This window comes from Methylocapsa aurea, assembly GCF_000746085.1.
Lineage (GTDB): Bacteria > Pseudomonadota > Alphaproteobacteria > Rhizobiales > Beijerinckiaceae > Methylocapsa > Methylocapsa aurea.
Genome location: NZ_JQKO01000022.1, coordinates 1 through 49,923 on the forward strand (window position 1 = coordinate 1; position 49,923 = coordinate 49,923).

Here is a 49,923-nt window from a genome sequence, read left to right on the forward strand (position 1 = left end):
ATTCGCGATCTTAGCGCGGAAATGCCGATCAGCGTCATCGAGGGCGATCAGCAGACCTTGAACGACGCCGAGCGCATCAAGGCGGCGGGAGCGCCGGCGGTGCAGGTCAATACCGGAACCGGCTGCCATCTCGACGCCGACATGGTCCGCCGCGGCCTCGACATCCTGCGGCCGGGGTTCGGATCGCTCGTGTTCATCGAGAATGTCGGCAACCTTGTTTGTCCGGCCCTGTTCGATCTCGGCGAACGCGCCAAGGTCGTGGTGCTGTCGGTGACCGAAGGCGACGACAAGCCGCTCAAATATCCGCATATGTTCCGCGCCGCCGAGCTGATGATCATCAGCAAGATCGACCTCGCCCCTTACGTCGATTTCGACATCGCCCGCTGCGAGGAAATGGCCCGCGAAGTCAATCCAGGCATCCGCGCAATCCGCCTCTCAGCCCAATCCGGAGCAGGCCTCGACCAATGGCGCGAATGGATCATAGCCAAAAAGACCCAGCAAGGGGGGTAGCTATGCGCACTCTTTGACGGATCGGCGCCGCAGAGAGTTCAGCCGACCAATCGCTTCCACCAGGACTCGCGCGGCCGGGTCGCCTCGGCGAGCAGCTTCTTCAACCCGAGCAGTTCGGCTTCCAGCGCCGCCATTCGCGCCGCAAGCTCAGGAGCAGAAGAGTCCAGCGCCGCGGGCAACTCCTCTTGAACGAGAGGCTCGACGCCCTCCTCGGCCGCCGCGTTCTTGCCTTCAGGCTTGAAGAACTCGCACAATGCGGCGGGGTCTATGGCGTAACCGCCCTCATCGTTCTTGGGCGCCGCCAGCCCGCCCGATTGGATCGCCCGTAGGATCGTGCTCTTGCTGACGCCAGCCAGCCGCGCGGCTTGGCGAATGCTCAATCCGGCCAGCGCTTCCTTTGGCGCGATAGGATCAAGCTCAGCCGCCGCGTCAACCTTGGCCCTCGGCTGGTACGCCTTGAACAATTCCGCCGGGTCTATGGCGTAACCGCCCTCATCGTTTTTGGGCGCCGCCAGCCGGCCCGACTGGATCGCCCGAAGGATTGTGCTTTTGCTGACGCCGGTTTCCCGCGCGGCTTCTCGGAGGCTCAAACTGGTCATGGCGCGATTGTCTCCGGGATGATCCCATGGAGTGGTCCGCGCCCTTGTGCGCATGATATGGTTAACAGTCGGTAAACCGGACCGGGACAGGCGAGCCGGCCGGCCCGCGCCGGCGACGCCGTCGAGAGCGCAAGTCCAGCAGCCAACGGCGCAAATAGGGCGGGGCTCAGAGCATGTCCCGAAAAAGCTGACCGACTTTTTCGATATTTAGACATCGGATATATCCGACGTCTCATCAGGACATGCTCCAACTCTTTGATTTTGAGCGGGTCCTTGTCGATCACACGATTCCATGTGATCGGGACGCGCTCTAGAGCATGATGCCGAAAAGTGGAAACCGGTTTTCGGATGACATCATGCTCTAACTCTTTGAGAAGAGGCGGATTTAAGACTTTGGACGAGATCGCCTTGCGATTCCGTCCAAAGTCATCCGGCTCTAGGGAACGAGGTCTTTAGGGGATATCGACCTTGCTCTCTATCTCTTTGTTCCGGCGCATGATCTTATCCAAAGAATCGGAGCCTTTTTGGATCACGCTCCAGAGCTTTATCACGCGAAGCGGACAAAGGTTCGCGGTCAGAAAATGCGACAGAAGAAAGAGCTAGAGCTACTCGACAAACCCCAATGATGATGCCGGTCAGTCAAGCGCCAGCGGCGCGACGAAGTGGAGGCGATTTGAAGGCGAATCAAAACGCAAAGTCAGCCCGCGGCCTCTCGCTGGAGCGCCGCAATGGTTGAAGCAAGGCTCGGCGAGCGGGCGCGCCCCGCGGCCTACGCCGCCCTTGGGAGCCTGTTCCTGGTTTCCTCTCTTTTTGCCGTTGCCGCGGCCCCGCCATTCGCGCCGGGACTCCTCGCCGTCCTACTGACCGCATTGCTGGCCGCGGGCGGCTTGGCGATGTTTCAGCTGGCTCTCACCGGCAAGCCTCCTAGCCTCGCGCAAGCTGCGCTTGACGCCGCCGTGATCGCCGCTTTCGCCGCGGCGCGCGACGAAACCGCGCAGCTCTGGCAATTGCCCGCCCAATGGAGCAGCCTGTTTCGCCTCTCGACTCCAGGCGCCGTGGCGGCCTGCGGGCTCTACTTGGCCAGCGCCCTCACGGCGCAAGCGCGCAGGCGCAGGCATCTGACGCTCGGCCAGAGCCTCCCGGTCCTCCTGGCTCCAGTTCTCTTCAACCTCCTTCTCGCTCTCGGCGCCGATGGCCTCATGCGTCAGCTTGGCGGATGGCTGGCATTCGCCGCGATCGGCTCCGACAGCTTGCGGGAGACGCTGGGACGCGCCGCCATCCTGACTGTCTTTGTCGAAGTTTTGGTCGGAATTCTCCGGATTCTCACCGTCGGACGCATGTCGGGAGACTGGCGTCTCCATGCCCTTCTGGTCGCGAGCGCGGTCCACGCCGCGCTGACGCCCATGATTGCCGAACTGCCGCAAGCCGCTGGAGCGGCGGGACCGTTCGCGCAGGTTGTCATGGCGGCGACGGCGGCGGCGTTGGCCCAGTCGGCGCTTTGGGCGCTGGTTTTCGTCGTCACCGGCCTCGCCATCGACTGCCTGAGCGGCACGCCGCCGATTTTTGTCGTCGCCTATCGGCATTGGAGGCACGGTTTCGTCAAAGGCGCGATCTATGGCGGCGTGTTTATGTTTTTGCTCCTGGCCGCCGCCGCGCTGCTGCGAAATCCGGCGCTGGTCCAAGCGGCCTATTCCGCGCCGCTGCTAGCGGCCGCGATTGGCGGCGCATTGTTGTTTCCGCTCACCAAGACAGTGGTCGCGAGCGCGGATGGAACTCCGCCCTTCTTTGGCAGGCTTGTCGCCAGCTATCGCGATCCGCGCGCCTATTTGCGCGGCGGCGTGGTCGGCGTCGCGGCGGCGATCGCGTTGACCTCCGGGTTCGGCGACTTTGACGGGTGGGGCCGCGTCGCGGCGCTTTTCCTGGCCGGGGCCCTCGCATATGCCGGCGTCGATCTCGCCTTCGATCTCTTCGCGCTCGCGCGGCGGCGTCAAGTATTGGAAACATGGCGCATCTACGCCCTCGGGGCTTTACTCGGCGGCCTCGTCGGAGCCGCCTTGGGCTGGTATTTCGATGCGACCCAGATCGAGGTCGTGCGGACGAAATTCTGGGCCTACGCCGATATTGCCTACCAGTCCTCCGGGCGTCCCATCCGTGAAATGATCGTCTATCCCTGGTTCAGCAAATGGGGCAGGATCGACCTTGGGCCCGTCGGCGGCGGCGTCAGATTGTTCTATGACGAATCCTTGTCGGGCTTGATCAATTGGGCCATCGCCGCGCCCTTGTTCAGCATCAACTTTTTCTTCCTCGCCGCGGTCTTTCAGCGCAGCCTTTCGCCGCTGAAGAAATTGTTCAGCCCGGTGGGGTTCCAGGGCCTTTTCGAGCAAACGATCAGGGTCTTGCGCTGGGGCCTGTGGATGGCGCCGGTCATCAATTCGTTTCTGCGTCCCGCGCCGGACCCCACCTGGTTCAATCAGGACGGAGGCGTTCGCACCATCGCGGCGAGCCTCGCCAATCTCGTCATGCCGGCGGGCGATTTCCGCGCTGCGAGCCTCGCCGTCTTCACTGGCCTTCTCGCCTATGACTGGCTCCGAGTCGTGATCTGGCTCGACCATATGGGCCTGCGGGTCGCGACGCTGGTCAACCTGACTTTCATCGGCGGCGACAGGATCGACGAATCGATGGCCCGCTTCGCCGGCTATCCTGCTCGCACCCGCGTCATCCCGGAAGGAATCCGCCGTTTCGCCACCTGGACGCCGCTGCTTATTCCCTTCTACATTCCGCGCGGCGCGGATTGGGATGCGGCATGGACCGGCGCCGAGCAGCTGCGCGCGGCCTCCCCTCCTTTGCCGATGCCGGTCGCAGGCCTCCTCGCCGCCTACGCCGCTGCAGCCGTCGGCGCCGGCGTCGCGGCCGCCTTGATCGCCCGGCGCTGGAGCTGGCAAGGCGCTGCAGGACCGCCGATGCTCGGGGCTCCCCGCGCGGTGACAGAAGGACCCGCGCGATTTGCCCTTTCCGACGGATTGATGGGACTCGAGCTTCTGTCGGATGGCCGCGGCTACAGTTGGATGAGCGGGATGGCCCGCGCCGGCGGTCCGATCGACCTCACTCGCCGTCCCACCGATCCGCTTCAACTGAGGGGCCGGTTCTTTTATCTTCGCGACACAGCCGCCGGGGATTCTTGGAGCCTCGGCTACGAACCGGCCCGGACCGCTGGACCGGATTATTCAGTAACCGCGCCGCGGCCGGATCGCCTGCGGATCGTCAACAGCTTTTGCGCCGTCCGCGCCGAGGCGGACGTCTGCCTGGCGGAGGACGGCTGCGTCGAACTGTGGCGAATCCGCCTGACCGACCTCGCCAAGCGGCCCCGCCGGCTGCTTCTGACGAGCTTTCAAGAACTCGCGCTGAACGAGCCCGGCTCCTATGTCCGCGATCCCGATTTCAGCGCCATGCATATCGAGACCTGGTTCATCCCCAAGATCAACGCCCTCTTCGCGCGAAACCGGCTCCTCCATGATCCCGCGACCCGGCGAATGTCGCGGGAGGTCTGCTTCCACGCCGCGGCGGCCGCGCGGGACGGACTGCGGCTGCGCGGCTTCGAGGATTCGCGGACGCGATTCATCGGAACCGGCGACCTCCGCCGCCCGCAGGGACTCGAGGAAGGCCGCCCGCGCAGCCCGGACGATCAAGGCTCTCTCTACACATTCGACCCGGCGGCGAGTCTCACCATCGAGATCGATCTGCCCGCCGGCGGCAATCGCGAGATTCTCTTCATCAATGGCCACGCCCGCGACGAGGTCATGGCGGCGCGCCTCGTGGCGAACCATTCGGGCGTCGCGGCGCCGAGCGAAAGCGATCTTCGCCAGGCGCTCGAATCCGTGCGGGAGTTGGAGCCCCCGCCGACGCTCCCCGCCAGCGCCTGGCCCTTCGCGTTTTCCACCGATGGGACAGAGCTGCGCCTGACGCACAAAACGCCCCGGCCATGGGCTCATGTCCTGGCCAACGCGACCGGCTACGGCGCCGTCGTATCGAACGAAGGCGAGATCCACTCCTTCGCAGGGAACGAAAGGCAGAATGCGCTGACGCCATTCCGCTTCGAATCGGTCGCCGCCTCGCTTCCCGGCCAGATCATCTATGTCGTCGATCTCGCCACCGGAGAGGCCGACGCCGCCGGGTTCGTTCCCTATCGCCGGGCGGATGCGACATATGACGTCACCTACGGGCTCGGCTTCGTCGCGTTCCGCAACACCCGTCGCGACGTCGAATTGGAATTGACCTTTTTCGTTCCGCCGACCGGGTCCGCCGACCTGCGCATTCTCACCATCAAGAACCGCGCCGAGACCGCGAAGACGTTCCGGATCGCGCCTTATTTCGACATCGCCCTCGCGGAGACGCCGGCCGAGAGCCTCGGCTGCATCGACACCGCGCGCGACGAGGCGTCAGGCGCGCTTCTCTTCAGCAATCCGGCCAACGATTTCAAAACGGGCTGGGCCTTCGCCGCGACGAGCCTGGCCGGCGCGACGACCGAAACGGTGCGGTCGCGGTTTATCGGCGCAAAGGGGCGCGATCTCACCAATCCAGTGATGGTCGAGACCGGCGCCGCCGACGGATCGCGCGAGGATGACGGCCGCCGGGTTGCAGCGTTCTGCGCGGTCGCGACGGTTCCCGCCGAGGGCGAGATCGAAGTCGCGGTCGCGTTGGGACAGGCTGCGACCAGAGATCAAGCCGGCGCGATCGCCAAAAAGCTCAGCGATCCGACAGCGGCGCGCGAGGCCCTGCAAGCGACCCGCGCCTGGTGGACCGAGCGGTTGAACGCAATCCATATCGAAACCAACAATCCGGCATTCGACCGTCTCGTCAATTATTGGCTGCCCTATCAGGTCCTGGTCTCCCGGCTGTGGGGCCGCACCGGGCCAAACCAACGCGGAGGCGCCACCGGATTTCGCGACCAGCTGCAAGACATTCTGCCTTTCCTGTTTCTGGACCCTGACCTCGCGCGCGGGCAGATCGTCCTTCACGCCGGCCAGCAATTTCCCGAGGGCGACGTCTTGAAATGGTGGCACAACGCTCCGGATGGACGCACCGGCGTCGGCCAGCGGACCCGCGCCTCCGATCCGCATCTGTGGCTGCCCTACATCGTCGCGCGCTACCTTGCGGCGACTGGCGACGCCTCGGTGCTGGCGGAGGAGGCTCCCTATCTCGAAGGGGCGGCGATTCCGGAAGGTTCGCTCGATCTGTTCATCGCTCCGCGCGCCTCCCGCGTGATCGGCGACGTCTACGATCATTGCCTGCGGGCGATCGACTATTCCCTCGCGCGGATGGGCGCGCACGGCCTGCCGCTGATCGGCACGGGCGATTGGAACGATGGCATCGATCGCGCCGGCGTCGAAGGCCGCGGCGAGAGCGTTTGGCTCGGCTTCTTCCTGCATGGCATCCTGAGAGATTTCAGCAAGATCGCTCAAGGCAAGTCTCTGCGGGACGGGAAAGGCGATGACGATGCTCACCGTTTCCGCGTCGAGGCGGACAGGCTGAAGCGCAGGCTCGAAGGCGCATGGCTCGATGACCGCTATGTGCTGGTCTTCGACGATTCCGGCCTCGCGCTGGATCGCGCCAGCGCGATGACGGCGGCTTGGCCGATCCTCTCTGGCGCGGTCGATTTCGAGCGCGGCCGCACGGCGCTCGAAAACGGCTTGGCGCATCTTGAAAAGGCCGACCGGATCCTCCTCCTGACGCCTCCCTTCGACGAAAACGCCTCGCCCTATCCCGGCCGCATCGCCGATTATCCGCCAGGCGTGCGCGAAAACGGCGGTCAATATTCGCATGGCGCATCCTGGACGGTGGACGCCTATGTGCGCCTGGCGGAAATCGCGCGGGACAAAGGCGATGCGCCGCTCGCCGCGAAGCTGAAAGAGCGCGCCCTCGCCTGCTGGATCAAGCTGTCGCCCATCGGCAAGACCGAAGGCGACGCACTCGCGGTCTATGGCCTCGCGCCGCACCAGCAACCGGCCGATATTTACGACGGCGCCGGATATGCCGGCCGGGGCGGATGGAGCTGGTACACCGGCTCGGCCGCGCGGATGCTCTCGGCGGCCTATGCGATCTTGGGTCTTGACGTGAAAAATGGAGCGATCGTCGCCCCTAGCGATCTCTTCGCCCCCAAGGGCGCGTTGCAGGTGAAGGCGATCCGCCTGAATGGGCGCTGCTTCACGGCGCCGGATATGCCGAATCCTGCGTCGGAAAAACCTGCCGAGCCCCGCGCCCCAGCAGCGCGGGTCTGACGCCCCGAACCGCGCAGGATCCAATCGCGGCGGCTATTTGGCGATGTAGGGTTGCTCGCCCGGCTGCGGCGGGTCATGATCGGGCGGCTGCGGCCGGAGCACGAGCCACGCGCTTAGCCCGATGAGCGCGACACAAATGAACAGCGCAAACGACCTTCGTCCTTGTTGCATGACGACAACCAGCCGAAGCAGCCGCAGCTGCTTTTCATCGACGGCGGCGCGAGCGCGGGCATCCGACTCGAGGACCTCGAGCAGCTTTGCCGGGCTCATCGCATTCAGATCCTGAATGCGCACATTGGGCGCGGCGCGCAGCTTCGCCACAATGGCTTTGGCGAGTTCGCCGCCAGCCTGGGTCTTGCCTGTCGCCAATGTCAGAAAGCCCGCCAGCCCGAGCGCTCCGGGCAATACCTTCAAAAAGGTCAACATGTCCATGAAACATGGCCTCCGAAGTAAGGCTGCCGCCTTGCAAGAGTGGCGGAGCGCCAGCGCCCCGATCAAGGATGCTTTTGAATGAAAGGTTAACGTGTTATCAGTCGCTTGGCGACTCCTTTCCTTTGCAACCCGCCGGCGTCAAAGACGCCCTGGCGAGGCTTCCGCGGGCTCGCCTACTCTTCATGAAGCAGATCCCTGGAGCGGCGTCCAGCTTCCGCATCCGCCGTCGCGGCCGCTTCACAATCCCTTGATAGGCCGGCGCCTTGTCGGCCTTCGCCCTCGTTGACATCGAACCGGGCGCCTATATGTCTGCGCAGGCCGCGCCACGACCGCGGCGAAGCGGAGAGTTGCGCAATGCCCTTGCTCGTTACCGCCTTCATCCTGGCCGCGACCGGCTGGACCGCGCTCTCGCTTTACCTGTCGGCGCGGCAGGTCGCGCATGTGCTCCAGCACCGCGACCGCATCCCGCCCGATTTCGCGGCGAGCGTCGCCATCGAGGATCATCGCCGGGCGGCCGACTACACAGTCGCGTGCGAGCGGTTGGCCCGGATCGAGACCGTGCTGGAATGGGCGCTGTCCCTGGCCTGGGCCCTCGGCGGCATCGGCCTGCTTTACGGCCTGCTCGCCTCGGCGGTCCCGCCCTCCCTCACGCTCGGCGTCCTGTTTCTGCTCGCGACTGCGGTTGTAAGCATCGTCGCGCAGCTTCCGCTCGACATCTACAAGACCTTCGTCCTGGAGCAAAAATTCGGCTTCAACCGGACCGATGCGCGGACCTTCATAGCCGATCGGCTCAAGGGGTGGGCCATCTCTTTGGCGGTCTTTGTTCCGCTGGTCTTCGCCGGCCTCTGGATCATGCGGAGTTTCGCCGGCCTATGGTGGCTCTGGGCCTGGTTTGGGCTCGTCGCCATAATGATTGCGGCGCCCGCCGTCTATGTCCGGCTGATCGCGCCCCGTTTCAACACCTTCACGCCGCTCGAGGACGGCGCCCTCCGCCTGAGCATCGAGCGGCTGCTGGCCCGCTGCGGCTTTCGCGCGTCCGGCCTTTTCAGCATGGACGCTTCGCGGCGAACCGCGCATGGAAACGCCTATTTCATCGGCTTTGGCAAAGCCAAGCGCATCGTCCTCTTCGACACGCTTATCGGCCACAGCACGCCCGAGGAGATCGAAGCGGTGGTCGCGCATGAGCTCGGCCATTTCCATTATCGGCACGTCTGGTACGCGATATTGCGCGGAGCCGCGATCCTGTTCGCGGGGCTGGCCGCCTTCGGCTGGCTCACCAAGCAGGAGTGGCTGCTGCCCTCGTTTGGAATAGACTACCGCGACGACGCGCTGGCGCTCTTTACGTGCATGCTGCTCGCCTCGGTCATCGGCCCTCTCATCGCGCCGGCCAGCAACTGGATTTCACGCAAGAACGAGTTCCAGGCGGATGATTACGCGCGCCGCCATGTCGGCGTCGGACCGATGGTGAGCGTCCTGATCAAGTTGGCGCGCGACAACGCCTCGACGCTCACGCCCGATCCGATCTATGCCTTGGTGAACTATTCGCATCCGCCGGCGCCGGTCCGCGTGCGGCAGTTGCGGGAGGCCGGAGCGCGGGACGCCGGCGCAACGCCCGAGGCGGCCATCGCCTGAGCCTCCCTATCGAGCAGGGCGCGCTTGCGTTCGACTCCCCAGCGGTAACCAGATAGCGCGCCATCGGTCCGCACAACGCGATGGCAGGGAATCGCCACCGCGAGGGCGTTCGCCGCGCAGGCATTGGCGACCGCGCGGACCGACTTAGGCGATCCGATCCGCTTGGCGATCGCGGCATAGCTTGCCGTGGAGCCGGCGGGGATCTCTTGCAGCGCCCGCCAGACGCGCTGCTGGAACGCCGTTCCACGCAGATCGAGCGGCAGATCGAGGCCGAGCGAGGGCGCCTCGACGAAACCCACCACCTTGGCCACAAGGTCCTCGAACCCCGCGTCGCCGCCAGTCAGCCGGGCGCGCGGGAACCGATCCTGCAGGTCGCGGGCCAGCGCATCGGCGTCGTCGCCCATGAGAATGGCGCAGACGCCGCGCGCGCTTCGCGCGACCAGGATGGAGCCGAGCGCGCATTCGCCGACCGCGAAGCGGATCTCCGCGCCGGCGCCCCCAGCTCGGTACGCCGTGGGGGTCATGCCAAGCACCTGGTTTGAGGCCTCATAGAACCTACTGTTGGAGTTGAAGCCGGCGGCATAGATCGCCTCGGTCACCGTCGCGCCGGGACGGGCGAGTTCGTCCCGGACCCGCTTGGCGCGGCAGGCGATCGCGTAAGCCCTCGGCGTCACGCCGGTCGCGGATGTGAAGATCCGATGCAAATGAAAGGGGCTGAGCCCGGCCTTTCGGGCCAGCGCGTCCAGGCTGGGGATGTCCTCCGCGCTCTCGATCGCTCGGCAGATCTCCGCTGCTTTCGCGGCATGTCGCAGCGCCAGCGCGGGCGCATCCGGTTTGCAGCGCTTGCACGGACGAAACCCCGCCCCCTCGGCGTCTTCGCGCGTCGCATGGAAATCGACGTTTTCGGGCTTGGCAAGGCGGGAGGCGCATGAGGGGCGGCAATAGACGCCGGTCGACTTGACCGAATAAACGAACTTGCCATCGAAGGCGCGATCGCGCGCGACGACGGCCGGCCACCTCGGGTCTTGTTCCGTCCTGGCGATCTTCGGTGTGTCTGACATGGCCTGCATTCTCGCGCCGCTCCGCCGAATACTATCTTGCCGCTGATATAGCGCCTGCGATGGCGCCCCGCACTCCGGCGCTTGCTTTCAAATCATCGGCCAAACCATCGGCATCAAAACGCGCTTGCGGGGCCGCATTGGCCCCTAGATCTTTCCAATCCAATGTTGCTCGTTTGCAACAGCCGGACGGTATGTATGATTTTTTTTGGCCTAGAGCTTACGCTTTGGCCGAAGTTTTTCTAGGCTTGGAATTGACCAGAGCCCCCTCGAGCTGAAAGTTCGGCGGCAGCGGCTCAGCAGGGTCTCCCGGCGCGCCGGGAAGGCCGGATGGTCGAATGATGGGAGGGTGATTTGCTCCAAGGCAGCCATGGCGCCGATCGATTGCGAGCGCGGCGAATCGCCAGGATAGCGATGTCGGGAGGTTCGGCGCTGGCGATGATGAGCGCCCTCACGCTCCATGCCGCAGCGGAGGAGAGCGTCGCGCTTCCCACCGTCGACGTGTCCGGACCAGAGGTGGAAAATGCGAAGGCCGACTCGACGACAAGCGCTGGGACCGGGGCGCCGGCCGACATGAACGACGCCGCGAGCGCCTTCAGCGTCACCGGCGAACAGGTCAACGAGCGCATCTTCGCGCGGCCGGCGCAAGCGCTGGAAATCGTCCCCGGACTGGTCATCACCCAGCATAGCGGCGACGGCAAGGCCAACCAATATTTCCTGCGCGGCTTCAACCTCGATCACGGAACCGATCTCGCCATCTATCTCGACGGCATGCCGATGAACATGCGCACCCATGCGCATGGCCAAGGCTACACCGATCTCAATATGCTGATTCCCGAGCTGATCAGCTCGGTCGACATCAAAAAAGGCCCCTATTTCGCCGACGAAGGCGACTTCGCCTCGGCCGGAGCGGTTCATATCAACCTGCTGGACAGTTTCGACGGGCAGGTGGTGAAGGCGACCCTCGGCAGCTTCGACTATCTGCGCTATCTGGGCCTTGGCTCGGTCAAGGCGGGGGAGGGAAATCTTCTCTACGCCGGAGAGGTCAACTTCTACAATGGCCCATGGACCTATCCCGACAAATTGCGCAAGCTGAACAGCGTTCTTCGCTACACGCAAGGCACGGCGCTGAACGGGTTTTCGATCACCGGCATGGCCTATGGCAACCAATGGAACTCGACCGATCAGATCCCTGAGCGGGCGGTGAGCGACATCGGCCTCTATGGCTCCCTCAACCCCTCCGACGGCGGCAATGCTCAGCGCTTTTCGCTCTCAGGCCAATGGGCGAAGACGGAGGGAGGCAACGCCTGGCAGGCCAATGCTTACGCGGTCAGGAGCGCGCTTAATCTTTGGAACGATTTCACCTACTTCCTCTCAAATCCAATCCTTGGCGACCAGTTTCATCAGCATGAGACCCGCACATTCGCAGGGGCCAACGCCTCTTACACTTTATCAAACGTCATCGCCGGCATTCCAACCGAGACCACGTTCGGCGTGCAGAGCCGTTTCGACGACATCAATCTCCTCCTCACCAACACCTATCAGCGGCATTGGCTGTCGACCACCCGGCAGGATCACGTGAGGGAAGGCAGCATCGGCTTCTATGCACAACAAACCTATCATTGGAGCGAGTGGTGCAAGGCCATCGTTGGAATTCGCGGCGATGTCTATACAGCCTCCGTCAATGCGCTGAACCTGCCGCTGAATTCAGGCGACGCCGTCGCCTTCGTCCCCGGCCCGAAACTGAGCGTCATCTTCGGGCCCTTTGAAAAAACCGAATTCTACATGAATATCGGCCAGGGCTTCCACAGCAATGACGTTCGCGGCGTGACAATCAAAGTCGATCCGATCGACCCGGCCAGCAGGCTGGATCGGGCGCCCCTCTTGGTGCCGACGCAAGGCGCGGAAATCGGCGTCCGCACCAAGGCAATCGCGGGACTGAACAGCGCCATCGCCATTTTCGGCCTCGACGCCGCTTCCGAAAACCTTTTTGTCGGAGACGCCGGAACCACAGAGCCCAGCCGGCCGACCCGCCGCATCGGCATCGAATGGACCAATGATTACCGGCCGGTTTCCTGGTTGGACCTCGAAGCCGACGTGGCCGTGACGCGGTCGCGGTTCCTCGGCTATGATTACGGGCAGGCCATCGCCTACAACGAGCTCGCCGGCTACCCGCTGGCGCAAATCGGCAATGCCCCTGGAAATTTCATTCCCGGCGCGCCCAATGTCGTCGGAACGATTAACCTCACGCTCGGCGAGAAGACCGGATGGTTCGGAGGGCTCGGCTATCGCTATTTCGGACCCCGGCCGCTGACGGAAGATAATGCTTTCATCTCTCCGGCGACGGGCCTCCTCAACGCCCGCGCGGGGTATAATTTCGAAAATGGCTGGAAGATCCAACTGGACGCTTTCAACATAACCAACAGCCGGTCGGATCAGATCACCTATGCCTATGGGTCCTTTTTGAAGACCGATAATCTTTACCAGGCGTGTAATGGGCCGGTCCCGCCGCCGGCGGCCGTCTGCGAGAATGGCGTCATGGGCCGCGTCCTCCACCCGGTCGAGCCCTTGGCGCTGCGGTTGACGATCGCGGGCAGGTTCTAGAAAGCTGGCGGAGAGGGGGTCCGCCAGAAGTACGTCATAAGAAATTGATTTAGATACAGAAATAGAAATGCGCTATTTCAGCGTCCTAGTCATTATCCTAGTTAGATGGTCGGCGGCCCTTTCGCCGACTCGGCTTCCATGGAAATCGAGGCCGGTCGGCGCCGAGTTTTCAGACTTTGACATTCGACTTCTCCGGGTTTTGAAAAAGGAGGACCGCGCCCGTCTTGGTAAGCGCGTAGATGAGGGCCGGGACGGCGACGCCGAGGCCGATCGCCGGGTAGAGCAGCCATCCTTCGGCATGCGCCGCAAAAGCGAGGGCGTTCATTCCCGCCGAGATGGCGAGGGTTCCGATGATCGCCGGCGCGGCGTAGCGCGCTGCGGCCGGCCGGATCGCTGCCGGCGAGACGAGCATGGCGAGCTCGAGGACGACGAAGCCGACATCGATGCCTATGGCCATCAGCCAGCCGTCGCGCTCGCCCGAGCCCGTAACCAGCGCGACGCCGGCGGCGAGATGCGACAGCGACAGGCCGACCAGGACCAGCGCGACGCACAAGACGCCGATCGCGGCCGCGACATGACGTCGGCGCCCGCGCCTCGAGGCGCGCGATGGCGAGGCCTCCCGCCTCGGCGCGCGGCGTGGAGGCTTTGTCTTTTCGAGACGGACGACGGTCATGGGGCCGCTCCAACCGCTGCGCTTGTCACGGCCGGCGGCCATTCGGTCGCGAAATGCCAGCCGCCGCGCTTGTCGATCGGCGGCGATCGTCCGGTTGCGGCCCTGGCATAGGTCCACCAGGCGTCGCCTTGCGGCGAATCGCGCCTGACCCAAATGCCTGTTGGAATGTCGGCCTTGCCGGCGCCCGGCGCGGCGACGCCTCGCGCGCGCTTGGTCTCGGCGTCACGCGCCATGAAGCGCCGAAGCTCGGCATGCCAGTCCGCGCGCCGCACGGCGTTCGCCGCCGCCCAAAGCTTCAAGTCCCGCGCGGACCTCGCAACCTCTCCCTCGGACAGCCCTTCGGCCTGGCCAAAGGCTCGATCTTCGGCGCAGGCTTCGAAATCGACGGGCAACCGGCCGGGCGCGGGCGCGCGCTCTCCCGAGGTAGGGGTTAGGAAAGGGGTTTGATTATATTCTTTGGGGGGAACCTCAGGGGAAGGAGGTAACGGGCCGTCACAGCGTGACGCGTGACGGAGGGCGCGTTTGCGCTCCCTGCAGCGCTGTTGCCGGAGCCTTGCGCCTTCACGAAGCCGCGCCAGGCGCTCTTCGCGCTCGCGCTCCCTTGCCTGCTCCAAGGCGGTCACGGCCGCCGCGATTTGCTCGCCGGAGCAGCCTTCGTCCAAAAGAGCGCGGGCGATCGGTCCGAAGATCCCCATGGTTCAGCCCTCCGCCGTCGGCCGGCTGGCGAGGGAATGGAGCAGCGCCTCGATGCGCTCGCCTTCCATATCATCGAGGCGCTCTAGCAGATGTTTTGCCTTGGCCTGGATCTCCGCGATCGAAGCGCAGGGCCAGGCGCAGATTTGCAGGAGGATCGCGTCAGCCGCCTTCGACGCTTGTTCGGTCTGCGCCTCGGCTCTCGAATAGTCCGCCTTCTCTTTGGATGCCGCGACCTTGGCGGCGAGATCGTCGAAGGCTTTGAGGACGTCTTCGACATGCTCTTTCCAGAGGTCAAAGAACTTCCTGCGCATCGGCCCGAAAGAATGGTCCACCGCCCCGCAAAGCGATTGCTTATCGATCGCCAGCAGCCGAATCAGCTCGGCCCGGCTGCCGGCCGGGTCGTTGAGGTCACAGCGCCATTTCACTGGCCATTGGCGCGTGAAATCGACGGGGTTCTTGACATCCTTGAAGCGCAGAAAGGCCTCGTCTTCCTGTATGCAAGCGAGGCCATATGCTTCTTCGGCCGCGCGATGCGCTTCGAAGAGGTCTAGCAGCTCGGGCGAGACCGCCGGCGAGGCATGGGCCGCGTGAGCCAGCGCGCCAAAGACGGCGCCGGCCGATCCGGCGGCAAGGAATAGGCGACGATTTGGCAAGCCGATAGCGCTTGCCGGAACGGGAAGGTTCGGCATTTGGGTTGCTCCATTGACGGAAGCACTGCTTGTGCTATGAATTTATATCAGCGCTCTCTTTTTAAAGCCGATATATAAGAGCGTCAATCTCAATTTATAGCGGTGCTATTAAAATGCTGGCGGTGCAGTGCAAGATGGCCAGAGTCGCGCTCGGGCTTGGTCTCCGGGAACTTGCAGAATTGGCTAAGGTGGCGCCGGCGACTATTTCCCGTCTCGAAGCGGGCGAGGAGCTGAAGCCGCGAACTATCGAAGCCATCCGCACTGCCCTCGAGGCGGCCGGCGTGATCTTCGTCGAAGAAAATGGCGAGGGGCCGGGCGTCAGGCTGAGGAAAGGCGGCGCCAAAGGCAACCAGGCCACAGCAATCCCGGTCGAGGATCTGAACGCCGAAAATGACGAGTGAAGCCCGCCGCCCTCGATCAACCGGCATCAAATTCATCGCCGAGAACGGCGGCGCGAAACCAACCCAGCGAATCGGGAAATAGCCAAATCAAGATTATGAAATCAATTTCAGCGTCCCATGACTTCGTGCGGGGCGTTCGCTTTCAGAGTCGGAAAGCATATTGGCTAGGCCAAACAGCAGATTTTCGATCTCCCGCTGTGGGACGCTCAATTGCTCGGCGATTTCTTTCTTCGTGACTTTTTCGTTCCAAAGCGCAGTCAACACCTTTTGCCACACGACAGATTGTTCGCGCCCAATTCCAAACGGCTCTGCGGTTCTGTAACCAACTTCAGTCGCTTGAATACAGAACATTCGATACTGCCAGTCTGATACTATATCCAACGAATGGAGCCGATGAATCATTGCCATAACAGACACGGACCAGCGTTTTTTTGCCTCAACGATCTGGTTGAGCGCATGAAGACGAGGCACTTTCGCAAGCACGTCGGCCGCCGGCATCAAAAATGAAGACGCAAACTGATCTGCTTGTTCTTCAGCTTTTCTTCCCTGCGGCCCTCCGTGCTTATGAAGCACGAGATGAGCAAGCTCATGGGCTGCGTCAAAGCGGCTGCGCTCTGGCGTCTTCATCATATTCAGGAAGACAAATGGTCTTTCACCTCTCCACACAGAAAAAGCGTCGACTGTCTTTGTATTTTCGGCCAAAGAGAAAACGCGGATTCCCTTAGCTTCTAATAGATGCACCATGTTTTTGATTGGCTGTTCGCCAAGCGTCCATTCTTGGCGAAGCGAGCGTGCAGCAACCTCAGGGCTTTCTCCAGATAGGTCAATAAGGTCCGGTTCTGGTAGTGCAAAATGCTCATCCACCCAATCTGACAAAGCGTAGGCAAGCGTTCCAGCAGCAAGCGCCGAATCTCGATCCTTGGCAGACATAGCGGTAAGGCTACGAAAACTCGCCGCGTCCGCCACAATCTCGTCCATGTCTGGCGCATGAAAAAAGGCGGCTGGAAAATCCAATAATTTTGCAATCTTTTCCACAACGTCATCAGGCGGCTCTATGTCTCCGCTTTCATAACGCAAAATAGTGTGAGGGGTAACGCCAAGCTCCTCGGCGAATGCTTTCTTGGTCAGTCCCCTCCGTCGACGAGCAAGGCTGAATCGTCCGGGCGTAAACATGGCGCTTATTTCCGCCGAATGTTGATCTCAAAATCTTGACCGCCGTCTCTGCCGCCATTTTCAGCGGGCGGCTCGATCGCAATCCGTTCCCATTCACCAGGCCGAAGAATCCATATTCTCTCGCTATAGCCGACGAAGTATCCAGACTTGAACTCGATCGGGCGGGACAACTCGGCGCGCACTAATTGACCATCGTCGAAAACGCACAATTGCCAGAGGTCGAAGGCACCTTCCTTGATCGATTTTGGGTGTTCTTTTCGAAACAGCTCTAGCTGATTATTGAGATCGGTGATCTTTTCAGCCGCCGGACCTTTTAAGGTGCGATTTCTTGGGGAGCGGGACCGATCGCAGACGCCGAAGTCGGCATTCATCACTGTAATCTTCTTTCGGAAGTCGCGGTTGGCAATATGCTCCACGCCGTCATCGTCGCCAGCATCCCACCCCTCCCGGCAAAAGTTTTGGCGCATTCTGGTGATTCCCGCATCCCATGCGAAATAGCCGGGGGAAGCTTTTGGGTTGTGGTCCGTGCACGAACCGCGTGCGGCAACCATAGCCTTAACGACTTCGATCCATTGATCGCGAGAAGAGTTGAAATACTGCGCGAGCCGCCGGTCGCATTCCCGAGGCGTTTCATGGATGATCGCGACCATTCCGAATCTCCGCGTAACTTTTTTCAATCACGAACGTGATATAAAAAAGTTACGCTGTCAAGCCGGCTCGCCTATTTCCCACGTTTTCGGCCACTGCTTTTTTCGCGATCTCGGCGCGGCGCTCAGGCGGCATGCTCTTGGCCCGGGCTACGCCCTCTTTCTTGCCGAGCGCCTTTGCGGCGTTCTGTCGGTCGCGAGCTCGACGATCATGATGGCTGTACGGGAAGCGCTCGCTCTTAGTGCCCTTTAGGCACCGCAGGTCTCCGCAGACGCTCCAAAGGAATTCAACCGATCAAGAGCCAATTCGATGAGGCGGTCATCGAAGAGTCCCTGTTTCCGTTCAGCGGCTTTTTGGCCTCCGGCCCAGGCGTTAAGGCCAATGCGGATGGCATTTCGCGCAGGCGCAACACCCTCTTTGTAAACGAGCCAGTCTAAAGTCGCCAACAATTCCATGCCGAGAGGCGACTCAAATCCGTCGATGAGCTTTGCCGTTAATTGCAAAGCGGGCTGATATGTTTTCGCATCCCCGGACATCAAATAGACACCAACCTTGTCTTTCTTTGCATCGTCGAACCAAATAACATCGAATGGGCTTGCGTCTCCCAATCGTTTATCGCAATGCAGATAGCTGCCATCCAAGCCATTTAGAAGATGTGTCAGCCTCGGGGCATAAGGACCATACCTGTCCGCCTCGAAGCGCAGATCGAGCGGATTCTTCAAACCAAGAATTTCTATACTTCGTTCCAAAAAGTATGAGAGCTTTTGGACCTCCAGTAGAGAGCACTCGATCCCTAAAATCCAATAACGCCGCACAAGCTCAGCGACAAGGGCACGCGCTGGCGTTAGCTTCTCAACGCCAGTTCGTTTGGCAACGTTTTGATATTTAGTTGTCGGCTCATATACTAGAGCTCGAACCGGCCGGGCGGCGAGCGCCGTCTCGATCTTCTGTCGAACATCGCTCCAATTCAGCCCGCCGTTCCCACTTCCCAATGGAGGAATTGCAATTGAGCGAATGCCTTTTTCAGTAATCACGCGCTTCAAATCCTCCAATCCCGCCTCAATCCATTCCATTTTCGACGGATTGCGCCAGTGCTCCTTTGTCGGAAAATTGATAATGAATTTTGGGCCAATTAGATGTGCTCTCTCGGTCACAAACATACGCCCGACCCGAATCTCTTTTCGCTTGCAGGCCTTTTCGTACTCTCTGAAGTTCTCCGGAAACGTCTCCTTGAACATGAGCGCAACGCCTTTGCCCATCACGCCAACAGTGTTGACTGTGTTCACGAGCGCCTCTACGTCTGCTTCTAGCAGATTGCCTGTTGTAAATTCGATCATCCGAAATACCAGTCCGACTTCTTTAAAACTTTGAGGGTTATACCTCGCTTCGTCAGAGCTTGCTCGAAGGTTACTTTTACTTCATCACTATAGCTCACGAGCCCCCGGAGTCTATCGATTGGCAAGTGTTTATATACCAATGCCTCAGCTTGATATCTCTCTATCTTTGACGGATCTTCCGGGTCAGCCTTGAAATCTCGACGCTCAAGCATCGCCCAGTCGATTTGATCGAGGCGCGCAAGATCGGAATAAAATTGGGCGGCGACAAGATAAGCGTGCCGGTCGGTAAACAAGAACGGGATATTGCGATTTTTCAGATCGTGGAGCGATGCGACCATTATTGCGATTTCGTTATTGCTGCGCTTTCGGATGCCACCCCAGCCAGTCGCGATATTGAGGAGCATCGGTGAAAACGGGGTAAAATAGAATGGAATATAGTCGCTTAGAGTTCCCCCCGGCGACTTCGGAACGGGATGGTAGTTCCGCTTGCTGATCAAATCGGGATTCCCGATCTCTACATAGCTCGGGTCGGCCATGCTCGAGTTTCGACAATGAAGCCCATGATCGAGAATCCACGGCACATTGTCCCGGTGTACGATCCGGAAAATCAGCGCTTTACGAGGATTGAGGTCTCTTGACATACCAGCGCCGAATCACTCGCGTGACGCCCAAGCGTTAATGCTTAGCGGCATACTTAGCAACCCAACCCTGCCGTTGTCCCCGTTAGTGTTTTCCAGCGCCATAATCCATATGTGCACAAACCACGAACATAAAGTCAAGCGTGGCCGGCCTCAGTCACCGCCCCGCCGTCCGGTGCGGCCGTTGTTGCTCGACCGCAGTTCGCCACCGGCGCGGCGCAGCTGCGCGACCTTCGCAAGGATCGCCTTTGGGCTTGTGCGGAATCTCTCGGCGAGCGCGCCGGAACTGAAGCCGGCATTCCAGGCCGCGGCGAGCCGCTTTTCGGCGTCCGCTGTCCATCTGATCTTCATGCGACTGCCCTTCGATGCTTTTGCCGAGCTGCCGGTCCAAACGATGGCCGCTTGGGGCGGTAAGCCGCGCTCGAACGCCGATGCTGCGCCTGGCAATCGGAGCGGCGCCGGCAGTCTCCGGGAAGAGCGGACCGAAGGCGGGGGGAGCCTCCGCATAGAGGCGCAAGCTCCCCACACTCGCGGCCTCGCTTTGCAGCTCGCTGGCGGCCTCGGCCAGCGCCGAGAGGCATGGCGCAAAGGCCGAATAGAACGGCGCGGCGACCCGAAAGGAATGCCGCCGCGCCGTCAACGCCGAAGACTGGGAGCTCGCCACACCCAGGCAGCCCCTCGGCGTCATGACGCGCCATCGCCCGAGAACCTGCAAAACTCGGGTTCCGGCGCGCCAATTCGATTAGGTGGCGGAATTTTGCAGATATTTGATGCTCTGATTACTGGCATCGATCAGCCGGCCATCGGCGCGGGCCCAGGCGAGGAAGCCGACCTGCGCCTTTTTTGCGTAGGCCGAGTCCGTGAAGCGGAGGATGATCACATCCATCACATCGCGAATGAGATATTTCGAGAAGTCGCCGAAGAGGATCGGCTTCGCGTTGGCGGCCATGTCCGCCATATGTTGGTTGATGACGAGCTTCGCGCCAAGCAAGGTATCGAAGCCCGCGTCGCTCTTGAAGCCCGATTCCGTCGAAGGCAGCCAGATCGGCCGCCCTTGACCGTCCTTCATTTTTTTAACGATTTTGAACGAGGCGTCATTCATCATAAAGGCGCAGCTGGGAGACATCCGATAGGCGGGGTCGAGCGAATGGTAGAGGTCGACCAGGCCGTCATAGGTCACGGCCGTTGTATTGCCTGCCGGCAGTGTTATGCCAAGGGCCGCCGCCGTCACCGCGCCTTGCGGTTCCCCAACGCCGCTGCCGGTCGTGAATTTGCGATTCTGACCGCGCGCGAGGCGCTCGGTCAGCGCGTCGAGCACGACGCTTTCCGCATCGGCGTTGGCGTCTTGAAGTAGCTGCATGCTGACCGGAATCGTCTTGGACGAAAACATCCAGGCGCCGATGCTGGTCGAGCCGAAGCTCAGATCGTCATCGGTCGTCGCCGAACCTTCGGCGACCAGCTCGCCTTCGGCCGCTGTATCGTCGAGCGTGCCCCACTGCATCGTCTCGCCGCCCGATGTCGCAAGCACTTTGGCGACCGTCCGCATACCCCCGAAGGCTTTGAGTTTGGTGAGAACGCTCGGCATGACGATCGTCGGAACCAACACGCCGCCGGCCGCCGAGGACGAGGTTGCGACATTCTGCACCCGGCTGCGATTGCTGGGTGCGTCCGCAGAGATCAGCGACGCCTCTTCCGGGCTCAGGCGCTCAGCGCCGAAGCGCAGCGCCTTGACGAAGGCTTTTTTGGCGGCGGAAATCCGATGCGCCGATTCGTCGATTGAGCGGCCTTCGCGGTCAGAAAGGTCCCTCGCAGGGCCGTTGAGATCATTTTCGAGCACAAGCGCCTTTTCGATTTGACCGATCTGGGAGCTCAAGCTTTCGATCTCGGCATAGAGGGTTTCGACCTTGTCCTGAACCTGTTTGGTGTAAGGGGTCACAGCAGGGTCGAGGAGGTTTTGGGCCTCTCTCACTTTAGCGGCTTTCGCCTCGCGGCGGTCTTGTAGTCCGTGCATGTTGAGCATGTTGATTTCCTTTCGGTCGAAATGGGCGGCCGCTTATCGGCCAGAAAAATGAAGGGTGGCGCCCGGGCCTACCACTCGCCTTTCGCGCGACGGGCCTCGTTGGCAATCACGCGGGCGCAATCATCGTCGAAGCATCTGACCGACCAGGGATCGAGCAATTGCTGGGGCGGGAACGCCGTGTAGTCGATCACGCGACTGGGGAATTTCGCCTCGGCAGCGCCGATCATCCGTCGCAACTCCTCTTGGCGCTTAAGAGCGAGGTGGAGCGCGGCGCGGAGCTCTTCTTGCGCGGCCAAATATGTCGGGTAGAACTCGCTCCAGTCGCTTTCCATCCGCGCGGCCCGCATCGGCTTGATCTTCTCGGCCAAGTCCAATGCGACAATGTTGGCGCGCTCGATGGCGCGTTTCGCGCGGAGCAAATCGAGGTCTACGGTCTCGATTTCGACATCCGACCCACCGTCGACGAGGAGAGCATTGCGCCGCTCGGCAAGGGAAACCACGTCGCCTTCCGCCTTCGCCTTTTCGGCGAGGACAGCGGCCAGACGCGCTTCGATATCCTCGCCGGCGATAGTGGAACGCGCAGGCTGTTGTTCGAGCGCCGGAGGCGGATTGGCGGCTGTTGATTTAAATGATGCAGGTTTCAACATGACGATTCCTGGTGTTTTGTAGAACAGCGCCAGGCGGCTCGGTTGGCGGAAGTTTCCGCGATCACGGCGGCGACAGCGGCCCGCCGCGCCGACGGGCGAAGCTGCGTCTGTTCAAGAATGAGCCGCTTGTTGGCGAATTGAGCCAACCAACGCGTGAAGCGCCTCCCGCGCGCCGCATCCGTGAGCGCGCCATATTTTCGTCGATGACGCGGCAACATCTTACGGGTCACTCTCCTTGGTGCGAGAGCGCCGATTTTGGTCGATATATTTCTCGACGTCAGACAGGTCGTAGCGAACGGACCCGCCGATTTTAACGAAATGCGGCCCCATGCCCCGCATACGAAGGCGACGAAGGCTCTGGACCTTTTTTGCGAGCAGTTCCGCGACAACTTCTTCGCCGACAAGCGGCCGTCGAGAGATCATCTTTGCAATCCGCTGATCTACATCCATCGATGCAAGATAGCTCTTCAACAAAAATGCGCGCAAAGGCTAAAACTATGAAATATCGGCAACTTGTTTGTTGATGTTTGTCGGCAATACTTATCCACAGCTTTTCTTTGACGGCGCTCTCACGCCCTCTCACGAGAGCGTCAAGCGCGCGGGATGCAACCGAGTTGCGCATGCCGATGCTGAGTTTCCCTACCGCCCGACTCGCGGCGGATTTGTAGACCAACGCGGCGCGGCAGTTCTCTACAAGGGAGCTACAGCGACGCCGCATCCGGACCGTTCGGCGCGCGATGTAAGCTGGCCCAGCGGCCAGGCGCAGGCGTTAGGCCGCCGCCGGCGATGGCATGGGAAGGAGGCGGAGCGGCGGGCCTCGCCCTGGCGAAGCAATCTGCACAGACAGCCAGCGCGGACGTCGAACCGCCGGCGATCGGCGAGGAGGCTCTCAGGACATCGTCGACGACGAAGACTTGGCGTCGATACATGGCCAGCGCCAAAACGATGCGCCCTCAGCGTCGCCGTAAGATCACGGTGAATTCCCTGCTTATTGAATTAAACGATCGGCACTGCCGATGATCCCTAGCAAAAAAAAAGATTTTGCCGATATCGCGGCATTTTCCGCGTTCTTGAGGAACCGGTCTAAGGCGATCGGCTCTTAGAGTTTTGGTACCCCCCGGGGCACCCGACCTTTGCCGCCTCACCTCGGCCGGCCGATCCGATAGCCAATAGGTTCGACGGGAAGCCTCGCCAGTTCCGATTGAAGAGTGCGCCTGCAACAGAACGATCCGTGGATACCGCCACCGTTCGTTTGGAGCCAAGCGCCCGTCTCCCGCTCGAACCAGCCAAACGCGAAAGCGTCGCCAGCTCGGAACCCTGCGTTCGGGCAATCGTAAAACCTGCCGGTAGGATTGACGGCGACGCTCATCTGAACCTCGCCATAGCCTACGTCATGCACCGCGCCGAGCGCCCGATAGCCGCCGATCGAGAATAGGATCGCGATCGAGGACTCGACCGTCCCCAGGCCGCCGCATCGCGATTTTCTGAATTCGAAGAGACCAGCGCGGAGCGCTTCGTTGGCGCCGGCGACCATCACATTGCGCCATGCCGCAGACTTTGCAGACATGGGCTTCGTCGTCTTGCCTTTGCATATTTTCAAAGCAGCATCCCAACAGGACTTACATCTAAATTCGCTGGGTCTTGGCCATCCTCCCGGAAACGGGAGGATGACGGGAGGGTTCGGGAGGATCAAAACTTTAAGAATGATCCATAAGGGTTTGATATAAAATCAAACGGGAGGATCACTTAAAAACGGGAGGATAAATACATATGAGATTTATATGCGGGCGCGCGCGCATGCGCACATGTGACGCGGTCAATGCACAAAATCCTCCCGTTTTGATTTTATCCTCCCGTTCGCTGTAATATCAGGCACTTGCGCAAGGGCGCATCCTCCCGCGATCCTCCCGCATCCTCCCGAAACGGGAGGATCACTCACGTCGATCCGTCAAAATCGTAGCCATCCTGTTCTCTCTCGCCGCAACGCGGGTTGCCGGAGTCGTCGACGAAGTCGGTCACGCCTTTCGTGAGCTCGATATCGAGCCAGTAGACGTTCACGGATTTCTTCGCCGCGATGCCGCGCTCCTTTAGGGCTGCGCCAAATCCCTTCGCTGACCATGCAGTCTCGCCATTGACTTTCGCCCAAGCGACGAAGAGCGCGTGCATGTTCGTCGCTTGCACCCGCTGGCCGATCGCCTGGCGCGTGCAGGCGTCTAGGAAGCGCCCCAGCGGATCGCTGTCTGATCGGTAGTCATTCGTCGCCGCCGCCACGCTGCCGGGGATGCAGAGCCCTTTGTCGAGCCATGCGCAGAGCCCGTCGAGGAGACGGTTCAGGATGCCCGAGGCCTCGCCTCGCAACGTTTCAGCAAGCTTCGGATCGCGCTTTTCCGGCGGGAAGAAGACTCCCCAAGGCACAAGCACAAGGCGGTTCCAAATGCCTTCATCCGCGCCCATGACCTTGGGCCGATAGTTGCCTTGCATGGTGAGCTTGGCTTGCGGCACGAAGGCGAAGAAATCCTTGTTCAGATGGCGCGCCTTGATCACGTCGCCGCCCGAAAAAAGCTTGATCAGGCCTTCGTCCAAGGTCGCGCCTTTTTTCGGCTCCGACGTCGTCAGCATGCGCACGCCGGGCAGATCGGCAAGGTCTGGCGTCGCCTGGCCGCCAGCGCGCGCCCGCCCGCTATCGAGAAAGCTCTCGATTGGGATTGAGTCGGCGTAGTCGCCGGCGACATAGGAAATCGTGTTGACCCAGACGCTCTTGCCGTTGCGGCCTTTGCCATAGTGGAACGTGATCTTTTGCTCGCTCGTGTCGCCGGTCAGGGAAAGCCCCGCCCATTGATCGAGAAAGCGCTGCACGTCGCGGCCGCCCGCCTCATCCGGCGGCTGCACCTCGTCCATGAACAGATCGAAGCGCGGGCACGTCGCCGCCGGGTCATAGGCGACCGGCGAAATCTTCGTGATGTAATCGGCCGGATCGTGCGGATGGAGCTCGACATAAGGCCCGTCGTCGCGCTTTGCGACCTGCAGCGTGCCATTCGCGACGCTGATTTTCATTTTGTCCGCGTCGAGCTCGTCGACGGCGATCGCGAGCATGGCGGCCGCGCGTTTTGAGATCGACCCCATGCGGTTCGCCGATTCCGAGACGCGGCCCCAAGCCTTGATCTTGTCGGAATACAAGACTTCCTTGCCGCGCGCGTCCTTGACGAGGAAATCCTCAGGCGCATCGCGCAAGGCTTTCGCCTCGTCCTGGATTGCGCGCACGGTCGCATGTTCGCGGAGCTTGACGATCTCTTCCGATCCGCCGTGCGCCCAACGCTTGCCGTCCCAAGAGAGCCAGCCGATGTCCGGGCAATAGCGCAGCCCGCTTCCATGGCGCTCCGCGAAGCGCTCGGCATTGCCGAGATCGGTCAAGGGGAAATGCGCAAGGCGGCGGTCAATATCCGCGGGGTGTTCGCCGCCGCTTTTTCCTCCGCCGGAAGCGGACGTTTCGCGCGATCCTCCCGCCCGGGAGGATGCCTCTTCCCCGCTCCGCGGGCGGGCGGCGATCGAGGCTTTCCCAGGAAATGCGAGGACCTCCCCGCTTTCGATGATCGGCGTGATATCGTCGGAAGAGGTCAAGCGGCCGCCCCGCCGCTTTTCATGGCGAGCCACATATCGTTGAAGTCGGCGCCGGGCTTCGCCATTGAGAGCCGGATCATCAGATGCGGGTGTGCGCGCGAAAACCGCTTGCCCGCCCGCTCGAGCGCGAGGCGCGTGAACACAGGCTCGCTGTCGCCGTCGCCCAAAAGCCAAAGATCCTCGACGCTTTCGGCGATCGGGATCAAGGGGAAATCGGGATCATCCTTCGGCTCGCTGTTTGGCACGAAGACGGGCCGCACGCGCCCGAGCCTATCGGTCTGCGTCCTGGTCGGATGCCGGACCCGCGCGACGGCTTTGCCAGCCAGATTGCCGAGGTCTATCGAGGTCCTAAACTCCGCGCCCTGCAACAGCTTGGATCGGGACGCCTTCAGTGCGCAAAAGACCGAAAGAACGGTCTCGATTCCCTCGCCGAGGAAAAGCCGCCGCACGCCCGCCCGATCGCCGGGAAAGTCACTATCAAACCCACCTTTGACCAATAGGATCGATCCACCCTTGACCGATCCTCGCGTCTTTTTCGCCGGCAGGATTTCGCCTGTCTCGGGATGGACGATCAGCGCCTTGCCTTTCGGCTGATCGAGGTCGATCCATAGCCGCTGCACGCCGGAAAACTTGCCATTTGCGCCTTCGATGGCCGCCAGGATCGCCGCGCCCGAGTGGATGATCTTTCCGCCCTGATCTTTCGGGCGATCCCATAAAGGCGCCGCCGGATGAAACCGCAGCCGCGCGCCAGGCGGAGCCTCGACGCCGCGCAAGCTCAAATAGGCTTCCGCCGGCGTGCCGGCGATCGGCGCGGCCGCCGTCCAAAGCTGCCACGCTGCCCGGCGCTCGCGCTCGCGAAATCGCCGCGCCGAATCGGCGTCATCCTGTTCACGGCGATGGCGATCGGCTCGCGCCATGTCGACGGCGTATTCGCGCATGCGCCGCGCGTCATCGCTTTCGGTCGATCCGCGGCCGGGCGGAGGCTCGCCAAGAATGGTCTCCACCGCGACGAGAAAGTTGGACCCGTCCAGATATTCCGCGAGCGCGATGGCGTCGCCGCCCATCCCCGAGGCGCGGCAATGCCAGACATCCTTTCGAAGATTGACCGCAAAGCGATCAGCGCCGCCACAACGAGGGCAAGGCACGCCGGCGTCGCCAAGCATCGCGCGCGACCAAAGCCCGCGCCGCTCCAACTCGCCGCGCACTGTGAAGGCTCTAGCGCGTGAGAGCCAATCCTCGAAAGCCGGGTCGTGCGCGCGCATGGCTGTTGATCGCGAGCGCTCGATTTCGACTGACAAGTCAGACGGCCTTTGCGTCGCCGCCCGTTTGACGCAAATTCAGAAACCTAGCGATTTCAGGCGCGCTAAAAATCGTCCGGTGACCGATCCGGATTGGTCTCAACTCGCCTTTGTTAACAAGAGTGTAGAGTGTGTTGCGCCCGATAGATAAAAGCTTGAGCGTCTCACCAACGCTGTATGTCGGATTTTTGAGGCCATAGTCCTCCGCGGTCATCTTTGGCTCCTTCCATTATTAAACAATATACATGCATTGTGTATTAAGCACATAAAAACCTCATCCTTGTTTCGGCTCAACCAAAGGTGTTAAGGCAGCGCTCAGGTTCAATACAATGGACCATTGCTTTGCAATAACGTTTACAGGGAATTCAACGGATACCTTTCCCCACTCCTCAATATCTTTCATTTCACCATTAATCATTACCGGCCATATTTCTGGTTTTTTCAATTCATCTAAGGAATTAGCCTGTAGTAGACTTGCCCAGCCGATTTTACCGTGATCATCAATAAAAAGCACGACTACCTCGTACTTTCCCAGCAAAGCGCGGCCAACTGGCGTCATATTCATGTATTTTGACCAACCGCAGGGCGGCTCTTCTTGCGCATCATGTACCCCGCGAAACCAATCAATAAAATCCTTTATATCTGCAAATGGGATATGAGTTTTCTTCAGAGCCGACGCCAACAAAGCCCAAGTTCGCTCTCCATACATGGGCGCAGACGCTGGGAATTCTCTGAAGTGCCCCCGCCCCTTTCTGCGCGTCACGGGATTTGGACGCAGAATGCCCATATCGCACCAAAACTGAAGAGTGCGCACGGATTCGCCAGTATCTTCGACGAGATCGCCAATCCCAACGATTTCCTTCACGCGCATCCCCAAAATTTATCTCTCTAAACAGCTATAAACAATAAACAGTCTTTGTGTCAACTCGCGATGTCGCCGTTAATCACACGCGATCTCACCTACGATCATCACGCCGTTCCATCCCCTCACAAAACGCCGCCCATTCCTCCATGAGCGCCCGGCGCTTTTCGAGCGCGTCGCCGCGCCGGTAGGCTTGCTCTGCTTTGTCGCCAATGACGTGCGCGAGCGCCGCCTCGGCGAGCTCGCGCGGAAAGTGCGTTTCTTCGCCGGCCCAGTCGCGGAAGGCGGAGCGGAAGCCATGGACGGTCACGCCTTCGACCTTCATGCGTCGAAGCGTCATTTCCATCGCCATGTTGGAGAGCGGCTTCCCGCGTCTCTGACCCGCAAAGACGAATTCACCCATTCGCGCTTCGGAGAGCTTTTCAATAATCGTCAGAGCTTGGCTCGGCAGCGGAACCCGATGCTCTCGCGCGGCTTTCATCCGAGCGGCCGGAACGGTCCATATCTTGGCGTCGACGTCGATTTCGGACCATCGGGCGCCGAGCACTTCTCCGCTGCGCGCCGCCGTCAGAATCGCAAATTCAAGGGCGAGCGCCCCCATGCCTTCTGTTTCGCGAAGCCGCGTCAAAAAGGTCGGCAAATCGCGATAGGGCATTGCCGCATGATGGCCGCGCGAGAGCTTCGCAGGACGAGGCAACATCATTTCGAGGTGTCCCGTCCAACGAGCGGGATTTGGCGCTCGATCGTCGATCTGACCCGCAACGCGGGCCGAATCGATCACGGCCTCTATTCGTCCGCGAAGGCGCGAGGCGGTCTCGGGCTTGGTCCGCCAAATCGGTTGAAGGGCCTTGAGAATGTCTTGCGTCGATACGTCCGCGACGGCGATCGGCCGCAAGGTCGCAGCATACCGCTGCAACGTCATCTTCCATTGCGCCCGGTGCTTTTCATTGCGCCAGCCGCTCTCTTTCGAGGCGACAAAAGTATCGGCGCACTCGCCAAAGGTGAGGCGCGCGGCGTTCGCGCGCCGTTCGGCTGCTCGCGCGTCGAGCGGATCAATTCCTTTGACAAGAGATTCACGCATTCTGCCGGCGAGCTCGCGCGCCTGCGCCAAGGACACAATATCCCGCGAACCAAGCCCAGCTTCGCGCTGGCGTCCACCGCGCGCCCACATAAAAACCCAGCTGGCGGCGCCCGAGGCGTCGACGCGAAGATAGAGATTTCCGCCGTCCGCGTGGCGGCCTGGCTTCGTCACGCTCGCGCAGAACCGCGCGGTGAGCCGATGGAGCTTCGCCACAAGAGCCTCGCCGTTCTTTCCTAGTGCTTTCCTAGTTCAGAACGGCGCTTCAGGCAAATTGTGAGAAACATGAACAAACGAGAAATCCGTCAATGCATTGATTTTTTGGGAGAAAATGACGTTGACAAATGCCGGCAAACAGGGCTCTGGCGGAGAGGGAGGGATTCGAACCCCCGATAGGCTTGCGCCTATGCCGCATTTCGAGTGCGGTGCATTCGACCACTCTGCCACCTCTCCGCAAACCGCGACGGACAGGACAGGCCGCGGATGGTCTGCGGCGCAGATAGCATGGCGATGGCGCCCTTACAAGCGCGCCGCCCTCGCGGACGCTTCAATCGGCGGCTTCACACAACCGCTTCGTTTGGCGCGGGAGCGGCCTCCGCCTTCTGGCTATCGGGATGCGGCATCGAAATGATGTTGTAGCCCGAATCGACATAGTGGATCTCGCCGGTGACGCCGCTCGAGAGATCCGACAGGAGATAAAGCGCCGAACCGCCGACATCGTCGATGGTCACGGTGCGGCGCAGCGGCGCATGCGCCTTCTGAAAGTTGAACATGAAGCGCGCATCGGCGATTCCGGCCCCCGCCAAGGTGCGGACCGGGCCGGCGGATATGGCGTTGACGCGAATGCCTTGCGGGCCGAAATCGGCGGCGAGATAGCGGACGCTCGCCTCCAGCGCCGCCTTGGCGATGCCCATGACATTATAATTCGGCATGACGCGCGTCGCGCCGCCAAAGGTCAGGGTCACCATCGAGCCGCCATTTGGCATGAGCGCCGCCGCGCGCTTGGCGATCTCGGTGAAGGAGAAGGCCGAGATCGTCATCGTGCGCAGAAAGTTTTCCCGCGTCGTATCGGCGTAGCGCCCCTTCAGCTCCGCCTTGTCGGAAAAGGCGATGCAATGGACGACGAAATCAAGGCCGCCCCAGGCCTTTTCGAGCGCGGCGAAGGTTGCGTCGATCGAGGCGAGATCCTCGACGTCGCAAGGCAGGACCAAGCTCGAGCCAAGTTTATTGGCGAGCGGCTTGACCCGCTTGCCGAGCGCCTCGCCCTGATAGGTGAAGGCGAGTTCGGCGCCCTGGCCGGCAAGGGCCTTGGCGATGCCGAAGGCGATCGAATGATCGTTGGCGACCCCCATGACGAGGCCGCGCTTGCCCGCCATCAGCGAACCGTGGCCGGAACTCTGTGACTCCGACTCAGGCGTCGACATGTTTCAAGACGATGCTGGCGTTGGTGCCGCCAAAGCCGAAGGAATTCGACAGGACCGCGCGCAATTGAACGTCGTCGCGGCGCTTGCGGACGATGTCCATATCCGCGAAAGCGGGGTCGAGCTCCTCGATATTTGCACTTTCGCAGATGAAGCCGCTTTGCATCATCAACAGCGAATAGATTGCTTCCTGAACCCCGGTCGCGCCGAGCGAATGGCCGGTCAGGGACTTGGTCCCAGCAATCGGCGGGCAGTTTTCGCCCGAACCGAACACCGTGCGGATCGCTTCGATCTCTTTCAAATCGCCGATTCCGGTCGAGGTCGCGTGCGGATTTATGTAATCGATCGGGGCCTTCACGTTTTCGAGCGCCATGCGCATGCAGCGCACCGCGCCTTCGCCGGATGGCGCGACCATGTCGTAGCCATCCGAAGTCAGCCCGTAGCCGGCGATCTCGGCGTAAATCTTGGCGCCGCGCGCCTTGGCGCGCTCCAATTCCTCCAGCACCAGCACCCCGGCTCCGCCGGCGATCACGAAACCGTCCCGGTTCTTGTCATAGGCGCGGGAGGCGACCGAGGGACGATCATTGTAGGATGAGGACATGGCGCCCATGGCATCGAACAGGGCCGACATGGTCCAATCAAGTTCCTCGCAGCCGCCGGCGAACATCATGTCCTGCTTGCCATATTGGATCATCTCATAGGCGTTGCCGATGCAATGATTCGAAGTCGCACAGGCCGAAGAGATCGAATAATTGACGCCCTTGATCTTGAACCAGGTGGCGAGCGTCGCCGAAGAGGTCGAGGACATGGCTTTCGGGACCGCGAAAGGCCCGATCTTCTTCGGTCCCTTGGTGCGCGCGATATCCGCCGCCTCGACCAGAGTGCGCGTCGAGGGACCGCCGGAGCCCATGATGATGCCGGCGCGCTCATCCGAAATATCCGCGGCCGAGAGGCCGGCGTCCTGGATCGCCTGATCCATGGCGACGTGGCACCACGCGGTGCCCCCGGCATGAAAGCGCATGGCGCGGCGATCGATCATGCCCTCGGGATCGAGGGTCGGGGCGCCGTGAATCTGACTGCGAAAGCCAAGTTCGACATATTTATCGGCCTTGACGATGCCGGACTTTGCCTCCCGCAAGGAGGCGACGACCTCCTGTGTGTTGTTTCCGATTGAGGAAACAATGCCCATTCCGGTGACGACAACCCGTCTCATGCCACTCTCCCGCTCACGTCGCGGCGCCTGAGCGCAGACCCGCGGGAGCCTTGCTTGGAGCGCTTTCGGATTCGACGGAATGAGAAAGCAGCTCTAAATCTTTATTTTATCGCATTTTCTGAACGCGTACTGCGCCCGCCTCGCTTGAAAATGCTCTAAGGCCGAAATTTCTTGAGGTTCAGGCCGCGCCTTGAAACAGGCCGACCTTCAAATCCTTGGCCTCATATATGCGCGCTCCGTCGGCTTCCAACCACCCGTCGGCGATTCCGAGCACGAGCTTGGTCTTGAAGACACGCTTCAAATCGACCCCATAAATGATCCGCTTGACGGTGGGCAACACCTGATCGGAAAATTTCACCTCGCCGACGCCAAGCGCCCGGCCGCGACCAGGCAAGCCCAGCCAGCCGAGATAAAAGCCGAGAAGCTGCCATAGCGCGTCCACCCCGAGGCATCCTGGCATCACCGGATCCCCCTTAAAATGGCAGCCGAAGAACCAAAGGTCTGGTTTGATTGCGAACTCGGCCAAAATCAAGCCCTTGCCATGGGCGCCGCCGGTTTCCAGAATTTCCGAGATGCGATCGAACATCAGCAATGGCGGCAAGGGCAGTTGCGCATTCCCAGGTCCAAACAATTCGCCGCGCCCGCAGGCGATAAGGTCCTCGTAATCGAAATTGGCGCGACGCTCACTCATGCTCGTTTCACTCTCCGGTCCCCGCGCTGCAGCCAGACGGCATTATCCGGCGAAGTTCGCGGCCTTCTAACACACCGAGCGGCGCGCCGAAAGTGCAACAAAAGGATCATTTTTCGCCAAGGGCATGCAACTGACGCGGGAATTTTCGAGGGCATCGTCCCCGATCGCGCCCTGGCGTCACACGCAGGTCATCGCGCCAAGCTAGAGCATCCGCGCGGCAAAGGACTCGGCTCAGCTCGACCGAAGACGCCATAACCATCTGACGTTAAACGTATTTTTGGCAAGGCGGCTTTCAGCCCCAGGCTCGCGACCAAAGCCGCTGCGGCTCATTCATCAACCAGAGGACTTCGCATGAAACCGAAGGTGCGACACCTTTATATGGCGGCAATGCTGATGCTGACCACCCTCTCTCCGCAAATGGGAAAGGCCGATGCAATCGAAGACAGCGCCACCGCCAACCGTGGGCGCAACAGCCTCAATGTCCAGGTCGGGCCGCGCCCCTATTATCTCGTCGATCAGCTGAAGGACAGCGCTCTGAAAACGCGCCTCAAAGCCTGTTCGGAACAGACCCTGCGGCGGAGCAATTTCTCGATTTCGCACCGCGGCGCCCCGCTGCAGTTCCCCGAACATACCAGAGAATCCTACGAAGCGGCCGCCCGCATGGGCGCCGGGATCATCGAATGCGATGTGACCTTCACTAAGGACCGCGAACTCGTATGTCGGCACGACCAGTGCGACTTGCACACGACCACGAATATTCTGACGATCCCGGCCCTCGCGGCCAAGTGCTCCGTGCCCTTCTCGCCGGCGTCGGGTGGCCAATCGGCGACCGCGACTTGCTGCACCAGCGATCTCACCCTTGCCGAATTCAAGACGCTGAAAGGCAAGATGGATGGCTCCAATCCGAAAGCCACGACGGTTGAGGAATATCAGAAGGGCACTCCCGACTGGCGCACCGAGGCCTATGACGCGACCGGAACGCTCATGACGCTTAAGGAACATATCGCGCTCCTGAAGAAGTTTGGCGTCGGCCATACCCCCGAGCTCAAGGAAGCGCGGGTCCCAATGCCCTACCAAGGGACCTATACGCAGGAAATGTATGCCCAGCAGATGATCGACACTTATAAGGCCGCCGGCGTCTCGCCAAGCCTTGTATGGCCGCAGTCTTTCAACTTGGCCGATATTCTCTATTGGATCAAGAAAGAGCCGGCTTTCGGCAAGCAGGCCGTCGCGCTCTCCGCCGTCGATGTGCCGAACGACGTTCCGGCGGCGATCGCGGCCCTGCCAGGCATGCGCGCGAAAGGCGTCAACATCATCGCGCCGCCGATCTGGGCCCTCGTCGCCCTCGACTCCCAGGGCAAGATCGTCCCATCCGAATATGCGCTGACGGCGAAGCGGCTCGGCTTCGACATCATCACCTGGTCCCTCGAGCGCTCCGGCACGCTCACCGACGGCGGCGGCTATTATTTCCAAAGCGTGACGAATGCGATCAAGGGCCCCGGCGATTACTATAATGTGCTGGATGTCCTCACGCAGCGCGTCGGCATCATCGGGATCTTCTCGGATTGGCCGGGCACCGTGACCTATTACGCCAATTGCGTCGGCAAGAAATAGGCGGGAGCTTGGGGACCTGCGGAGGCGCGCCGTCTTTCGGACAGGCCTCCGATAGGTCTGAAAACGTCCTCCGCCCACCGGAGGCGGCTTGTGTGTTAGCTCGAGCCAGCCTTCGGCGGCGCTAAAGCGCGCTTGTCGACGGGAGACTATTGCCCAGGGGCCAATATTCCCCATATTGTTCTTTGGAAATAGTCTTCCATTTCATGGCAGGATCCAAACAATGGCGTTTCGCCGCAAGACCTTGATTTTAACTCTGGCCGGGATGTTGGCGTTCGGATTGAGCGCGGACGCCTTCGCCCGCGCGGGGAGCGGCGGCTCGTCCGGCAGCCGCGGCAGCCGCACATTCAGCGCGCCGCCCGCCACGACGACAGCCCCGAGAGGCGCGGCGCCTATGGAGCGTTCGATGACCTCGCCCAGTCAGGGCTTTTCGCGCCCTGGGGCGACGGCGCCTGGCGGTGGGTTCTTTTCCGGCGGCTTTGGCCGAGGCCTTCTCGGCGGCCTCGTCGGGGCCGGACTCTTCGGCATGCTGTTCGGCAATGGGATGTTCGGCGGCCTAGGCGGCGGCATGTCGATCCTTGGCCTCATTCTTCAGATCGGCCTGCTGTTTTTGCTGTTCAAGCTCGTCATGGGCTTCATTCGCAGCCGGCGGGCGGCCGTCCCTGGCGGCGGCTCAGCGCATTCTTTCGCCCAAAGCGGGACGGGCGGCGGTTTTGGCGGCCTGGGCGGATTAGGCTCGGGACTTGGCGGCTTGGGCTCTGGACTAAGCGGCGCAGCTTCCGGAGTTGGCGGCGGCGCAGCGCGCAAGCTCGACGTCGGTCAGGCCGATTTCAATATGTTCGAACAGCGGCTAGCGTCGATCGAGCAAGCCTATGGCGCAGAGGATCTCAACGCCCTGCGCTCCTTGGCGAGCCCGGAAATGGCGTCCTATTTCGCCGAGGAAATCGCCGCCAACGCAAAGAAGGGCGTCGTCAACAAGCTGTCCGACGTGACCTTCCTGCAAGGCGACTTGTCCGAGGCCTGGCGCGAGGACAACGGCGAATACGCCAGCGTCGCCATCCGGTTTTCGTTGATCGACACGATGGTCGATCGCGCCACCGGCAAGATCGTATCGGGCGATCCTTCAACGCCGCAGCAAGCGACCGAGCTTTGGACCTTCGCCCGGCGGCCGGGCGGCGCGCCCAGCGATTGGAAATTATCGGCGATCCAGCAGGCTTGACTGGCGGGCGGAGAGCATTTTTTCCGCCCCTTTTGTCTCCTTCACCACAGGGCCTCGCCTTTCTCGTGGGGTTGCAGAATGCCACAGTAACCGGCATATGCGACGCGCGACCGCGGCGAATCTTCGCATTCGAAGCTGGTATTGTGCGCGAGATCATTGCTCCCATCCCGGCCACCCTGGTGGCCGGCGGCGCTCCTTGCTGCCGAGCGCACAATGGTCGCCTCGGTGGCGGTTTCGATGTGCGTCGCCTCTTCGATCGCCTCCTTGATCTCGGCTTCCAACGCGCGGCGGCGCGCCGTGGCGATCATTTCGCTCGTTGCCTCCTTCAGCGATTTGCGCGAAATGCCGACGGCGTCGGCATACGCCGGATCGTCACAGTTTTCATGCAGGATTTTCGATCGGAGCGGCAAGGCTGCGCGCGCATAGCCGGCGCCCCGAGAAAACATCCAAACACTGTCATATCTCGCGCCGGTAGGTTGCAATGGCGATGACGCCGGCAAGGCCAAGAATCGCCGTGTCGAGGTCTGGATCGAGAAGAAAAATCGCTCGGTTGAAGGAGCGTGTCCAGGCGTGAACATCTTGCTTCGCGTTGCCGCTCCCCAAACGAAATTTTCAGTGGCCGAGCGACATTTCATATAGCGCGAGGCGCAAATCTTCGGGGACACATTCATCCGCAAAGCAATCGCAATGCCTGTTTTGAATTAAACCCGTGCGTTGGCGCATGCGAGGCGGTCTAGGTTTTGTTGCATTTTCTTATATGCGAACTGGCATTCACTTCGCTTGAAAATGCTCTCATTGTAACGGATCGCCCGCCAAGCACCGCACTCAGGGCAAGAGCGGCGCCGCATTTGATCGACTTGGGTTCCGGGCGATCTGGGGCCTGCGTCTGTTCGGGAACAGACTTGCCTTCGGCCAATGTCAAACCGAAGGAGGAGGCTTTGGATCGGTCGGGATCCGCTTACTTCAATTGCAGAAACCGTCGCTTATATTTCGCCGCTGCGGCGATCGCGGTCTCGGGCCCGGCCGTATCCGGCGCCGGCTGGAAGCCATTGCCGTCTAGGATGAAACTGAAATCGGTGCCGCCGAGCTGAGCGTTGGCGTGGCAGCCCTGGCAACCGCCCATATTAAAGGCATGCACCATGGCGGGCCGCTCAGAGAACAAATGCGTGTTCTTGAAATTGGGAAGGACGCCGCCAGCCGGGAAGTCGGTCGACGCGCCGCCGGAAAGACGGCCGGAGAAGTTCTGCAGCGTGAAATCGGTTTCGACCACACCGTTGGCCTGGAAGAATGTCGCTGCATTGTGTCGCCCGTTCGGATTCGAGGGGGGATCGATCTCCGACTTGTCGAATGGAAAGGCCTGCACGTTGACGAGCTTGTAATAGCGCCAGGGAGAGTTCGCCACATGATTGGCTGTTTCATAAGCCGCGATCGCGAGATGCGCCGTGGCATTGGCGTCAACGATGACCGGGGGAATCGCATGATAGCGCTGCTTGACGCAGATATCGCCGCCGGTAGGAAGCGAAACATTGCCGGGGATGTCATGAAAGAACAATCGCTTGCCGGTATCCCCGCAATAGGTCCCGCCAACCACCGACACGTGCGGAAAGGTCGGTGAATCCGTATACGTGAGTTCCGGCTCGGTGGGCGCTCCGGGCTGCGGATTGATGATCCTGCCGTCGGCGTCCTCGACCGGCTTTCCATCGGGGGCGAGAATGTTGTCGGCCTGCTCGAAAGTCGCGAACACGAAGGCCGGCGCGGTTGGCGTCTTGTGGATGATGTGAAGGGCGAGGAGCGCCCATTGCGCCTCGAAGTAGCAAGGCAGGTTATTATTTGTTTCGTAGAAACGCACGGTCGTGGTGTGGTAGCGGCTTGCGTCCTCTCCGGGCGCGAGCGGCCGCCACGCTGATTTGACCTCGATGGTTCCATGCGGGAAAAAAACCACCGGTTGGACTGGAGGCCGATTGCTGGCAACGGCGGTCTTGAAATTCTGCTCGGCGAGCGCAAGACTTGGCGAGTGGTACCAGTAATCGCGCTGCAGCACGTAGATATACTGCGCGCGGTTGCCCTTGGCCATGAAGCGAATCAGCTGCGGCGCGCTATTGGGACCTGGCGCGTTCGCCGGCAGAACGCCGGCATACATCTGGTCGAGCCCGATCTGCGTGGTCTCGTCGAGATTGACAAAGGCCGGCTGTGCGACCGGCGTCTGGCCGGGACAGGCCGCGACGCTGCCGTCGACGGAGCCCACTTCCGCCGGCACATAGAAATAGGCGGGCGGCGCGTCATAGCCAAAGGACGGCAGCCGGGCGTTGAACCCCTGCGGAGCCGGAAAGCGGGCGGAGATATTGTCCGGTTCGCGCGCCGGGAATATCTCGACCTTATGGCGCATCGTCTCCCACACCAGCGGCGGACCGCCAGCCACGGCGTTTTGTCCAAACGGCAGCTTCGTGTCCGGCGTCTCGCGAACGCCTCGAAGGGCGGGCCAGTTCAGTGCGAAGAATTCTCGCCAGGCGAAGGCGGCCGCCGTCGCGATATCTGCATTCTGGGCCCCGCCAGGAACATCGGCTGGAACGGTCGGGGCGATTGCAAACGGCGAGGTTGGCCTGGGCGGCCGAGTCTGAGCTATTGCGTCCGCGTGGATGCCCCCCAACGTCAGCGCGCCGAAAGCCGCGGCGGCGAGCGCCACGCGGGGGCGGCAACACATGGTTGACGTCGCGGTCATTGCAGGTCTCCTTCAGCATGATTTGGAATCGTGATCATCGGGCGCCATCTCAGTGGCCGCGGGAGGCCGACCGTTGTCGACGGGCTTGAGCCTGAGCTTTTTAAGAACATCTGTCAAATAAACATTATTCAAATAAATCACTAACGGTGAGTGAGCGTTTGTTCCAGAAGCGCTCCGCGAGGTTAGAGCATTTTCGAGCGAAATGGATGCCGGTTCGCGTTAAGAAAATGCTCTAGATGGAAACATCCAAGAGCATGAAACGTGATCTATTGGTGAGAAGAGAGCGGGATTTGACGCGAAAAACCGGATTTCCACCTTTTCGCATCCCGCTTTAGAAATTCGGCGAGCCAAGCCGCCATCTGGCGATTTGCGTCGGCGTGAGGATGCGCAAAGCATCGGGGGCGCCGTGTTCCGCATTTCGGACGAGGGCGGGATTGATGCCCATGGTCGAGCTATAGCGCTGCAGGACGCCTGCCATTCTTCCGTCATCGTATCGACGCCGGCGCTCGCTCGCCGAAGCGGCGCCGTCACCCCCCGAAGCATAGGCGAACATGCGGTGGAGCCCGACCTTGCTTTGGGGCGGGATGACGCGTTTTTCCGCGCCCATCAAAGCGAAAACACAAGCTGAAAAACAGCGCCCGCCGGTAAAATGCGTCAGACCATCATCGACATGCGGTTCGGCGCGCGCCACAACGGCAGCAATGCCGGCGCGGCGGAAGATTTTCCCCAACTCCATCGCGGCGACGACTTTGCCGCCCGGCGAATTGAGGAACACGATCGCATGTACATTGCCGTCGTCCCGGTGGCCGCCAAGAAAATCAAAAAAGGCATCCGGCGTCGCATCGACGATTTCCCCTCCCGCGGCGATCACCTTCGGGCACGCCCCGCCGCATTTGTGGGGATTGCCGATCGCCGCCAAATAGAAGGTCATGGCCTCTTCCGCCGCCGCCCCCCCTGCCAAGGCGAGCAGATAGAAGATGGTCAAGCAAGCCATTGCGCGGGGGGAGCGGCCGCGCGGGAGCCCCGCCAGCAGGGAAAATCGGCGCGTCATCGGACCTCTGCGGCGCATGAAAGGGAAGAGCCCGCCAACTCGACCGGCAAGCTCCCATGCCATCGCTTTGGCAAAGATAATGGCGATGATAAGGCCGCCGCCGCAGCGAGCGCTTGCTTCGGAGCGGTCCCGAAATCAGGCCAGATGGGTGTTCGAGTCCATGATGTCCAAGCCAGCATCACGCCGCATTCCGTCTCGTGCGATTTCGCTCCCAAGCGCATATTCCGAGCATGCGCTTTATGTTCCAGCTTTAACGCATGATATGCGACAAAGCGAAACCGAAGCCTTTTTCAGGTCTCCATGTCGCATGAAAAACGCTCGCGTCTGGAATTGACCATGAGCCGCGCTGCAAGAGCATGGAGCTGGCTTCGCGCCAGAATCCACACCCGCGAGGCGGAGTTGCGCCTCAGCGTCAGGGTCACGGTCGCCGCCCTGGCCACTTATGCGCTATCGGAATTTTTGCATGTTCCCCAGGTGTTGTGGACCGTTCTGACCGCCGTCCTCGTGACGCAGCTCAGCGTCGGCAGGTCGGTAAAGGCGGCGATCGACTATTTCATCGGCACGCTCGGGGGCGCCATTTACAGTGGCGCGGTCGCCGCTGTGACCCCCCATTCATCAGAGGTCGGGGTGTTTGTGGTCCTCGCGGTCGCGATTGCGCCGCTCGCCTTCCTGGCCACGATCAATCCCAGTTTTCGAGTTGCTCCCTTCACCGCCGTCATGGTGCTTTTGGCCCCCGCGATCACCCATGTGGGCTCAGTCGAATCGGCCTTTTATCGGATTCTTGAAGTCGCGCTGGGCGGCATGACGGCCCTCGTTGTCTCGTTTCTGGTGTTGCCGGCGCGGGCGCATGGTTTGGCGATCGACGCCGCGGCGCGCATGCTTGATTTCGCGGCCTGGGCTCTTCCCAAGCTGCTCGCCGGCTTCACGGAAAGGCTGGAGGCGTCCTCGATTCGCGCCATCCAGGTCAGCCTCAGCCAGGCCTTCGCGCAGTTGAACGAGGTTGGCGAAGAGGCGCGGCGCGAGCGGCTGACCTACCTCGCCGACCAGCCGGACCTTAGTCCGTTGCTGCGCATAGTGTTGCGTCTGCGGCACGACCTTATCATGATTGGACGCGGCGCGAGCGCGCCGCTTCCAGAACCGTTCCAGGCGCGGCTTGCGGCGCCGCTGGCCCGGGTGGGCAATGCCGCGGCCGAGTATTTGCGTGCGAGCGCCGCCGCGCTCATTGCCCGCGAGGAGGCGGCGCCGCTAGCCGGGTTCGACTCCGCCATCGATAGCTACGAAGACGCGATCGCATCGCTTCGCCGCGAACGCCTTACCAAAGATTTGCCGAGCGAGGCCGTGGAGCATATTTTCGGGCTCGGCTTCGCTCTGGACCAGCTGCGCCAGAATCTTGCGGAGCTCGAGCAATGCGTCACGGATTGCGCCCGCGCGTCCGGAGAGAGGCAGAGGCTTTGAAGGCAAGCTGACCGCAGCTATTCCGGCGCCGGAACCTTCTCCTGCGATGGCCCGAGCGGAGGCCAGCCGATCGGTTTTGGATGCGCCGGCGCAAGCGAGCCGCTCCGCGCGTAGCCGTTGATGCGATAAATGAGCGACGACCCAATCCAGGCGATGAGAAAAATCCCGGCCACGACGAATCCGAATTGCGCAAGGTTTTGAGTGAGGCCGTCGAGCGCCCGCCAGAATCCGCCCTCAAAGCCAAGGCGATCCGAAATCAGCGCCAAGACCTCGACGCCGCCGATGAGAAAGGCGACCGCCGCGGACGCTGCGGTAATGGTGAGATTGTACCAAAGCTTGCGGATCGGGTCGACGAAGGCCCAGCCATAGGCGCCGACCATCAGCGCGCTATCCGCCGTGTCGACGAGCGCCATGCCGGCGGTGAAGAGGGCGGGAAAAACCAGCGTGTCCAACGCCGACATATCCCGCGCCGCCGCGGCGGCGGAAATGCTGAGGAGGCCGATTTCGGTCGCCGTGTCGAATCCAAGGCCAAACAAGAAGCCGAGCGGATACATGTGCCAGCTCTTCCTCACCGCGCCGAAGATCGGGCGAAACAAGCGGGCGAGGAAGCCGCGCCCAGCTAACAAGATATTGAGGCTCTCGGGATCGAGTTCCTCGCCGCGCGAGACAAGGCGGAAGCTTTTCCAAACGCCGCGCAATATAACCAGATTGGCGACCCCGACGATCAATAGAAAGCCGGCGGAGACCGAGGCCCCAATAAGGGAGCCAACCGATTTGAATGCGCTCAATTCGTCCTTCATCGCCGCCGCGCTCGCGGCGAGGACGAAAGAGGCGAGGATCACCACGGTCGAATGGCCAAGCGAGAAATATAGGCCCGCGCCGACCGGACGATGGCCTTCGTGCATCAGCTTGCGCACGACATTGTCGATGGCCGCGATGTGATCGGCATCGACCGCGTGGCGCAGACCGAAGACGAAAGCGAGCAGCGCCGTCGCCATGATCGCTGGCCGCTCGGCAAATAGCGCATAGGCCCACAACCAAGCGCAGATATTGGCGCCGACAAGCGCGACGAACAAGCCGACTGTTCCCGCCCGTGGCGCCCCGATCGACGTCGGCGGCGCCATCAGCGATCGCTTAGCAAAACGGGAGCTTCTCGCTCGGCGCGAGACCTCCACGGCATTACATGAACCGTATTTTCAAATAGCGGATCAGATCCCGTAGATTCATGGCGATCAAGCCGATCACCAGCGCCAAGAGAATCAACCCGAAAATCGCCCAACCACTCATGACACGCTCCGTTTGCTCACTGGCGCCCGCAAGGCGCCGATGCGTCAGGGAACCCGTTCTGCTTCGAGCAGCTTTCCAATCACATCCTCAACCATGGCGACGCCTATGTCCACCGCCGCGGCGACCGGCGGACTTAGTTCCAGAAGCCCTTCACCCGCAAACCCCTCTTCCTCGCCGCCAAAACGCAACGGCTCGCAGCCGATGAGGAAAACCCGGCGGCAGCCGGAGCCCATGGCGGCGGCCAAGCGAAGCACCTTCGCCGGGTCGAGGTCGTGCGGCGACATCAAGAGATCCTCAGGCGCAGGATCTCCGGCGAGCCGCTCCGGCTCGATAAGATAAACCGAGCCGGGCCGCCCGCCGCGCCGGACCGCGTCAACGAGCACCACATAGGCGTAGTCTTCTAGCAGCGCATAGGTCAGGTCCACGCCGCGAATTCCATAATCGACCACGCTCACGCCCGCCGGAAGCCGGCGTCGCGCCAGCGCTTGCGCGACAGCGGCGCCGAACCCATCGTCGCCCAGGAAGATATTGCCGACGCAGGCGACCAGAATCCGGCTCATGTCCGGCGCCCCGCGGCGAAACTCTCGACCTCCTCGGGCGCGAAGAAGAATCGGTGGCCGGGATAGCGACCCAGCCCAAGGTCCCGGCCGGGATCGTCAAGGAGCGTCACCGCCACATGAACCCGATCTTCGAAATCGGTCTCGATGGCTTCAATGACGGCGGCCTTATCCTTCAAGGCGAGATCCATGATGTCGCAGCCAGCCTTCGGGCGCAGCCGCACCCAATCGCCAACGCTCAGCCGGACGCCATCGATCGAATGCGCGGCGGACGGCGGCATCGCTTTGAGAGCGCCCAAGCGCGGCTCCCGAAGCGCGCCATGAAGTTTGGCGAGTTCTTCGGGACCAAGCGCCTGCGTCCGCTCCAGCAACGCGCGCGCCCTTTCGTCAGCGCCCGCCATTTCGCGCTTTTCCGCATCCGTCATGGCGAGAATGCGCAAGATGAGTATTTCATCGATCTCGGTGGCGTCGAACAGATCGCCCGGGCTCTCCGCCGCGATTTGCGGGAAATCGTAAAGAATGATCGGCGAGGCCAGAACCATATCCCTTGCCTCTTCATCGCCGGCCAACACCGGCCAGACGCCTTGGTTTTCACAGGCCGCCGCCGCGGCGCGCAGTTCATCGGGAGGATCGATCGAGGAAATGAACGCGCCGTCGCTCACGCTTAAAATCGCATGGGTCGAGGCGAAGGCGCGCCGTTGCGCTTTGTCGCGACATTCGCGTTCGGCCGGCTCGAGCGGGGTGAGATTCTCGACCCGCGCCGTCAGCCGGTAGATCGCGTCGGCGACAGGCTCCACGCTGATTTCAAGCGCCCCTTCGAGTTCTTGTCCGGTCCGGATACGGACGCCGAATCGCTGCTCCGATTGGCGGAAGAGCTCCTGTTCGCATTGGCGCGGAAAGGCGAAGGCGATCCGCGCCGGGGCGTCCAGCAATTGCGCGATTGTCGTCGCCGGCGCGACGATCTCGCGTTCGAGCGCCTCCTCCCATGGCGCGAAGGCGCCGCCGTCGCACGCGCTCGCACACTCATAGGGCGCTTTCTCCGCTGGCCCATTCAGCAAGATGACTTCGCGCGCGATCAGGTGCAGAAATCGGAGTCGAACCTCGATGCTGCTTTGCCCACCGCCGCGCAGCAGACATTGGGCCTGCATGTAGCAAGAGTCGCAGCCGCCAGAGGCGACATAGTCTCTTGGAAAAACGCCGCCAAACGTCCATCGCTGCTGGTTCTTGATCGAGGAGGGCCGGTAGGGATAGAGGAGATAGCCCTCGTAAAGGACCGCCGCGGCGATCTCCTTCACGCGCTCCAGATTCATGTCAATGCGTCCTTAGATGAGTCCGCCAGCAGCTTCTCCAACGCCTGCTCGAAGGTTGGGAGGCCGCCTTGTCGCTTGTAGCGATAAAGCTGCTCCGCCACGTCGCGTCGCAGACAAAGCCACGCGCAGTTGGGATAATAATGATCCATCATGGATCGCCAGGTTTCCACCGGCAGCCGAAAGGCGGCCTCCTTGCTCCAAGGAAGCTGGGCAACCTGCAATTGCCCTTCCGGATCGCGATAAAAGACCGAGCCGCTGAACAGCAGGAGAAGCGGCGCCTCGCCTTCCTCAAGCCCATGGAAATATTTCGTCGCGGCGATGTTGAAATCATAGCTGCAGGGCGCCGGCAGATCGATGCTGCACTCCTCGGCGAATGGCGCCGTCGCGACGCTGGCGTGAGTCCAGAGAAAGCCTTGCAGCGTCTGGCCCCAGCGCTCCGGCTCGCCGAAAAGATCCTTCAGCCGATCGCGTTGGCGCGGCCCATATTGCCGGCGCGCCGGCTCAATGCGGATCTGACAATTCAGCATCAAGCTCTGCACCGGGACCGTCGGGACCGTGTTGGTCACCTTCAGCTTGAAGACAAGCAGCGGCGCGATCGCGTAGGCCTCCACCGCAACGCTCTCCACTGAGATATCGAGATCAATCATGGCGCTGCTCCGCCAGACCATCGCCATCGAGCCGGAGCCGCGCGAAAAATGAATCGATCAAGTCCCAGACTTCGCCGCCGCCGGAGAGGCCGCGCCAATTGGCGCGGATCAATCCAACCAGCGCATAGCAATGATCGATCGAGGCGCGATAATAATCGCGCCGCCCGCGCAAGCGATTGACGAGCAAGGCTTCGACATCGGGCGAAAGATCCGCCAGGGTTGGATTATTGGCGATCAGCATCGACCAAGCGTCGACGCTCAGCGCCTGTTCCGCGGCTCCGGCCGGGCCGGGATAAAGCGCGATGGGCCGCGCCTGCGGCGTGCTGTGAAACAGAAAAGCCATGTCGATTGGAATGTGAAAGCCGCTCCATTCCGAATCTGTCAGATAAAATTCCCGCATCGCTTGCACGCGCGAAGGCACGGCGCGATAGGCCGCGTCGACGCGCCCCGCGAAGGCCAGGGCGCAGGTCCGGCAGGCGCAGGCGAGGCGCCGGCCGGCGACATCGAGGAGATGCGCATGCTCCGCCGGAATCTCAGCCCGGCAGAATTCACAATATTCCATCGGCGGGGGACAAGCGAATCGCCGCAGCCGCGCCGCCCAACCCGAATGCGCCTCCGCTTCCCCGACCATTGGCTCCACCCCCGGATTTTGCCTCTGCTCTGGCTCTTTGCGGCTCGCTTCTCACCCTCGCGCCAACGCGGCGCGCGAAAGATCGTTATCGGGGGAGGCGGGACTGTCGACGTCGTCGAGACCGACGATGACAATCTCTTCGAGATCTGGCGCAGCATCCAACAACGCTTGTTCGATTTCGCGGCGCCACGCGCGCCTTTGTTCGCCATCGCCTCCAGCATGCGCGAACACATGAACGACGAGCCGGCCGGCCTCCACTGCGACGCGCCCGCTTTGGATGCCGACGCCTTGAACGCCAAGCTGCGGCCGGAGCCGGTCGAGCGCCCTGCGAACCCGCGTTTCGGCCTCTTCCGGATGAAGGCCATGCAGCAGGAGCATCGCCTTGATTTGAGCATCCTCGGCAAGCGTCGAAAGCAATCGCCGATCTTCGCAGGCCGCCGCCGCAGCCATGATTCTAGCCAAAGCCAAGGCATGCAGATCGAGAACGATCTCGATCAATTCGCGCGCCGGCTCGCGCGCCGACGACTCTGGCGCCTCCTCGATCGCCTTGATCAGAACATCGATGTGGCAGAGCGACGAATCGAGCCTCGCGCGATCCCTGTCAGGCATTTAAGTCGGCCCGGCCGACGCCGAACATAGGCGAATGCACAGTCCGCAGCGTCTTGCCGTCGCCAAGGAACATGTGAACGCCGCAAGGCAGGCAGGGATCGAAGCTGCGCACCGTCCGCATGATGTCGACGCCTTTGAACTTATCGGGTCCGTTCTCCTCGAAAATCGGGGTGTTCTGCACGGCGTCTTCATAGGGGCCGGGCGTGCCATAGATGTCGCGCGGGTTGGCGTTCCAGGGCGTCGGCGGATAGGGATGATAATTGGCGATCCTGCCTTTGCGGATGACGAGATGATGGGACAGCACGCCGCGCACCGCTTCGTGGAAGCCGCAGCCGATGGCTTCGTCCGGCACTTTGAAATCGGTCCATGTTTTGGTGCGGCCGGCCTGCAGTTCGGCCAGGCCTTGCTCGACGAAATAGAGCGCCGCGGCGGCGGCATAGGCCTGGAAATAGGTGCGCGCCCTATCCCGCTCGATGGTGTTGCTCCATTGCGGAACCTTCCATTCGAACTCTACTTCGGGCTTTAGCGCGGTCCTCGGCAAATAGATCTTGACGCTTTGTCCGGTCGCCTTGACATAGCCGATGTCAACCAACCCCGCGAGCGCCGTCGCCCAAAGCCTTGCGATCGCGCCGCCTCCGGTGTCGAGCGCGAGGTGCTCGCCGGTCCGCTTGTCGAGCCAGCGCGGCGACATCACCCAAGAATATTTGCCATGGAAATCCCGTTTTTGCGGCCGCGGCGCGGTGGTCTGATTCCACGGGTGGTTCTGATCGATGTCATTGCCAAGCGGATCCTGCTTGACGAAGGTCTCGCGGTTCTCCCACCCGTCATAGAAGGAGCTTCCGAGCAGGATCCGCATCTGCAGATTGATGTCGATGAGGCTCGTCGTGACCAGCCTTCCGTCGACGACGACGCCCGGCGTGACATACATGGCGCGGCCCCATTCCGCCATGTTCGCATAATGATAATCGCATTTCATCGGGTCCTGGAAAGAGCCCCAGCATCCCAGCAGAATGCGCCGTTTGCCGACCTCCTCATAGCCGGGCAACGCCTCATAAAAAAAGTCAAACAGGTCATCGTGCAAAGGCACGCATTTTTTCATGAATTCAATATAGCGCATCAGCCGCGTCAGATAGTCCGTGAACAGCTGCACAGTCGGGACGGTGCCGACTCCGCCAGGGTAAAGCGTCGAGGGATGAACGTGCCTGCCCTCCATCAGGCAGAACATCTCGCGCGTGTAGCGGCTGACGACGAGGGTTTCGCGGTAGAAGTCGCCGGAAAATGGATTAAGCGCGCGCATGATGTCGGCGATCGTGCGATAGCCATGATCGGCGGCATGGGGCGCGGCGGTTTGCTCCGCCTTGTCCAGCAGGCTGGGATTGGTCTCCCTGACCATTTGTTCGCAGAAGTCTACGCCGACCAGATTGTCCTGGAAGATATTGTGGTCGAACATATATTCGGCCGCTTCGCCGAGATTGGTGATCCATTCGGCAATGGCCGGCGGCCTGATCCCATAAGCCATGTTCTGCGCGTAGACTGAACAAGTGGCGTGATTGTCGCCGCAGATCCCGCAAATCCGGCTGGTGATGAAATGCGCGTCGCGCGGATCCTTGCCCTTCATGAAAATGCTGTAGCCGCGGAAGATCGACGAGGTGCTGTGGCACTCGGCGACCCTGCGGTTCTCGAAATCGATCTTGGTGTAAATGCCGAGGCTGCCAACGATCCGGGTGATCGGGTCGAAATTCATCTCGACCAATGTGCTCGCGGGCTTGGCGGACCCGGCGCCGCTTCTTCCCTCTACTTCGCGCGCGAATTCGGTCACGGTCGTTTCCTCCTGAAGCGAAGCTCCCGCCGAGGCTAAGCGTTGGTCTTGTTTAGGCCCGTGCGGCGGCGGCTTCCGATCAACGCGAGGCGATGCGACCTAGGTCAATCGCCGCGGTAGCCCGTAGTCAGCTCGGGCCGGTTGTGGCGCCACTTCGGCTCCTTGTTCAGCGTCGTATTGGTCAAGCGGCGCAGTCTGCGAATGATCGCTCCATAGGGCATAATCGCATTGCTGGAGATGCGGGCGCCGGGCGGTTCGTCCATGAACGGCATGAATTTATCGGGGAAGCCAGGCATGGTGCAGCCGATGCAAATGCCGCCGACATTGGGGCAGCCGCCGATCCCCGCCATCCAGCCGCGCTTGGGCACATTGCATTGCACCACAGGACCCCAGCAGCCGAGTTTGACGAGGCACTTGCGCGAGCCATATTCCTGCGCGAAATCGGCCTGCTCATAGTAGGAGCCGCGGTCGCAGCCATTGTGAACGGTGTTGTCGAAGAGCCAGGTTGGCCGCAACGCTTCATCCAGCGGGATCATTGGCGCCAGGCCGGCGAGTTGACGCAGCAGATAGAGCAAAGTCTCCATGAAATTGTCGGGCTGAACCGGGCATCCGGGCACATTGACGATCGGCAACCCGGCCTTTGATTTCCAATCCCACCCGAGGTAATCGGCAAGACCCATGCAGCCGGTCGGATTCCCCGCCATCGCATGGATGCCGCCATAGGTTGCGCAGGTGCCAATGGCGACGGCGCCCAAGGCTTTGGGCGCGAGCCTGTCGATCCATTCCGTCGTCTTTATCGGCTGCCCGGTCGTCGGATCGGCGCCCATCGCTGCCCAATAGCCTTCGCCGCTGAGCTTCTCGTTGGGGATCGAGCCTTCGACGACGAGAACGAAATTGTCGAGCTCGCCGCGCGCGGCCCTGTGAAAGGGGCCGAGAAACTCCTCGCCCGTCTCGTAGGCCAGCACAGGATTATGCAAATGCACCTTGGGAAGGCCAGGAATGGCTCCAAGAATAACATCTTCGATGCTCGGCTGGCTTGCGGCGGTGATCGACACCGAATCGCCGTCACATCCGAGTCCCGCCGTGATCCAAAGAACGTGAACCTCGCTCACCCTGGGCGCTTTCTGCGTCTTGCGGCCATAGGGCGCAACCGCCAAGTCTTGGGTCGCCAAGTCTTCGGTCATCGCAATCGTCCTGAACCCGAAATCACAGGACGCGTAACGGCGCTTCAAAGCGTTGGTTCCACCGATGGCTTGCTGGGCTCGCTTTTATTGGCGGCGCAAAGGCTCCGTTGGCGCTCCCCCCGCGGCGCAGCGATCGCCACTTTGGCTGCAGCGCCCGCGCCAGCGATCAGGATGTTCAAGCAGCGCCAGCGCTTTGGTGAGGCGCCGGCTGAAAGTATTTGAGGGCGCATTGTGCGGAGCGGATCTTTTTGTCTGGTCACGGATTTAACGTAACTTGACCCCTCGCAGTCCGTCTTGAGGGGGATGGCTTTGATGTTTTGTTGCAGGCTAAGGCACCGACGAATGACGGCGGGGTTTCGCTTGGGCAGGCTGTTGTGGCGGCGGCTCGGCTTGTTTCGGATCGCAAAGGATGACTCCATGTGCCTTGGGATACCCGGCCAGATCGTCGCCATCGCCGACGCGCGCTGCAAACTGGCGATAGTCGACGTCGCCGGAGTGCGGCGCGAGATTAATGTCGCCTGCATCCTCGGCGAGCGCGCGGTCGAAGAATGCGTTGGCGATTGGGTGCTGGTGCATGTCGGCTTCGCGATGAGCCGGATCGACGAAGCCCAGGCGCTGGAGACTTTGCGCATTTTGACCGAACTCGGCGAGGCGCAACAGGAGATCGCGGCGATGCGGGGGCGCTTCGAGGCGTAGATCTGGAGATGTCGGATCTGGAGATGTCGGCTTGGACAGGCAAGGCGCTTGGCGGGCCGCCTGACCGAGGGGATCGCTTGGCGGCGAAAATGGGAGCGCGGCGCGGCGGCGGCGAAAGGGACGAACATGGTCGAGGACATCCGGCTGCAGGCGCTCTATCCCTTCCTGTCGGGACAGCGGCCCGACGCCGCCGCGATGGAGGCGGCGCTTTGCGCATCGGTGCGGGAGAAGGCGGCCTGCCACGCGCAGGCTTTCGAGGCGTTCTTTTCGACGGAGGGCCGCGCGGTGGTCGCCGCCGCGCGAACCATCGCCGCGACCTATCGCAATGGCGGCAAGCTGCTTGCCATGGGCAATGGCGGGTCGAGCTGCGACGCCGCCCATGTCGCGGTCGAGTTCCTCCATCCAGTGACGGCGGGGCGCCCGGCCTTGCCCGCCGTCAATCTGACGAACGACATCGCGATGTTGACCGCGGTCGGCAATGACGTCGGCTTCGATCACGTCTTCCTGCGCCAGATCATTGCGCATGGACGGCCGGGCGACAGCCTGATCGGCTTCTCGACCAGCGGCAATTCCGCCAACCTTCTCCTCGCCTTCCGCAAGGCGCGCGAGATGGGCCTGAAGACGATCGGCCTTTGCGGCGGCTCCGGCGGCGGCATGGCCGCGGCTGGACTCGATCATTGCCTTGTCGTACCGACAGACAGCATCCATCGCGTCCAGGAATGTCACGTCGCGATCTATCACATGCTTTGGGATCTCGCGCATGCGCTGCTCGCCGATGATCGCGGCGGCGGCGCCGAGCGATCCGCGCTGGAGGAAGCGAGGCGATGAAATTTGTCGACGCGTTTCGCGATTCCGCAAAGGCCGCCGTTCTGCTCGACGCCATCAGCGGCGGCGGCGGGCGATCCGCGCTGGAGG

General features: G+C 61.6%; 46 protein-coding genes and 1 tRNA gene. 11 read left to right on the forward strand and 36 right to left on the reverse strand.

The window, feature by feature from the left end; translation table 11 throughout:
- Nucleotides 1–510, forward strand: a 510-nt coding sequence (gene hypB, locus DL86_RS13910; RefSeq protein ID WP_036262653.1) for a hydrogenase nickel incorporation protein HypB, incomplete at its 5' end; no start/stop codon positions are given.
- A gap of 38 nt (nt 511–548) precedes the next feature.
- On the opposite strand, the gene DL86_RS18825 is transcribed toward hypB, so the two are convergent.
- Nucleotides 549–1,109 carry a MerR family transcriptional regulator gene (locus tag DL86_RS18825; RefSeq protein ID WP_156964657.1) on the reverse strand — a complete coding sequence of 187 codons (561 nt, stop codon included), beginning with the start codon at nt 1,107–1,109 and terminating at the stop codon, nt 549–551.
- 728 nt (nt 1,110–1,837) lie between these two features.
- Here DL86_RS18825 and DL86_RS13920 point away from each other — a divergent pair.
- Complete coding sequence (locus DL86_RS13920; RefSeq protein ID WP_051953451.1) at nt 1,838–7,384, forward strand: GH36-type glycosyl hydrolase domain-containing protein; 5,547 nt, start codon at nt 1,838–1,840, stop codon at nt 7,382–7,384.
- A 33-nt stretch (nt 7,385–7,417) separates the two neighbouring features.
- Here DL86_RS13920 and DL86_RS13925 read toward each other — a convergent pair whose 3' ends face one another.
- Complete coding sequence (locus tag DL86_RS13925) at nt 7,418–7,816, reverse strand: hypothetical protein (protein WP_036262655.1); 399 nt, start codon at nt 7,814–7,816, stop codon at nt 7,418–7,420.
- 354 nt (nt 7,817–8,170) lie between these two features.
- Here DL86_RS13925 and DL86_RS13930 point away from each other — a divergent pair, with 354 nt between their 5' ends.
- Entirely contained in the window at nt 8,171–9,448 is a 1,278-nt protein-coding gene (locus tag DL86_RS13930; RefSeq protein ID WP_051953453.1) for a M48 family metallopeptidase, read from the forward strand.
- Here the strand turns inward: DL86_RS13930 and ada are convergent.
- Nucleotides 9,355–10,518 (reverse strand): bifunctional DNA-binding transcriptional regulator/O6-methylguanine-DNA methyltransferase Ada, encoded by a 1,164-nt coding sequence (gene ada / locus DL86_RS19365; protein WP_084572926.1) that lies wholly within the window; start codon nt 10,516–10,518, stop codon nt 9,355–9,357. The two genes, DL86_RS13930 and ada, sit on opposite strands and share 94 nt — an antisense overlap.
- Nucleotides 10,519–10,920: 402 nt before the next feature.
- On the opposite strand from ada, the gene DL86_RS13945 reads away from it, so the two are divergent.
- Nucleotides 10,921–13,110, forward strand: a complete 2,190-nt coding sequence (locus DL86_RS13945) for a TonB-dependent receptor (protein WP_051953455.1) — start codon at nt 10,921–10,923, stop codon at nt 13,108–13,110.
- Nucleotides 13,111–13,279: 169 nt separating this feature from the next.
- Here the strand turns inward: DL86_RS13945 and DL86_RS13950 are convergent, their stop codons facing one another.
- Genes DL86_RS13950 through DL86_RS13960 form a run of 3 tightly spaced genes read right to left on the reverse strand, consistent with a single transcriptional unit; the run spans nt 13,280 to nt 15,168 of the window.
- Nucleotides 13,280–13,783 (reverse strand): hypothetical protein, encoded by a 504-nt coding sequence (locus tag DL86_RS13950; RefSeq protein WP_156964658.1) that lies wholly within the window; start codon nt 13,781–13,783, stop codon nt 13,280–13,282.
- Entirely contained in the window at nt 13,780–14,478 is a 699-nt protein-coding gene (locus tag DL86_RS13955; protein ID WP_036262665.1) for a hypothetical protein, read from the reverse strand. The genes DL86_RS13950 and DL86_RS13955 overlap by 4 nt, the downstream gene beginning before the upstream one ends.
- A gap of 3 nt (nt 14,479–14,481) precedes the next feature.
- On the reverse strand, nt 14,482–15,168 hold the full coding sequence (locus DL86_RS13960; protein WP_036262668.1) for a hypothetical protein: 687 nt from the start codon (nt 15,166–15,168) through the stop codon (nt 14,482–14,484).
- Between the two features lie 113 nt (nt 15,169–15,281).
- Here DL86_RS13960 and DL86_RS13965 point away from each other — a divergent pair, with 113 nt between their 5' ends.
- A complete protein-coding gene (locus DL86_RS13965; RefSeq protein ID WP_202899212.1) occupies nt 15,282–15,569 on the forward strand; it encodes a helix-turn-helix domain-containing protein in 288 nt (95 codons plus the stop codon).
- 93 nt (nt 15,570–15,662) lie between these two features.
- Here the strand turns inward: DL86_RS13965 and DL86_RS13970 are convergent, their stop codons facing one another.
- Nucleotides 15,663–16,742 (reverse strand): XRE family transcriptional regulator, encoded by a 1,080-nt coding sequence (locus tag DL86_RS13970; RefSeq protein ID WP_036262670.1) that lies wholly within the window; start codon nt 16,740–16,742, stop codon nt 15,663–15,665.
- A gap of 5 nt (nt 16,743–16,747) precedes the next feature.
- Nucleotides 16,748–17,392: a hypothetical protein gene (locus DL86_RS20520; RefSeq protein WP_245276380.1), complete on the reverse strand. Its 645-nt coding sequence runs from the start codon at nt 17,390–17,392 to the stop codon at nt 16,748–16,750.
- Between DL86_RS20520 and DL86_RS13980 the strand changes: the two genes are divergently transcribed.
- Nucleotides 17,379–17,642, forward strand: a complete 264-nt coding sequence (locus tag DL86_RS13980; RefSeq protein ID WP_036262672.1) for a hypothetical protein — start codon at nt 17,379–17,381, stop codon at nt 17,640–17,642. The genes DL86_RS20520 and DL86_RS13980 overlap by 14 nt on opposite strands.
- Here DL86_RS13980 and darG read toward each other — a convergent pair.
- From darG to fabA, 16 genes are all read right to left on the reverse strand, one after another.
- Nucleotides 17,639–18,727: a type II toxin-antitoxin system antitoxin DNA ADP-ribosyl glycohydrolase DarG gene (darG, locus tag DL86_RS13985; RefSeq protein WP_036262675.1), complete on the reverse strand. Its 1,089-nt coding sequence runs from the start codon at nt 18,725–18,727 to the stop codon at nt 17,639–17,641. The two genes, DL86_RS13980 and darG, sit on opposite strands and share 4 nt — an antisense overlap.
- Nucleotides 18,724–19,368: a type II toxin-antitoxin system toxin DNA ADP-ribosyl transferase DarT gene (darT, locus tag DL86_RS13990; protein WP_036262678.1), complete on the reverse strand. Its 645-nt coding sequence runs from the start codon at nt 19,366–19,368 to the stop codon at nt 18,724–18,726. Before darT ends, darG begins: the two co-directional genes overlap by 4 nt.
- Before the next feature lie 150 nt (nt 19,369–19,518).
- Complete coding sequence (locus DL86_RS19925; RefSeq protein ID WP_156964659.1) at nt 19,519–19,716, reverse strand: hypothetical protein; 198 nt, start codon at nt 19,714–19,716, stop codon at nt 19,519–19,521.
- A gap of 391 nt (nt 19,717–20,107) precedes the next feature.
- The gene (locus DL86_RS14000; RefSeq protein WP_036262685.1) at nt 20,108–21,385 is read right to left on the reverse strand and encodes a phage major capsid protein; all 1,278 of its coding nucleotides are present in this window, start codon (nt 21,383–21,385) and stop codon (nt 20,108–20,110) included.
- Nucleotides 21,386–21,453: 68 nt separating this feature from the next.
- Entirely contained in the window at nt 21,454–22,032 is a 579-nt protein-coding gene (locus DL86_RS14005; protein ID WP_036262687.1) for a hypothetical protein, read from the reverse strand.
- Between the two features lie 219 nt (nt 22,033–22,251).
- Nucleotides 22,252–22,503: a helix-turn-helix transcriptional regulator gene (locus DL86_RS14015; protein WP_156964660.1), complete on the reverse strand. Its 252-nt coding sequence runs from the start codon at nt 22,501–22,503 to the stop codon at nt 22,252–22,254.
- A 670-nt stretch (nt 22,504–23,173) separates the two neighbouring features.
- The gene (locus DL86_RS18830) at nt 23,174–23,599 is read right to left on the reverse strand and encodes a hypothetical protein (protein WP_156964661.1); all 426 of its coding nucleotides are present in this window, start codon (nt 23,597–23,599) and stop codon (nt 23,174–23,176) included.
- Nucleotides 23,600–23,967: 368 nt separating this feature from the next.
- Nucleotides 23,968–25,650: a DNA primase family protein gene (locus DL86_RS14030; protein ID WP_162180439.1), complete on the reverse strand. Its 1,683-nt coding sequence runs from the start codon at nt 25,648–25,650 to the stop codon at nt 23,968–23,970.
- Nucleotides 25,647–26,912 (reverse strand): DUF7146 domain-containing protein, encoded by a 1,266-nt coding sequence (locus DL86_RS20145; RefSeq protein WP_036262743.1) that lies wholly within the window; start codon nt 26,910–26,912, stop codon nt 25,647–25,649. Before DL86_RS20145 ends, DL86_RS14030 begins: the two co-directional genes overlap by 4 nt.
- A gap of 37 nt (nt 26,913–26,949) precedes the next feature.
- Nucleotides 26,950–27,162, reverse strand: coding sequence for a helix-turn-helix domain-containing protein (locus DL86_RS14040; protein ID WP_036262697.1), 213 nt, complete (start codon nt 27,160–27,162; stop codon nt 26,950–26,952).
- 60 nt (nt 27,163–27,222) lie between these two features.
- A complete protein-coding gene (locus tag DL86_RS14045) occupies nt 27,223–27,813 on the reverse strand; it encodes a helix-turn-helix domain-containing protein (RefSeq protein WP_156964662.1) in 591 nt (196 codons plus the stop codon).
- Between the two features lie 91 nt (nt 27,814–27,904).
- A complete protein-coding gene (locus DL86_RS14050) occupies nt 27,905–29,104 on the reverse strand; it encodes a tyrosine-type recombinase/integrase (RefSeq protein ID WP_036262703.1) in 1,200 nt (399 codons plus the stop codon).
- Nucleotides 29,105–29,251: 147 nt separating this feature from the next.
- A tRNA-Ser gene (locus DL86_RS14055) sits at nt 29,252–29,341 on the reverse strand.
- A 107-nt stretch (nt 29,342–29,448) separates the two neighbouring features.
- Complete coding sequence (gene fabI, locus DL86_RS14060) at nt 29,449–30,312, reverse strand: enoyl-ACP reductase FabI (RefSeq protein ID WP_051953463.1); 864 nt, start codon at nt 30,310–30,312, stop codon at nt 29,449–29,451.
- Nucleotides 30,299–31,522, reverse strand: a complete 1,224-nt coding sequence (fabB, locus tag DL86_RS14065) for a beta-ketoacyl-ACP synthase I (protein WP_036262705.1) — start codon at nt 31,520–31,522, stop codon at nt 30,299–30,301. The genes fabI and fabB overlap by 14 nt, the downstream gene beginning before the upstream one ends.
- A 178-nt stretch (nt 31,523–31,700) precedes the next feature.
- Complete coding sequence (fabA, locus tag DL86_RS14070) at nt 31,701–32,213, reverse strand: bifunctional 3-hydroxydecanoyl-ACP dehydratase/trans-2-decenoyl-ACP isomerase (protein ID WP_036262707.1); 513 nt, start codon at nt 32,211–32,213, stop codon at nt 31,701–31,703.
- A 351-nt stretch (nt 32,214–32,564) separates the two neighbouring features.
- Here fabA and DL86_RS14075 point away from each other — a divergent pair, with 351 nt between their 5' ends.
- Together DL86_RS14075 and DL86_RS14080 are read left to right on the forward strand one after the other, a co-directional pair.
- Nucleotides 32,565–33,827: a glycerophosphodiester phosphodiesterase family protein gene (locus DL86_RS14075; protein WP_036262709.1), complete on the forward strand. Its 1,263-nt coding sequence runs from the start codon at nt 32,565–32,567 to the stop codon at nt 33,825–33,827.
- 220 nt (nt 33,828–34,047) lie between these two features.
- On the forward strand, nt 34,048–35,043 hold the full coding sequence (locus DL86_RS14080; RefSeq protein ID WP_036262711.1) for a Tim44 domain-containing protein: 996 nt from the start codon (nt 34,048–34,050) through the stop codon (nt 35,041–35,043).
- 41 nt (nt 35,044–35,084) lie between these two features.
- Here the strand turns inward: DL86_RS14080 and DL86_RS20350 are convergent, their stop codons facing one another.
- The 4 genes from DL86_RS20350 to DL86_RS14095 all read right to left on the reverse strand — a co-directional run bounded on the left by DL86_RS20350 (nt 35,085) and on the right by DL86_RS14095 (nt 38,747).
- Nucleotides 35,085–35,351 carry a hypothetical protein gene (locus tag DL86_RS20350; RefSeq protein WP_156964663.1) on the reverse strand — a complete coding sequence of 89 codons (267 nt, stop codon included), beginning with the start codon at nt 35,349–35,351 and terminating at the stop codon, nt 35,085–35,087.
- A gap of 148 nt (nt 35,352–35,499) precedes the next feature.
- On the reverse strand, nt 35,500–35,646 hold the full coding sequence (locus DL86_RS20355; RefSeq protein ID WP_156964664.1) for a hypothetical protein: 147 nt from the start codon (nt 35,644–35,646) through the stop codon (nt 35,500–35,502).
- A 355-nt stretch (nt 35,647–36,001) separates the two neighbouring features.
- Nucleotides 36,002–37,762 (reverse strand): hypothetical protein, encoded by a 1,761-nt coding sequence (locus DL86_RS14090; protein ID WP_051953465.1) that lies wholly within the window; start codon nt 37,760–37,762, stop codon nt 36,002–36,004.
- Between the two features lie 331 nt (nt 37,763–38,093).
- Nucleotides 38,094–38,747: a COG3904 family protein gene (locus DL86_RS14095; RefSeq protein WP_245276381.1), complete on the reverse strand. Its 654-nt coding sequence runs from the start codon at nt 38,745–38,747 to the stop codon at nt 38,094–38,096.
- Between the two features lie 402 nt (nt 38,748–39,149).
- On the opposite strand from DL86_RS14095, the gene DL86_RS14100 reads away from it, so the two are divergent.
- Nucleotides 39,150–40,268 (forward strand): FUSC family protein, encoded by a 1,119-nt coding sequence (locus DL86_RS14100; protein WP_036262754.1) that lies wholly within the window; start codon nt 39,150–39,152, stop codon nt 40,266–40,268.
- 17 nt (nt 40,269–40,285) lie between these two features.
- On the opposite strand, the gene DL86_RS14105 is transcribed toward DL86_RS14100, so the two are convergent.
- The 8 genes from DL86_RS14105 to DL86_RS14140 form a co-directional block, all read right to left on the reverse strand.
- On the reverse strand, nt 40,286–41,392 hold the full coding sequence (locus DL86_RS14105; RefSeq protein ID WP_084572929.1) for a HoxN/HupN/NixA family nickel/cobalt transporter: 1,107 nt from the start codon (nt 41,390–41,392) through the stop codon (nt 40,286–40,288).
- A 207-nt stretch (nt 41,393–41,599) separates the two neighbouring features.
- Nucleotides 41,600–42,115, reverse strand: coding sequence for a hydrogenase maturation protease (locus DL86_RS14110; protein ID WP_036262715.1), 516 nt, complete (start codon nt 42,113–42,115; stop codon nt 41,600–41,602).
- Nucleotides 42,112–43,422: a hypothetical protein gene (locus tag DL86_RS14115; protein WP_036262717.1), complete on the reverse strand. Its 1,311-nt coding sequence runs from the start codon at nt 43,420–43,422 to the stop codon at nt 42,112–42,114. Before DL86_RS14115 ends, DL86_RS14110 begins: the two co-directional genes overlap by 4 nt.
- On the reverse strand, nt 43,419–44,069 hold the full coding sequence (locus DL86_RS14120) for a DUF6084 family protein (RefSeq protein WP_036262760.1): 651 nt from the start codon (nt 44,067–44,069) through the stop codon (nt 43,419–43,421). The genes DL86_RS14115 and DL86_RS14120 overlap by 4 nt, the downstream gene beginning before the upstream one ends.
- Entirely contained in the window at nt 44,062–44,700 is a 639-nt protein-coding gene (locus tag DL86_RS14125) for a DUF5947 family protein (RefSeq protein WP_036262719.1), read from the reverse strand. Before DL86_RS14125 ends, DL86_RS14120 begins: the two co-directional genes overlap by 8 nt.
- Before the next feature lie 51 nt (nt 44,701–44,751).
- Nucleotides 44,752–45,309: a hypothetical protein gene (locus DL86_RS18835; RefSeq protein WP_051953467.1), complete on the reverse strand. Its 558-nt coding sequence runs from the start codon at nt 45,307–45,309 to the stop codon at nt 44,752–44,754.
- Nucleotides 45,302–47,128: a nickel-dependent hydrogenase large subunit gene (locus tag DL86_RS14135; RefSeq protein ID WP_245276382.1), complete on the reverse strand. Its 1,827-nt coding sequence runs from the start codon at nt 47,126–47,128 to the stop codon at nt 45,302–45,304. Before DL86_RS14135 ends, DL86_RS18835 begins: the two co-directional genes overlap by 8 nt.
- A gap of 104 nt (nt 47,129–47,232) precedes the next feature.
- On the reverse strand, nt 47,233–48,312 hold the full coding sequence (locus DL86_RS14140) for an NADH-quinone oxidoreductase subunit B family protein (RefSeq protein ID WP_051953470.1): 1,080 nt from the start codon (nt 48,310–48,312) through the stop codon (nt 47,233–47,235).
- Nucleotides 48,313–48,729: 417 nt separating this feature from the next.
- On the opposite strand from DL86_RS14140, the gene DL86_RS14145 reads away from it, so the two are divergent.
- Together DL86_RS14145 and DL86_RS14150 are read left to right on the forward strand one after the other, a co-directional pair.
- A complete protein-coding gene (locus tag DL86_RS14145; RefSeq protein ID WP_036262771.1) occupies nt 48,730–49,008 on the forward strand; it encodes a HypC/HybG/HupF family hydrogenase formation chaperone in 279 nt (92 codons plus the stop codon).
- Nucleotides 49,009–49,056: 48 nt separating this feature from the next.
- Nucleotides 49,057–49,836: a D-sedoheptulose-7-phosphate isomerase gene (locus DL86_RS14150; RefSeq protein WP_342585872.1), complete on the forward strand. Its 780-nt coding sequence runs from the start codon at nt 49,057–49,059 to the stop codon at nt 49,834–49,836.
- The last annotated feature ends 87 nt before the right edge of the window (nt 49,837–49,923 follow it).

Excerpts from the sequence above, each read along its gene's own strand:
- DL86_RS18825 (WP_156964657.1), bottom strand. The coding sequence starts at position 1,109 with ATGACCAGTTTGAGCCTCCGAGAAGCCGCGCGGGAAACCGGCGTCAGC.
- DL86_RS13920 (WP_051953451.1), top strand. The coding sequence starts at position 1,838 with ATGGTTGAAGCAAGGCTCGGCGAGCGGGCGCGCCCCGCGGCCTACGCC.
- DL86_RS13925 (WP_036262655.1), bottom strand. The coding sequence starts at position 7,816 with ATGGACATGTTGACCTTTTTGAAGGTATTGCCCGGAGCGCTCGGGCTG.
- DL86_RS13930 (WP_051953453.1), top strand. The coding sequence starts at position 8,171 with ATGCCCTTGCTCGTTACCGCCTTCATCCTGGCCGCGACCGGCTGGACC.
- ada (WP_084572926.1), bottom strand. The coding sequence starts at position 10,518 with ATGCAGGCCATGTCAGACACACCGAAGATCGCCAGGACGGAACAAGAC.
- DL86_RS13945 (WP_051953455.1), top strand. The coding sequence starts at position 10,921 with ATGTCGGGAGGTTCGGCGCTGGCGATGATGAGCGCCCTCACGCTCCAT.
- DL86_RS13950 (WP_156964658.1), bottom strand. The coding sequence starts at position 13,783 with ATGACCGTCGTCCGTCTCGAAAAGACAAAGCCTCCACGCCGCGCGCCG.
- DL86_RS13955 (WP_036262665.1), bottom strand. The coding sequence starts at position 14,478 with ATGGGGATCTTCGGACCGATCGCCCGCGCTCTTTTGGACGAAGGCTGC.
- DL86_RS13960 (WP_036262668.1), bottom strand. The coding sequence starts at position 15,168 with ATGCCGAACCTTCCCGTTCCGGCAAGCGCTATCGGCTTGCCAAATCGT.
- DL86_RS13965 (WP_202899212.1), top strand. The coding sequence starts at position 15,282 with ATGCTGGCGGTGCAGTGCAAGATGGCCAGAGTCGCGCTCGGGCTTGGT.
- DL86_RS13970 (WP_036262670.1), bottom strand. The coding sequence starts at position 16,742 with ATGTTTACGCCCGGACGATTCAGCCTTGCTCGTCGACGGAGGGGACTG.
- DL86_RS13980 (WP_036262672.1), top strand. The coding sequence starts at position 17,379 with ATGATCGCGACCATTCCGAATCTCCGCGTAACTTTTTTCAATCACGAA.
- DL86_RS20520 (WP_245276380.1), bottom strand. The coding sequence starts at position 17,392 with ATGGTCGCGATCATCCATGAAACGCCTCGGGAATGCGACCGGCGGCTC.
- darG (WP_036262675.1), bottom strand. The coding sequence starts at position 18,727 with ATGATCGAATTTACAACAGGCAATCTGCTAGAAGCAGACGTAGAGGCG.
- darT (WP_036262678.1), bottom strand. The coding sequence starts at position 19,368 with ATGTCAAGAGACCTCAATCCTCGTAAAGCGCTGATTTTCCGGATCGTA.
- DL86_RS19925 (WP_156964659.1), bottom strand. The coding sequence starts at position 19,716 with ATGAAGATCAGATGGACAGCGGACGCCGAAAAGCGGCTCGCCGCGGCC.
- DL86_RS14000 (WP_036262685.1), bottom strand. The coding sequence starts at position 21,385 with ATGCTCAACATGCACGGACTACAAGACCGCCGCGAGGCGAAAGCCGCT.
- DL86_RS14005 (WP_036262687.1), bottom strand. The coding sequence starts at position 22,032 with ATGTTGAAACCTGCATCATTTAAATCAACAGCCGCCAATCCGCCTCCG.
- DL86_RS18830 (WP_156964661.1), bottom strand. The coding sequence starts at position 23,599 with ATGTCTGCAAAGTCTGCGGCATGGCGCAATGTGATGGTCGCCGGCGCC.
- DL86_RS20145 (WP_036262743.1), bottom strand. The coding sequence starts at position 26,912 with ATGCGCGCGCACGACCCGGCTTTCGAGGATTGGCTCTCACGCGCTAGA.
- DL86_RS14040 (WP_036262697.1), bottom strand. The coding sequence starts at position 27,162 with ATGACCGCGGAGGACTATGGCCTCAAAAATCCGACATACAGCGTTGGT.
- fabI (WP_051953463.1), bottom strand. The coding sequence starts at position 30,312 with ATGTCGACGCCTGAGTCGGAGTCACAGAGTTCCGGCCACGGTTCGCTG.
- fabB (WP_036262705.1), bottom strand. The coding sequence starts at position 31,522 with ATGAGACGGGTTGTCGTCACCGGAATGGGCATTGTTTCCTCAATCGGA.
- fabA (WP_036262707.1), bottom strand. The coding sequence starts at position 32,213 with ATGAGTGAGCGTCGCGCCAATTTCGATTACGAGGACCTTATCGCCTGC.
- DL86_RS14075 (WP_036262709.1), top strand. The coding sequence starts at position 32,565 with ATGAAACCGAAGGTGCGACACCTTTATATGGCGGCAATGCTGATGCTG.
- DL86_RS14080 (WP_036262711.1), top strand. The coding sequence starts at position 34,048 with ATGGCGTTTCGCCGCAAGACCTTGATTTTAACTCTGGCCGGGATGTTG.
- DL86_RS20350 (WP_156964663.1), bottom strand. The coding sequence starts at position 35,351 with ATGATCGCCACGGCGCGCCGCCGCGCGTTGGAAGCCGAGATCAAGGAG.
- DL86_RS14090 (WP_051953465.1), bottom strand. The coding sequence starts at position 37,762 with ATGACCGCGACGTCAACCATGTGTTGCCGCCCCCGCGTGGCGCTCGCC.
- DL86_RS14100 (WP_036262754.1), top strand. The coding sequence starts at position 39,150 with ATGAGCCGCGCTGCAAGAGCATGGAGCTGGCTTCGCGCCAGAATCCAC.
- DL86_RS14105 (WP_084572929.1), bottom strand. The coding sequence starts at position 41,392 with ATGGCGCCGCCGACGTCGATCGGGGCGCCACGGGCGGGAACAGTCGGC.
- DL86_RS14110 (WP_036262715.1), bottom strand. The coding sequence starts at position 42,115 with ATGAGCCGGATTCTGGTCGCCTGCGTCGGCAATATCTTCCTGGGCGAC.
- DL86_RS14115 (WP_036262717.1), bottom strand. The coding sequence starts at position 43,422 with ATGAATCTGGAGCGCGTGAAGGAGATCGCCGCGGCGGTCCTTTACGAG.
- DL86_RS14120 (WP_036262760.1), bottom strand. The coding sequence starts at position 44,069 with ATGATTGATCTCGATATCTCAGTGGAGAGCGTTGCGGTGGAGGCCTAC.
- DL86_RS14125 (WP_036262719.1), bottom strand. The coding sequence starts at position 44,700 with ATGGTCGGGGAAGCGGAGGCGCATTCGGGTTGGGCGGCGCGGCTGCGG.
- DL86_RS18835 (WP_051953467.1), bottom strand. The coding sequence starts at position 45,309 with ATGCCTGACAGGGATCGCGCGAGGCTCGATTCGTCGCTCTGCCACATC.
- DL86_RS14140 (WP_051953470.1), bottom strand. The coding sequence starts at position 48,312 with ATGACCGAAGACTTGGCGACCCAAGACTTGGCGGTTGCGCCCTATGGC.
- DL86_RS14145 (WP_036262771.1), top strand. The coding sequence starts at position 48,730 with ATGTGCCTTGGGATACCCGGCCAGATCGTCGCCATCGCCGACGCGCGC.